We start from the raw sequence: 56386 nt of genomic DNA, 5'->3' as shown, positions 1-56386 counted from the left end.
GGCTATTCCTTCCCCGGTTAAGCTGGCCATAATAGGGTGACAGTTTTTGCTGATCTGCAACAGCCGGAGGCGCAACGCCCACTGTGGCTTTGTCGCAAAGCCTACAAACCCCGCAAAGCCAACGGCGCCGGACGCCACTGTGTACTTGGCGCGAACACCGCCGTAGGTTTTCCGACAGCTTTTGCAGAATCGGGAGCTCTCAACACGAGTAACGGCGCTGACTCACGGGATCAATACAAGACCGCTATCACGCGGAAGCCGTCAATATCGGCCCGATACTTTTGATAATCGATTATTCCTGGTTTCAGGCTGCCAGGTAGTTCCCAGCGCCGCGCTTCCGCGTCTCGAGCCATCCGTTTGTCTGAACTAGCGCTTGCCGCCGGCAACCACAGCCGGGGCGAGTGGCATGGCGAAAAACTCAACGTCCAAAAGTTTAGGGCTGTCCTGGGATCCCGAATTCCGGGCGCCGGTGCGCTGGGCTGTCTTGGAGCAATCAACCAGATTTTCATGACATCATTGGCGCCGCGGAAGAGGGCGGTGTCGCTCAGGTCCACGACGCGCGCGCATTCGATACCGAGGTGCTCGCCGGCATCGTTCAAGCGCTTATATCCGCAGTTCGCCGAGACCGTCGCTCCGACTAAATCGGACTGTGGGTGGTAAGGAGCAAGTGAAGCAGGCACAGATCCATCAGTATCGCCGCCCCTCACGTTATAAGCCCAGGCGCTCTGCACTAGATCGAGCTCGATCATCACCAATGACAACCCGACGCCCGCATCAAAGCTCATGCAGATGCGTCGAAATATCTCCGGATCAAGCCGGCGCAAGAGGTAGGAGCCCAGCAGGATGTCAAGCATGACATGGGTATAAAAACATAGAGCAAGCTGCCGCTTTCGGGAACGAGCCGAGGTGATCGTAGACGAAGGCGGTCACGCTCGATTCCGCCACGCGAACCAGGGCTAGGCCGGCGCGAAATTCGTGTTTAGCCAGCCCTGGTTGTTAAAACAGCATCGATAAGGGAGGGCCGGAGATAGTCGTCACCGAACGAGAGGATACCAGCATCCACCCGAACGGCAGGCGGATCCGCCAGCTTGCTTCGATAGGGCGGCGTCAACCCGCAGCTTGCAGCAGGATCAGGGACAAAATGGTCGTGTAGGCGAATTTGATCCAGCCCGGCTGGAGCGACGTCAAGGCATGGCCGCCGAGTGCAACGCCCGGCAAGAGAAGCAAGATGGCAAACGCTCGTCTCCAAACCACCGGCACGCCCTCAGATTGACGAGGAGGACGCAAACGTTGACAAAGACCTCATGTATACGGGGCTCCTGACGACGACCGTTCTCGACCCGTTCGTCCACGGAATGAACTCGTGTCAATCAGTCCTAAGGCGGTTCAAACAAGCGTCATCTCTTTCAGGGAGAAAAGCAACGCGGCAGACGGAAGCAACTAATTCTCCTTCAAAAGCCCTTGGGATAAATGGCAACGCCATCTGTTAAAGGAGAGCATGAATTCTCCTCTCCCCGGCGAGATCGAGTTTTTGCGTTTCGACGCCGTGAAGTCCGGTGCAATTCACCTAGCGGAGCAGCCGCGGATCATCGCCGTGTTCTTCGCCGAGCACCTGATGGTCGCCAAGCTCGGCACCACGGGCGTGAAGATCTCGAAGCGTAAGGGAGCCTGAAGCGGTCGCAGCTGCTTCGCTCACCACACTGAGCGAACCTGGATTGATTTCATCGTCATTGCTTGGCCATCTGGGCGTCAGCAGCGCCGGTGAGGTCGAGCTCGGCGGCGATCTTAGCGCGGCCTGAACTCGCATCGGCACGATGATCGGACGCGATCGCGACATAGAGCGCCGGCAGCACGAAGAGCGTGAATAGCGTGCCCACAGACATGCCCGCGACGAGCACGAGCCCGATCGAGAATCGGCTCGCGGCGCCAGCTCCCGTTGCGGTCATCAAGGGTATGAAGCCCGTGACCATCGCCGCAGTGGTCATCAAGATTGGACGCAGTCGGACGCGCGCCGCCATCTCTATGGCCGAGCGACGGTCAAGTCTCTCCTTGAGCTGCAGCTCATTGGCGAACTCAACCATCAGGATGCCGTGCTTGGAAATCAACCCGACAAGTGTCAACAGTCCGACCTGGGTGTAGATGTTCATCGTCGCCCAGCCAAAGAATGGCGGGATCAACGCGCCGACGATTGCCATCGGCACGCTGATCAGGATGATGAGGGGATCGCGCAGACTTTCGAACTGCGCAGCAAGCACCAAGAATATGATTATGAGTGCAAATGCAAAGGTAATGGCCAGTTGGTTACCCTCGTGCACATATTGTCGCGCGTCGGCGAGGAAGTCGTGGCTGAAGCCTGCGGGCAGTTTCTTCGCCTCCGCTTCCAGGAAGTCCACAGCCTGACCGATCGTGACGCCGGGCATCGGCACGGCCTGAAAGGTCGCGCAGTTGAGCTGGTTGTAGTGGGTGAGCGCGTTCGGATCGGTCCCAGTCTCGATGGAGACTACGGTAGACAACGGGAGCATCGAGCCCGTCGCAGCCTTCACATAATAGCTCCCGATTGCATGCGGCGCCAGGCGTTCCTCTCGTGGCACCTGCGGGATCACCTGGTAAGAGCGGCCCTGTAAATTGAAGCGGTTGACGTAGTTTCCGCCAAGTAAGGTGGCGAGCGCGTTACCGATGGTCTGCATGGTGATGCCAAGCTCGTTGGCCTTGGACCGATCAACCTTGATTCGTAGCACCGGCTGGTTGAACTCGAGGTCGGAGTCGCTCACCATGAACAGACCGCTCTTCCGCGCGGCATCCTTCAGCTTCGACATCTGCTCGTAGACGGATTGGAAGCCAAGCGTCGAATTGATCACCATCTGCACTGGTAGGCCACCCGAACCGCCAGGAAGCGGCGGCAAGCTAAAGGCAAACGCGTTAATGCCTTCGATTTTGGACAGCTCGGCCTGGACAAGGGACTTTAGCGCAATCGATGATCGATTGCGCTCGTCCCATGCCTTGAGCAACATGCCGGCCATGCCACTCTGCTGGCCGCTAACGCCATTGAGCACAAAGCTCAAATCAGTCTCTGGAAATTTCTGGAACGCGTGTTCGAGCTTGGTGCCGTAATAGTCGAGGTAGTCGATATTGGCGTATTTCGGCGCCTTGGTTAGAGCGAATACGATACCTTGATCCTCCTCGGGGGCGAGCTCCTTGGGAGTATGCATATAGAGAAAGCCGACGAGGCCCAGCATGGTCAGCGCAAACAGACCGGTAATCGGACGATAGTCGAGCGAGCGGTCGAGCTTGCGGCCGTACCATCGTGTCATGGCGCTAAACCCGCGGTTCACAACTCTTGCAAACCGCCCCCCCTCAGCGCGCCTCAGGAAGAGCGAGCACATCATCGGCGACAGCGTCAAAGCGATCACGCCCGACACGATCACCGCTCCCGCTAACGTAAACGCGAACTCGCGGAACAGCGCACCAGTGAGGCCGCCGAGAAATCCGATTGGGGCATATACCGCAGCCAAGGTAATCGTCATGGAGACAACGGGGCCGACGATCTCGCGCGCGCCCCTTATAGCAGCCTGAAGGGGCGGCGCACCTTCTTCTAAATGGCGATGAATGTTCTCCACCACCACGATCGCGTCATCGACCACGAGACCGATCGCGAGAACCATCGCAAGGAGAGTCAGGAGATTAAATGAAAACCCCAGCGCCAGCATCATGCTGCAGACACCAACGAGCGACAACGGAATAGAGACCACAGGAATGATGACCGACCGCAGCGAGGCCAGGAATAGGAAGATTACCACCACCACGACTACGACGGCCTCGATGAGCGTCTTCTCCACTTCATCGATCGACGATTGAATGAATCTGGTGGAGTCGTAGGCCACTTTCATCTTCAGTGACGGCGGCAGGTTACGCTCCATTTCTGGAAACAGCGCTTGAACGCCTCGCACTATGTTTAGCGGATTGCCTTGCGGGCTTGCCTGAACGCCGATAAAGACCGCATGCTCGCCGTTTATTGCGACGCTAGTGTCTGTTGTCTGCGCGGCAAGCTCGACTACCGCAATGTCCTCCATGCGCACAAAGCCACCATCATTGGCTTTGACGATCATGCGCTTGAAGTCATCGACACTCCGCAGATCCGTGTTTGCCGTGACATCGGAGATAGTGAAATAGCCCTTGATCTGGCCGGCCGCGGCCTGGAAGTTGTTAGCGGCGATTGCAGCCGAAACTTCAGCCGGCGACACGCCGTACCCTGCCATTTTCCCAGGATCGAGCCATAGCCGCATCGCAAAACTCTGGCCGCCCAGGATGTCTGCCGCTGCGACGCCGTCGACGGTTGACATAACGGGTTGCACAACGCGCGAGAGGTAGTCGGAGATCGCGCTGGCCGCCAGTTCCTCGCTGGAGAAGGCGATATACATGACAGCGGTGGCCTGACCGCTCGACTTAGTGACGACCGGATCGTTTGATTCCTTCGGGATCAAGTATTTGACTGAGTTGATCTTCGAGAGCACCTCGGTGAGCGCTTCGTTGGGATCGAAATTGAGCTTGATGTAGACTTGGATCGTGGAGGTACCGAGCACCGATGAGGAACTGATGTAGTCGACGCCCTCGGCGGAAGCGACTGCCTGCTCCAGGGGAGTAGTGATGAACCCCTGGATCGTGTCGGCGGAGGCGCCAGGATAGGAAGTCGTGATATTGATGACCGTATTAGATAGCTTGGGATATTGCCGGATCGGCAGTACGGTGGCCGCGCGAAAGCCGATCAGCAAGATCAGGAAACTGACGACGATAGACAATACCGGACGTTTGATGAAAAGCTCGGTAAATGCCATCTCGACTCGCATTTCAAGAGGGGGATACAAATTCGCCAGCAACTTGCGCTACGGCAATGATCATCAATGCGGCGACTGCGCTAAGCCTGTAATAGTATGAGGGAAACGTTATCGGCTACTCTAATGGCTCACAGTTCCTGAGCATAGCGTGCCCAATCCTCCGCTTCTCGATCTTAGTCGCTCGAATGAATGTTGATTCCGCTGTTCTGATCGCTGATCGCGAATAGTGGGTACCGTCTAAAGATAAAGCCCCCTGCCTTTTTGCGTGCAATCCGCCGAAGGTCCGCCTCAAGATGTTCGTCTTCACACCTGATTGGAACGCAACGACTTCTAGCGAGGTATCAGTTCAGGCTTCGCACAGCGGTCGATCGAATGATCCAGGCTCGACATCGAAAGTACAAACGACCTGACCGGTGCTCAACTCTACAAAGGTAAGTCGGTAATATAGCATGGGCTGCAAAACACTATACCAAGGTTTGTCGAAACGGTCGCTGGTCGAAGCCACGCGAAAGTTGTGACGTTACCGGACGCAAAGTTCTCGGTCCGACAATATTCCGCACGCCCCCTATCGCATCGCTAACTCGCTGAACAACGTCGCCTCGGAGTTCGGCCTTTGCTACTAGGTCGATACGTCTGTCGGAAAAGTTGCCTTGAGCACTTCTTCCAGCTGGATATACTGCGTTAGGTTTGGCTACGCATTCGCCACGATAGTCCTGCGATCAACCTTCATCTCACACGAGCCATAGCCAGCCATGGTTCGCCACATCGTCCTATTCACTGCCAAGAACAAGACCACATTGATCGAATCGTCGACGGACTCGGTTCTTACCGCCGTCCACATGCACGCCGGCTCGAGATCGCGCGCAACCGCAAGGCCGATCAGCTCGGTAATGACATCGACTTGTTGTTTGCGATGAATTCGAGAATGATGCTCAGCTCGCCGCGCATAAGGGCGCTCGATCTCTACAAAGAATCGATCGAACGGGTACGACCACTGGAGACTTCGGTTCGCGGCGTTGGCGGATGTCGGCTCGGAAGCCTGATGCACGTCCGCGAATTGCGCCGGTCACGGCGATGCGACGTCTCGCACATCAAGCTCTCGACAGCGCAGCAAAACACGAATTACTCGGACGCTATTCATATTTGGCCAGCGATCGGTTCAGCAGCTACGAGGGCAAGAGCATTGTACTGTCCATCCGGTGATCTCCGTCAGTTTCTCCACCTTTCGGTCGTGAGCCAAGGTCCGCACCGGCGAAAGGCATCGATCTCCTCCAACATCAGCAGCGACGACGCGCTGCGCTTCGCTTGTTCCAACGCCTGTCTCATCGAAACAGTCGTCTGATGGCGAAGGGCTCCGAATTCGCTCAGGTCAAACCTGAAGGTTGGTCTCCCGAGGACGGCGACGAGCGTGTCGACCGCGTGGGTCCGGTCTAGAGCAAGATGCCCTTTGGAAGCTGTAACTGGAGCGCATGGTATCGTTCCTGATCCGGGCTCGGCTCCATCACGTACTGGCGGAACTGCTAGGTAAGGCGAAAGCTTCGGGTGCCACGGACTCGGCGAGGCTGGAGACGCCCAGCCTGCAGGAAAAAGCGACTGAAACCACGGGATCGCGGCTCGGACGGATTCCATGTCCAAAGACTGATTTGCAACGAAGCCAGCAAGATCTGTGCGGCTAGGCTGCCTGCTCTCCTCCAGTCCCGCCGGCTTTGCGCAATGTCCAGGCGCATAGATCGGAGCCATAGCGACCAGACAGGCTAAAAGCAGGCTTTGATCAGTCTGGTCGTTGCCAGAACCGCCGAGACCATGTCCCGCTCGCCTGGATGTACCACCAAGGACACTTGAGCCCTCCACCACCTTCTCGATCATACGGCCCAACTACCGGTTCCATTCAGGGCGAACTGACAGCGAAATCGATAACTGGGATAGAGTCCTGTTCGTGGCCGGGCCCGGAACTTTCGATCCAGGTATTCGCCAGATGCAAAGGTGTGCCGCTTCCGAGCAGCATCACTTCGGCGGGAGCGAAGCCGTTGGCTCCTCTCTTTTGTTCGCCCGGGCTTCCGTCTTCTCCTCGAATGGCGGACCGCAAGCGAGGACACGCGATTCATGGATCTCGCGCTTCAGCTTGCAAACAAGCCTGCCGGCGGGCACTTCACGGTCTTTCGCGATGGGACCGGTCTGATACGGCTTCTGCGCAGCCTCAAGAAGGATTACACCACCATCGAACATTCAAACGTCTTGTTTGAAAAGCTCGAAGCGGCCGTGATCGGCCTACTCGACGGGCATTTGTTTCCGCACGAATTTGAAAGCTTCTGCGACGCCGTGGATGCGGCGCAGGACGTCTTCGAGACCGATATCGCTCCTCATATTGACGACGCCATCACGCGCCAACTTGACGACATCGACGCGAGCATCTCCGACATCGATTCCGAAACGGAACTCGGTGACTACAAGACGGCCCTTCAAAAGTATGCGCCGCGCGTGGGCGTCACCAATCTCAACACGGCCTTTCGCGCCATCGATCGGCGCATCGAGGAGATCAACTCGCAGTCGGATGAGTCAGAATCGCCGCGCAGCACGGTGTATCGTCCGCAAGACAAGGATCAGTTCGACGACAAGGCGCTGCAGATTCTCTTTGCGCCGCTTCTTTCAGCTTAAGGGGCAGACAATCTGCATATTTGTCGGTTTGCGCGCCAAGAGGCGGAGCAAGCTTGCTTGCCTCGACCTACAAAGCTTTCGCAACGAATGACGATAGCAAGAAGTTTTTGTCGACGTCCACGCGGCCCTGATACTCCGCGATATTGCGCTCGTTGTGAGCCTTTCAGAAAGACCGAGAGATCCGCGGGCGTCGTTCCGAGTGTGTGAACCAGAGCTTGGAAAACGGAAACGCGATCTTTGGGCCGATGCAGACATTTGGAGGCGGCACAGACCGCATTTCGGCCAGCCAGCTTTTTCGCGAACCTAGGCGCAAGCTAGGCAGCTTTATGCGATTGTTTCCATTCCATCGCCGATCGAACGAGGGAGGGATTATTGAGAAGGAACAACCCGTATTCGGGGTCATAGCGGCGCCGGTCAGCGCTTCCAGCAACACGGCCTAAAGCCTCACAACAAAGCTCGATGCCTTTTCCCGCGCTCGCCTCAATAGCGAGCCACTCTTCCGTGTCTTCGCGCGAAATGCAGTCAAGAAACGAGAGATCACGCGACCCAAGACGGCCCGATAGGATGACATGGACATATTTGTGATGGATCGGGCATAGCCATTGGTAATTGTGAATGGGTTCGCTGACACCGCACTCAAATTGCAGCGAAAGCGGAAACGAGTGATGCGCGTGCACGAACTGAATGTACTTGCGGCAGACAGCGCAGGGCTCCGGTTTCTGCCGAACGAATTCCTCAAATTCGGCGCGCGCATCCTTGATCCAGCTTGCGCGCCGCTTCCGCGCATCAGCGCGCCCTTCCGGGCTTCCCGCGCGTTCAAGCACGGCGATAATGGCGTTTCGAGCATCCGATCTGGGACCACCGCATCGATCATAATTCGAGAGAATGTAGAAATTCATAGGGTCTTTGCGCCGCAGCGGCACAAGCCACGGCTTGATTCCGAGATGCCTGCACGCGGCCAGTCGCGCGCGGCCATCCCAAAGCATGCCTTCATAAAGCACAATAGGCAGATGCTGTCCTTTTGAGCGCATGTCTTGAGTGACGGCCTCGAGCGTGAGGCTATCGACTGGTGGCAGGCTTGCAAGGACCGGGTGGACTTGCGGTAGCAGCGGCATGGGTTGGCTACGGAAGCATCGAATCGCACGGGGGGCTGACATTCTATCCTTTTCGTGCCCCGCGAGGGACCTTGAACAGTCAGACCATTGAAAATGTTGGGAATTGTTCGCGTGGATGCTGTGCACAAGGGCCCGCCCCGTAAGTTTCCCCTTGCGAAAGCTCCCGCCACGGTTGTTCCATGGCGATCCTCACATTCACTCAAGAATAACAATGGCCGATACACCACCAGATGCCACGGCTGCCGAACCGGCGCAGCCACTGACCAATTTCGACAGGCTTGCCGCGCACCTAAAGCCGGACGGACTCGCCCATGCACTCCTGGCCGCATGGCGCCACGGGGACCCGAGTGGCGCCCAGGAAAGGCTGCGCGGTGCCGTCGACAATCATTTTGCGAAGAAGATGCCGAGCGATGGGAAGCCTTCGAATCCAGAAAATTAGGCTGCAGGGCTTTCGCGGCTTCGGCACGAGCGCTCAATCCTTCGCACTTCCTGAGACGGTCGCGGCCCTATAGGGCGGAAATAGTCAAGGAAAAACCAGCCTCGCAGAGCGATCGAGTTTTTGCTAACCGGTCATATCGCCCGGCGCGAGCTTCTCGCCAGCGCCAAGGACGAATTTTCGCAATCCTTGCGAAATGCGCATATTCCCGCGGCAATGCCCGTGTTCGTCGAAGCGACTTTCCTTTGCACCGATGGCGTGGTTCGCCGCTTCCGCCGAACGTTGACGACCGACTATGACGGCACTCAGGCGTGCGCGAGCGCAACAGAACTGGATGGCTTTCCGTGCACAGAGCAAGATATCGAGGCCAAGATTGGGCTCCGGCTGTTGCATCCTCCGTGCGCGCCCGTTCTCGCCCAACACACGCTGGCCTATGTATTCACGGCCTCGCCCTCCGATCGCGCGGCTTATTTCCGGGCCGTACTCGACACGCAGGATCTCGAAGATTTCCGAGTTGCGGTCGCGAACATCATTCCGACATTCCAGCCTCCGAATTCTTTTGAACTTCAGAAACTTGGGGAACTTGAAGACATCACCGGTCTCGACGCGGCCGCGCGCGCGATCCGCAATGCAAAGACGAAAGCTGCACTAGCGAAGGCGCTCAGCGCGGCGATCGAGCTGTTGCTCACGCAAATCGGCGTCGTTGCCAAACCTACGCTCCCAGAGCGCATACAACAGCTCGACGAAGAACTCACATCCCGACGCGCGCTTGCCTTCCCGCTCGACCTCTTTTCGCGCAAGGCCTTGGGACCATGGATGGACCCCGCCGGCTCACTGGCGCAGGCCATTGCGGAGTTCCTGCGCGAACGCGACGCCATTGCGGAAGAAGTGCGTCGGCTCATTGCCTTATTCGAAAGCGCCCTTGCGATACCGGCTGTGCATGATTGCGGTGCCCCCATCGACTGTCCCCTCTGCGGTCGTGAAAAGACGCTCACGCCTGAGCGGGTCGCCCACATTCAAGGCCAGCTGACCGCCAATGAAAATTACCAGAGCGCGGAAAGCACTCTCATGGCAGCCCTTCGATCGACCGATGCGAAGCTGCAGAGTACCGCCGACACGATCACCTCCGCCCTGCCTCGCTTTATGCTCGTGACCGGCGCAGAGCGCTGGAGACGTCAATTCCGCGTCGCCCGCATCGCTCAATTGTCGGCAAGCACGAAGCAATGGGCAACCGCCGCGCGGCGCCTGTGGCGTGAAGCCACCCAGCAAAAGCGGGCGTTGGCTCGCACCCGTGCCCGGATTCGGTCTGCCCTAGATGATGTTGCGACGTGGAAGGATATGCCGCCGCTTGTCGATGCGCTTGATAAACTCGGCCAAATTTACGCATCGCTCGAGGTTCATAACGCGACCTACGGACAGGCGGTCCAAGTCGTTGGCGAGCCATTAAAGAAGGCCGTCGATCAGAATGCGCAGATCGCGGGCTGGGATGCACTTCTGCATCTTGCGCGCTCCCCCGATGCGGCACTCGAAGCTCTTGAGGCGTTGCGGGACCACAACACCAAGGTTAAGGCCGTCGAACAGGCGGCCCGCGAGATCGAGAAAGCCAATGGGACAGTCGCGGATGAGAAATTCGCCGATCTCAGCGCGCAAATACTGGAATGGTGGGAACGGCTGCGTCGGGAGAGCCAACGTTCTTTAGCGCCGTGCAACGGCGGGGCGCCAAAACCAAGCGAACGATTGATCTCAAGGTAGCCTTATCCGCGAAAGAGGATCGGAGCGACATCAAGTTGCGCGACGCCGTTGCGGTCCTCAGCCAATCCCAGCTGCACTGCCTGGGCCTCGCGCTATTCTTGGCCCGCGCCATCGATGGTGGCGCTGGCTTTGTCCTTCTGGATGATCCGGTGCTGACCAGCGATGACGGTTTCCGGACCAACTTCCAGTCATCGGTAATCGAAGCTCTCCTCGCCGCCGGGATCCAGGTGATCGTTCTCACGCAAGACTACAAAAGCTGGAAGGATATCGGCCACCTCTGGGGCACCGGGGCGTCTCTCAGTTCCAAATCATGCGCGACAACGCCGTAATTGGAACGGAGATCAAGGGCCGAGACGATGCGCTCGCAACGATGCTGGTCCAGGCGCGCCCGTTTATCAGCTCGCATGATGGCGATCAGCGAAAGACCGGCGCAGCGCGACTGCTCGACGTGCTTGAGCGTTTTTGCAAGGAGCTGCTCGTCAAGGACCGCCGGGCGAACGGCGACAGTCAGGCCATGATTTCAGATTGATGACGGCAAGAACTTCGGTGAGTTCAACGCGAAGGTATTCAATCTCCTTACGCTCGATCCGTCACATCCGGGCAAGCTCCGGGTGGCCCATAATATCGTCACTCCCGGATCGCACGATGATGCCCCTCCGTCGCAGGAACAGCTGCGCGGCGTTGCGGGCGATCTGAACAGGTTCAAGAAAGACTACCTCGACTAACATGCGCACGCTGGACACCATGTCAACGACCCAAGAGGCATTCTGGACGGACGTGCGGCAAAGACCCCTACCCGATGATGCGTTGATCGAAATCATCCGAGGGGTCGAGAAAAATGACGGGGATTGCCCATGACCACCTTGCACCGTCTTGCTGTCGGGCTGGCGTTCGGCGGCCTTCTCTTTGCTATCGCCGCAGCGCATTACTGGTGGCGGGCCAGCCAAGTCGCAATCCGCCAACCGGTTGCATCGATTTCGGATGTACCGGAGCTTCATATCGCGAGCGGGCAGGTCGCCTTCAATGAATCATCCCGGCTCAACGCCACAGCAGCCATCCTCACGGGCATATCCGCGGTGCTGAGCGCTTTGGGCTCCGTCCTGGGTGTGTTTTAGGTTCGGTTATGGTGGAAACAATAACTCTCAAAGAGGTCTATCCTCCGTCGGGGCACGTTCAGCGCCTTTATTGCGACGTGTGTGAGGGACATCTGGACCTCGCTTTTGCCGACTACCGCAATATCGTGTCGGGGGTGGACATTAGCGTCAAGGACTTGCCCGTCCTGCGCTGTGAGAATTGCTCAAAGGACTACCTGCCCGACCACTCGCGTTTCGCGATCATTCGGCATCACGAGCTAGCGACGCTGCGCGGGAGCAACGCGGTCCGCGCAACCCGGAAACCGCTGGAAAAGACCTTTCCGCTCGCAAAGGTACCTTTCCTCTATGATGCGGACGACTATTACTACATTCCCGGCCTGTCCCGCGAATGGGACGACGGATTTCTGACGCCCGTCTTCTTCAACAAAAAGGTTCTGCTCAAATACGACGCGGATCCCGCGTACAAGGTGTCCTTCGCGTCCACCACATACGGCACGATCGACATGGAAAGTGCCTATATCTCGTTTGGCATCAACAAGAATGGTAAAGTAGTCATGTGGCTTGGCGACATTGCCAAGCTTCCCGAGCCCGAGCAGTACTATCTCCGCTCAGAGAACGTGCCATCGGATCACTCGATCGGATGCGAGTTCTACGATGGGCAGATCGAATGCATCTATACGCCTCTCTCGCGGGAACAAACACTCTTTGCGGCTCGATCCGCCTTCTTCGAAGCCTGCGCCGCCAAATTCGGGATCAAGATTGCACATTTGGACGCCGAGGTTCTCGACCTCGCACTCGGATTCAACGGCCCGGTCATCGAGTCCGAGCAAACGCGCAAACAGGCCGCCGATACCCTCAATCGGATTTACGTTGAGTCGATTGACAACGGCGCGCTCGGCAGCATCATGACACGCGCGGGTCTCGATCCGAAAAACCTGGGTGGTTTAAAGCGGCTTCAGGCCGCGTTGGGCACGCTCGCGCTGGGAGGCGAGGTCGCATCGCTCTTGTCTCCCTTCTTCGTGCTTTACGATTTGCGGGTCGCATACTCCCACCTTGGCTCAGCAGATTCCACCGTGGCGAGGTTAAAAACCGTCAGCGATCGGCTTGGCCTGGAAGATGGGGCCGGCCTCTTGGCCATTTATGACGCGCTTGTGGCTGCCCTTACCGCATCACTCGAAACCTTGACGGCCCTCGTGAAGAGCGCCTCGGGCGTTTCCGAGACCTGACCTCTCATGGCAGGGGAGCACGACCTGTCCGAAGGAAGCCTCGAAGCCTGCCTGCAGGGCGCATTGCGCTTGAACGCTGGCAGACGCCGGCCTCGTTCATTGCGAAAGTTGAAGAACTGGCGGCGCCGATTAAGTCGGACAAGCTCTTCAACCGGGCCGAGGTTGCATTTCTGCTCGACGCAATGGCGCCGGCCGAATACGTCAAGTTTCGCCCTCCAGGCCAGGTCCGCCTCGTCGGTCAGACGGCGCAATGGCCTGACGGGCAGATCGGATCACCCAAAACTCCCGTAAATATCGAAATCACCGAGGTCCTAGAAGAAGGAGGGCGGCGCGGCGATGAATACCGCGAAGGGAAAGAGGCGGAAAAGGAGACAAGCGAAGATTGGCGGGCCCGAGCGCTCGCCATTCCGGGCCAACTTGAGAAGGCGATCGAACGAAAAATCGCCAAAGGATACGTGGGTAAATGCAAGCTCGTGATCTATCTGAATATGAGCACGTACGGCATATTGCAGAAGGAGACCGAAGCCGCTATCGCCACCGTCAAAGCCAAGTACTCCGACAAATTCGATGAGATTTGCGTTCTTTGGCAGGAAAAACTGCTTTAAGATTGGCGAGTGGGAATGGCATCACCACTAAAGACAGTTCAATCATTACCATAATCCGGCTCGTATTCGCGCTGACGCGTTTCGGTCTCTGTATACTCGACATCAAGCCCGGCGGCCTCGATTTCCTCTCGGCTCCCGAAATGCAAGCTGCACGCCGGACAATAGAACTCTTCCGCGACGTAGGACACATCGACATGCTCCTCGTAGGGATCATTCTCGTCGTCATCCGATAATTCTTCGCCATAGCAAACACCCGCAAGAAACGAGTTTGACTTGCAGGCCGGACAGGGCGCGGTCCATACCTTCTCAGCGAACATTTTGAAGCTGCGTCGCATGTCAAAGGGATCGAGCGCTTTTGCGCGAGCGCGCAGGGCTTCTCGTTCCGGCTTCTTCAGCTCGGCGAAACGCTCGGCCGCCTTCTCCACGCGGATCTTGGCGGCCTCCTCAATAGCATGCGTGTAATTCGCCATTAATTCACGTGGCGCTTGGGCTTGGTCTGCCCCTAGCCACGTCTCAATCGTCTGGCCATGGATATCCAATATGACTGCGGCGGTGTGCCAGAAACGTCCTTCCCACGACGCGAGCAGGACAGATGCGAATGGCACCTCCCCTGAATGCAGCTCTGCATTTCGCTTCAGGCTCATCCCGAGGCAATTCTCTTCGGTCTTCTTGTCAAAATGTTTGGAGAGATGGCCTAGCCGCTCGAACACTGTCTTCGCCGTGATCGTGCGAATATCTGTTCCAACAGATACCCCAGCCGCCGCAAAAAGGGAGACGCCTTGGGGATCGGCAATAAGGCAGGGATGGACTTCGGCGAGTGCCCATTTGCCCAGCAACTCCAGCGCAAGCGATGCCCATAGCTGATATTCGCCCAAATCGTTGGCATCCTTCGCTGCCAATGCGCGCGCAATGTAGGTCTTCGATTTACCGAGGAGGGCTTCGGGCGACAGCGCCGCCACAACTTGTTTTGTAGTCATTGGACACTCACGCGTTCGAGACGCCGATCGGGCGACGCCGCAATGGCAGCCTCTCCACGTCCATGCAAGACATTCCAGTTATCGATGATGAGCACGTCGCCCGCCCGCCAATGAATGGTCGCCCGCGTGCAGCCATCGAGCTGCGACTGAATAGCGGCCTGCAGGTGCGCCGCTTCCGCACTCGCTGGCGTCATGCATCCCATATCAAATCGTATAAAAGCCCGGGCTGGCTGAACGATGGTTGTATAGAATGAATGCCGACCATTTGAGACGAGAAAGGGCGCGCCTTCATAGCCACCCTTTTCTCGGTCCGGTATCCGAATGTCCGCGAAGTGGACGAGGACCGTCGGCACGCTTCTCGTTCCCGGACAATGGCAAGCCAGTAAAATAAATTGAGGCGGCAAAAGCCGGTGCGCTCCGTCCGTATGAAGAGGAAATGTGTTCGACCCGTGCAAAGCGCTGAGAGAACGCGGGCGAGCCGCTTCCGGCGCCAATGGGCGTAACACTTCGACGGTCGAGCGCCTCCGGCCCGGCACGGGGTCACCCAACCGTAGTGAGAAGCGAAGCAAATCGTCCGAGAAGCTTTCTGTCGTCCGCGGCAAAGGAAGCAGGTGCCATCCGTCTCGACGGACGCGCTGCAAGAGCTCGCGATCCACCGTGTTACGCATGCCGAGAGCGTTCCCTCTGTCGATAAGGCACTCTAACCGCCGAGCCGGCGCCGCTTGAACGCGCTGCGTCATAGGCGGACTTGAGCTGTTCGATCATCTTGTCGAGTCCTTTTTGTACGCCACAGGTGCCCAGTACCATACCTGCGCACTTGATTTCTTTCTTGCCTGAGCATCCTACGATCTTATCGCCGCAGACCGATCACGATTCGGGACGTGGGCATGCGTGGCAAGGATGAAATGACCGGGACCGGGACGTCGGTGTCAACAGATTCTCAGAAAATGCCGCCTGCCACAAAGCGGCGTCGCAAGAATCGTGGCGTGCCACCGCCCGCGACGTTCGATATCGATGCGCTGCCGGCCAGCTCCAATTTAACGGCATTGGAGGCGGCCGCCGTTATCCGGCGCACGCCCGGTGCACTGGAGCAGTGGCGGCGTGATCCGAACCACCCGCTGAAATGGCGTTACGTCGATGGCCGCCCCCTCTATCGTGTCGATGCGGTGCGCGACTATCTGGCCATGTACGATAAGACCACTAGGACGCCTCAGCCGCATAGTGCTCACGGAGCCGGCCGAGGAGCTCGGCCTTGATCGGGTCAAGCGGATTCGTCCGCTGTAGGCGCACGATTTTGCCGACCCGTTTCGCGCCGACCAACTCTGCAATGTAGTCGTGGGCCGCTTCGAAGGCCATCTTGCGGATGATCCACTGTTCGTCGTGATTATAGACCTGATCGATTCCGCTGGGCTTTTGCCCAACACACAGTCGCTGGATTTCGTTGTCGTAGCCACAGCGTGACATGATGGTGCGCAAGCTGCGCCTTAAGTCATGCATGGTGAACTTGGCCACGCCTGCTTCCTTGACCAAGCGGTTGACCATCTTGGTGAAGCCGGACATCTGGCCGCCAGTCTTTGGTGACGGGAAGACATAGTCGGAGGTTGCCCGCTGGAAATGTTTCGCGGCCGTGAGCACCTCGTTAACTAGGTGAGTGCGAGGCACATCGTGGTGCAGCCCCATCTTGGTCCACGCCGCATCGAAGGTGATGCGGTCGTCCATGATGTGCTTTCGCCACTCGATCATGGTAGGCTCGCTGCGGCGCGGGCCACCGAGCAGGCACATGCGTGCCAGGAGACCGAAAGCGCCGAGCTTGCCGGATGCATCCCAGACCTTGAGGATTTCCTCATCGGTCAGCGCGCGGCCCTTCGTTCGGCGTCCGACCCTTTGGGCGCGGGTTTCCTTGGGCGCGCGATAGCCGGCGAGCACGTTGTGCTCGACGTAACCTTCGCCGACGCACCATTCGAGGAAGGTATGCACGTGCTTGCGCAAGTCCTTGGCTGCGCCGCGCTTGCCAGTCTTTGCAATCTTGTCGACCGCAGCCATGATCTGCCGTCGCGTCAGGTCCCCCACGCCGCTCTCGGCGTGATCCTTGAGCCCGCGCCGGAGCGCCGACATTGCTGGCTTCCAGTTGACGACTTGACGTTCAGTCAAGGACGTCTGGTAGGGACCATCTTCAACAATGAGCGTTGCGAGCGTGGTGCGCTGCTTTTCGGCTGCCTGCTGTCGCCTCGCCTCGCGCTTCGCATCGTTCGGGTCCAAGCCCTTGACGACCTCGCCTGCGGCGATGGTGGCGGCCTTGCGCGCGGCCTTCTCATTGTATTTGGGCCACGCGCCGAGGGTCTTGCGCTGGGTCCCCCTCACCCCCGGCTTGGTGAAGAGGTAGACCCAGGTTCGGCCGCCGGTGGCGCGCATGCGCAAGGCGAGGCCGGGCAGCTTGTCGTCGTGGAGATAATGCTGCGCCTTACCAGGCGGCAGCGTTGCGTTGCGGATCACCGCATCGGTGAGTGTCAGTTGGTTGGCCGGCTCCGTCATGATTCCTTCCCTCTCTCTGTGCCCGGTGTGCCTCGCAAGAAGGGCGGTTAGCCCTTGAACAGAACCGGAGCTCAGACCTTCCCCTCACCGTGTGCCCACGAAGGGAGGATCCACAGACCCAAACAGAACCGGGTCTCAGACCTCCCCCGTTTTTGTGCCCCAGGGGAAAATCCATGGCGGGCACAACGGGGGCATACAAAATGTAGCCAGGTCACCGATGGGCTCTTATGGCCGCACATGGCCGTAAGCACCATCAATTAAACGGGTTTTTACATCTCAACTATGGCTGGATTTGGTTGGCTCAGGTCTACGGATTGTGGTTCACACGGGAGAGGTCCAAGGTTCGATCCCTTGTGCGCCCACCATCCATTTTCCTGAACCAGAGCGATTGCTGACGATCACCGACGGCTGCCGGCGACCGTTAATCAAGAAAAGTCGAAAACAACCCCATGCACAGTAGCCGACGTCAGCCGGATCAATGGGTTACGATTTTCCGAACTCTGCTTGCTCCGTCGGGCAAAACAGGGGCATGATGTCAGCATTCGGGAACTGGCCCCTTCCAGAAGGAAGCCTGGGCTCGCAAGTTTGGTGAAAGCCATCGCCAGTGCATCGTCTCGCGCTTTTCAGCGCTCGCAACGAAGGCAAAGGATCGGCTTCGCTCGCTCTAAGCAGAAGGCAGCCGGGCGGCTAAAGCGGACGTCGTTTTAGGTTGAAGCGGTTGCCGCGGCTCGTTCACCTCCTCACGCAAGCGCGAGAGGGAGTGCACCTCCATTGTAGCAATCAAAAGCTGATCTCATCTCGCTCTAGTATTTGGCGATGACGGGACCGCCAAAGCGATAGTTCAATCGCACGAGCCCGATGTCGATATCCTGGCCGATCCGCTCCCTGCGCGTGAAGGCGCCGGCGGTCACGCCACCAAAACCGCCCGTAGCGGCGAACGTGACATCGCGATGGCCGAGGAAGATATGGTCGTACTCCACACCGAGCGTCCAGTTCGGAGCCAAGCCGAATTCAAGGCCGCCACCGATGACGCCACCCCAACGCGTTTCGCTGGCCCGATCGAATTCCGCGCCAGTGACGACGTCGCTGGTTCGATACTTATCGGCCACTGCCGCGCCGCCGCCCTTCACGTAAAGGAGGACGTTGTTCCAGGCATAGCCAACTTGCCCGGTGATCAGGCCGAACGCTTCGATATGAGACCGATTGCGGAGACCGGTGGGCGCGAAAAGCACCGTGGTGATGTTATCGCCCGTGAAGTCCGCCCAGTTGCCCTGGCCTTCGACCCCGAACACCCAGTTGGCAGACTGCCAACGATATCCGATCTGCCCGCCCGCGGTGCCGCCGGTGGCATTGTGGCATCCTTCCGGGACGATAATGCCAAGGCCTGGAGAAATCAGATCCCAGCACTTGTGGCTCGTTCCGCCGCCGCCGTTGACGCCGATGTAAAAGCCGCTCCAATCGTAGACGGCAGCGACGATCGGCGGCGCCTTGGTATAGGGACGCGCCGCAAGATCGGCGGCGTTGGCGCTTGCGCAGGCCATTCCGAATGCTGCGACGGCAAGCAGGAACTTCTTCATCAACGTCCCCCGCGAATCTCATGCGTCATGCAAATCGGCCTGACTTTACCGATTTTCGGGGGCTTGTATGTGATCCACAAGCAACACCTTCCGGCCACTTTGCTGCGGTGAGCTCGTTTCGCCACCAGGCGTCCCGGCCCGGCGTCGCCGCGCCGATCGTGCGAGGAAGATCGTTGCGTCTGCAGCCGCCCGTTCAATGCCTGCGCGCACGCGTGGGCACCGACCTAGGTGTCAGCCCGTTCGCTCATCCGCCGACGCAACTGTCGCGCAACGACCTGCCCTAACGGTCGATCCGGTGATTTGCGAAAAGCGTTAAGCTTCTTCATCCGGCCTTTGCGCAATACTTGCGATTGCACGTCGTCAGCGACTTGGTCGACGACGTCTCCCTGCGCACCGATGAGAGCCTGTCGGACGGTGCGTCGTTCGTCCTGATGCGAGAGCCGCTTGCTCCGCGGAATGTTCTTTCGGCTGCTTTTCTGATTCTCGCCATAAGTGTTCCGCCGGTCATGCTCGTAGCTCAGCCGCTTCTTTTCCTGGGGAGTTTTGACCTTGCTCACCAATGCCTCCAGATTGGACTGCCGCGGCAGTCCCGCACGCACCGCATCTTCGAAACGCAAGAGTAGGTGTAGATCGCGAAGATGTTGGTTCAACACACCCAAGCCGAGTTGGAGACGACGCTCTACCTGCCGCGATAGCGCAGCGCCTCGACGAGCAGCGAGAAGGCCGGTGAAGGCTGGCGCCGACTGGGATAGTAGAGATGGTAGCCCGAGAAGGGCGGGCACCAATCCGAGAGCACGCGCACCAGACGGCCTTCGGACAGGTACGGCTGCACATGTCCCTGCGTAAGGTAGGCAAGGCCCAGGCCTTTCAGCGCGCCGTCCAGCAGCAGGCCCGCGCTGTTGAACACGAGCTGGCCCTCCACGCGCACATTGAGCTCCCGTCCGTTCTTTTCGAACTCCCAGGCATAGAGGCTGCCACCATGGGTCGGCAGACGCAGATTGAGGCAATTGTGGTGGGGGTCAGGTCCTGCGGCGTCTTCGGTCGCTTGCGATCGGCGAAGTAGGAGGGGGAGCCGACCACGGCCATCCGGAGGTCGGGGCTGACGCGCACGGCGATCATGTCCTTGGCCACGAGCTCGCCGGGGCGGATGCCCGCATCGACCTGCTGCGCCACGATGTTGGTGAGCCCATAGTCGATGATCACCTCGACATGAATGTCCGGGTATTTCGGCAGAATTTTGCGGAGCGCGGGCAGCAGGATCTCGGCGGCGGCAAATTCCGTCGCCGTCAGCCGGATGGTTCCGGCAGGCTTCTCGCGCAATTCGCTGAGTGCCGCGAGATCGGCATCCATCTCGGTGAACCTGGGGCCCATGCTGAGAAACAGCCGCTCTCCGGCCTGGGTCGGCGTGACGCTCCGCGTGGTCCGGTTCAACAATCGCACGCCGAGCCGCTCCTCCAGATTCCGGATGATCTGACTGAGCGCGGATTGCGTCATGCCGAGCTTTGCCGCAGCGCGCGTGAAGCTGCGCTCCCTCGCCACTGCAAGGAAAGCGAGGAGATCGCTGGCGTCCTCTCGATTCATTCATAAGCCCAGCTAATGACTGCATCCGAAATCTATCACCTAATCGGACGGGCGCGGAAGCCTTAGCTTCGGATCAGCCATCGGGCGGACACCAGAACGAAGGCAAACACCCATGACAGACCGCATCGCGCTTTCGAACGGCGTTGGCGATCCTGATGCCGACCATCGCCTGCACCGCCGCAACGGGAACTCCGGCTCTTCATGTCGCTAACAGCCCTTCGAGAGACCTCTGCGCCGCGCGGCATCGCCAGCCTGATGCCGATCATGGCGGTGGTGTTCGTTGCCTTCCTGGTGATCGGCGTCGAAGCCGTGCGCAGCGCTCCCATGCAGAGCCGCGGCCTCGCCATGGGCGCCTACACCGCGTTCCTGGACCTCGCGCAAGGGCTCGCAAGCCCGGCGCTCGGATTGATCGCCGTCGGCGCGCGACTGAACGTGGTGTTTCTCGCGAGCGCCGTGATCGTGCTCGGAGCCGCGCTGGTGGCGCTGTGGCTAATGGCGCACCCGATAACACCAGAAGGACCCCCGTCATGAGGATGCTCGCAGGAACCCTGTTTTCATTCTGCCTGTTCGCCGGCGCGGCCGCCGCTGGACAGCCCTCCAGCGAAGGAGCAAATGCCATGCTAAAGCCCGAAGACGTCCGCGCCGTCGCTCCAGCCCTCGAAGGTTATGCGCAAAAGTTTATCGTCGGCGATCTGTGGAAACGCCCAGGGCTTTCGCGCCGGGATCGCAGCATCGTCACCGTTGCCGCGCTGATCGCGCGCGACCAAACCGTCGAGCTGCCCCACTATTTGGCAGTCGCGCTCGACAACGGCGTGAAGCCGTCGGAGATATCCGAGATCATCACGCATCTGGCCTTCTATACCGGCTGGGCGAACGCGATGGATGCGATCCCCGCTGCGAGAGACGTGTTCAGGAGCCGCAACATCGGCGCGGATCAGCTGCCGCCGGCCTCGGGGCCGCAGCTGCCGCTCGACGAGGCCGCGGAGAAGCAGCGGGCGACGCGCGTCGAAGAGCAGTTCGGACAGATCACGCCGAGCCTTGTCCAGTACACGACCGACATGCTGTTCCGGGATCTCTGGCTGAGGCCGGCCTTGGCACCGCGCGACCGCAGCCTGGTCACTGTGAGCGCTCTCATCGCGACGGGGCAGGTCGCGCAGATCACCTACCATTTGAACCGCGCGATGGACAACGGATTGACCCGGGACGAGGCCGGCGAGGTGCTCGGCCATCTCGCCTTCTACGCCGGCTGGCCCGACGCATTCTCGGCAGCGCCGGTGATCAAGGACATCATTGAAAAGCGGCCGCGCTGACCGGAGAGATGCCATGATCACACGACGGGGCGCTCTCATCGCCGGCAGCGCGGCCGCCACTCTCGAAATTTGGCGGGTGCAGGCACTCGCGTCCGAAGCACCGATAGAGGTTCAAATGGAGATCGACATCAAGAGAAACGGGTCGCGCCCGTCACAGAAGGGCTCGCAAGACTGGTTCACCGGAAGCGTCCGCATCGACCCGCTGTTTCAAGCGCCGGATCCTGCGCGCGCCAGTGCCGGCCAGGTCACGTTCGAGCCCGGCGCTCGCACCGCCTGGCACACGCATCCGCTCGGGCAGACGCTGATCGTCACGGCCGGCCTCGGCTGGGTGCAGCGCGAGGGTGGCCCGATCGAGGAAGTCCGCCCCGGCGACGTCGTGTGGCTTCCGCCGGGACTGAAGCACTGGCACGGGGCTTCGCCGACGACGGCGATGACCCACATCGCGATCCAGGAGTCCTCCGGCGGCAAGAACGTGGATTGGCTGGAGAAGGTGGGCGACGAACAGTATCGGAAATGACGCGCGGGCGCGGTACACTGCGCCTGATGCATCAAAGGGAGCGCGCATGGCGACCATATTCATCACCGGCAGTGCCGATGGTCTCGGCCGGGCTGCGGCGCAATCACTCCTCGATCAAGGTCATCGCGTGGTGCTGCACGCGCGTTCGGCCGATCGCGCCGCGGCACTCGGCGAGCTCACGTCGCGCGCCGCGGGGTTGGCGGTCGGCGATCTCAGAAGCGCGGCAGAGACGAGGAGCATCGCGGATCAGGTCAACGCAATCGGGCGCATGGACGCGGTCATCCACAATGCCGGTGTCTACACGCGGCCGAGCCGTGGCGCGACGCCGGAAGGCCATGCCGAAACCCTGACCATCAACACGCTTGCGCCGTACATGCTGACGGCCCTGATCGCGCGGCCCGGCCGATTGGTGTATCTCAGCAGCGGACTGCACCGCGACGGCGAGGGCTCGCTCGATGACCTCGATTGGACCAAGCGGGCCTGGGATTCGGCCAAAGCCTACGCCGAGAGCAAGCTGCACGTCGTCGCGCTCGCCTTCGCGCTGGCACGACGCTGGCCCAAGGTCCTGAGCAACGCCGTCGATCCCGGTTGGGTGCGCACGAAAATGGGCGGCGCGGGCGCGCCGGTCGATATCGACACCGGACAACGGACGCAAGCCTGGCTGGCGGTGAGCGAAGATTCCGCCGCCATGGTAAGTGGGCGTTACTGGCATCATCTCCAGCAGGAGCAGCCGGCCCGTCAGGCGACCGATCCGAGATTTCAGGACCAGCTCATCGGCGAATTAAGCAAGCTGACGGGCGTTGAGCTACCGGAGGTGTAAAGCGCGATGATTCGTCGTCATTGCGAGCGCAGCAACGACGGAGCAAGCTTCAGGCGGTCCTCGGCCGCCAGGTCGCGTAGAGACCGACCAGGGTCCCGATTGCGACCAGCGCGGCTGCCAGCAGCACCTGCAATTGCCCATCGTCGGTGGGGCCGACGGAGGACACGAGCCTGGTCACGATGGCGAACAGAATGCCGACGGCGGCCGCTGCACCTAAGCAGAGATAAGCGAGCTCTCGCGTCAAATTGCGGCCGAGAAGTCCGAGCGCCGTGAAATACATCGCGCAGGCGTTGGGATGAACGAACAAGGCAATGCGCGCATAGGGACCATAGGCGTCAAACAAGGACTCGCATCGGCTCAGGGCCGCTTTCGAGGCCACCCGCTGCAGGAACGGCCTGAAGAAACGAGCCTGTCCGTAGCTGAGAACGGCACCCAGGATGATGGCGAGCCACGCCACGATGAAGACTGAGCCATCCGCGGCCTTCGGACCGAGCGCCACGGACATCAGGATCAGGGCGGTTCCGGGAAAATAGCCGAAATACGGGAAGACCGACTCCAGCAGCACGCAGACGAACATGAAAGCCGGAAACCATGCCGATCCGGTCGCGCCGTGGACGATCGCGTTCAAGTCGAAGAGGCTCGTCCTGTACAGAACCAGATACATGCACATGGCCAGTCCAGCCAGCGCATAGAACGGCAACGCTCCCGACAGAAACCGTCTCATCCAACCATCGAGCTTTGTTTGGCGGAGACGACGGCCTCGCGCTTTTCCGGACCATGCTTTAGACGAATGAGATTGCTCCTGTCGATAGCGTCCTTTGCCACGACTATCCTGGCCTGACCTTGCGCGTCCCTACCCAATCGACAGAATTTCGATCTCCTGCGTGCCTGAGCCCACGACGTCTCCGACCGACTTTCCCATCAGCGACCTCGCAACCGGGGAGACGAACGAGATCGACCCCACTTTCGGATCAGCCTCGTCCTCGCCGACGATGCGGTAGGTCTGCACGCGGCCATCGGTGCGGCTGAAGGTCACCGTGCTGCCGAAGGCGACGATTTCGGTCGAGGTCGGATCGGGCATGACCTGCGCGGTGCGCAAGCGTTCGGTGAGATAGCGGGCGTCGCGCAGGGGCACCGCCGACTGCCGGCGCTTCTCGTTGACGTCCTCGATGGCTTGCGCGGCTTCATAGGCCTCGCGTGCTTCGGCAAGCTGCGTCTGCAACGCCTTGAAGCCTGCCTCCGTCACGAGGTTTGGATGCGGCGAGATCGGGCGATCCGGCAACAGCGTCTCGGACGCGGTTTCGGCGCTCTCTTCCTTGGTGAAGGCGACGCTCAATTGAATATCCTATCGAGCTGTTTGGATGGCGACGCCGTGCGCCGCCGATGCCCGAGACTATATCTCAAGTTCGACGAAACGGCGGAGCTTGAAGACAAGGTCCGGCATGGCCTTTCGGAACCGGGTTGCGTTCTGGAAACTGGTCGAGAACGGCGCGAAGGTGAGCATGGCGTTCCAGTGCCGGTAACCATAGACCGTAACCGAGACGCCGCTCGGCGGAAAACTCTCCATTTTGCGCAGTTCGCCGAGCACGAGATCGGCGATGGCTTCGGCGGGCAGCAATTGCTTGCCATCCCGCGTCGTGGCGATCTTTGCCGGCTGCTCGACCGGTTTCGCATCCGGCGCGGGATCAGGCGCATTCTCGGCTTTGGCCGCTGTGGGATCGGTGGGCGTCTCGGGCGGCTCCACCACATCCGCCGGCGCAATCGGCGGAACCTCGGCGAGCGGCGGCGGTGCAACACTGTCTGCGCGCTTGTTGCCTCCCAGGATGCTGCTGATCATGGCCACAAGGCCAGCATCCTTCAGCTCGTCACTCATCATTCCCCCCGGCTTCGCCCTACTCTAGCACTGCTCTCGCAGACCGCCACCGCGGATGTGAGGCCGGAAGCCGTCCGGCCAAGGCTGTATTCTCGAGGCCGCCTCTCGATGACACCGGCGGGCACGACGCTCGACCACGTCGCGCCGCCATGCGATCCGCTTACTGCTTATCGAACGGAATGTATTGCTGATACCGCTTCGGCACTGAGCTGCGGTAGCGCGCAGGCACGGTGCCGGTGTCGATCGAATGATCGATCTCCTGCTGCCGGGTCATCTTCTTCTTCGCCGGCTTCTTCGACGCGCTCTTCTTGGCGTCGGTCGGCTGGCTGGACGAGTCGGTGGTCGCGCCTGGTGCTGGCGTCGTCGCAGCCGGCGCAGCGGTTGTCGCGGCAGGCGCAGCGGTTCCGCCGGCGGCCGGTGCGCCCTGCGCCAGAGCAAGCGGCATTTGCGTCATGAGCACCAGCGCTGCCGTCGCAGCCAGCAAATATGACTTCTGCATCAGAACCTCCAAGATTGTCTGATCCGAATGAGGACAACGTAGGCCTCCGGCATCGACGCGTGCAAGTCTGTCGACAATGGGTCCGATCCCACACCGGAACTGTGGTGGAGATCACATTGCGAACCATGGCCTGCGTCATGATGTGCTTGATCTCGAACGCATCGCGCCATGCCGACACCAACACTGCATGACCGTGCGTCAGACAGGCCACGGGGAACGCCAAGGCATGGCCGTTCTACCCCACGCTCGAAAGGAGACTGAAATGCGTCGCACCATCCTCACGCTTGCATCGTTCGCAACCTTGATCGCCGCGTCATTGTCGGCGGCGCCGGCCCAGGCCGCAAACGACAGATATTGCCTGCAAGGCCGCAACTGGGGCTATCCCGGCAACTGCCAGTTCGCCAGCTACCAGCAATGTGCCGCCACCGCTTCCGGCACGTCGGCCTATTGCGGCATCAACCCGCGCTACGCCTATTCGCAGCCCTACTATTACTGACGAGAACGCGGCGTGCGTGAAAAGCGCACGCCGCGCCCCGCTATGCGCGGCCGCCGAGGCCGGACTCCTCCAGCCGCGTCGCGAACCAGCGCGACAGCGCCTCATCGACGAGACCTGAGACATAGACCTCCGGCATCGTCACATGGTGCCTGTCCAGCACCAGCAGCACGCCGATCCAATAGGGAAACCAGACATGCACGTCGGTCAGCGCCCGCAGCTTGTGCTGATCGTGCTCGAGCGGCGTGTGATTGCTCGCCTTGCGGATTTCCACGGCGAGCAGATTGTTCGGTATCTCGCGCTGATGCACGACGACATCGGGGTAGATCGACTTGCCGAGATGGTCGTCGGTCGAGATGATCGTGCCGTGCGGCAGATGCAGCGTGCGCTCGCCGAGCCGGTCGTAGTTGCAATCGACTGACCAGCCCGGAAACTGCTTTTCCAGATGCACGGCGAAGCGGTGCGTGATCGCACGCTCGCCAATGTCCTTCTCGAACAGGAATCCTTCGTGGGCGTAGAAATCCCGGAGCGCCGCGATCACCTTGTTCAGCTCGGTCTGCATCGTGCCTCCGGGCTCACGGCGCTCTGTCTGTTGACGCCCTACATCTGGACTTCGATCAGGCGCGGCCCCGGCTCGGCGACGGCTTCGGTCAGCGCCTTGTTGAACTCGTCGGCATTGGTGACGGCGCGGCCGGGCACGCCCATGCCCTTGGCCAGCGCCACGAAATCGAGCGTCGGACGGTCGAGCCGGAGCATGTCATTGGCGCGCTGGCCGGGTTCGCCGGCGCCGACATTGTCGAACTCGCCGCGCAGGATCTGGTAGATGCGGTTGGCGAACACGATGGTGACGATGTCGAGGTTCTCGCGCGCCTGGGTCCACAGCGACTGGATCGTGTACATCGCGCTGCCGTCACCGACCATGGTGATGACCTTGCGGTCCGGGCAGGCGATCGCCGCGCCGATCGACAGCGGCGTCGAGAAGCCGATCGAGCCGCCCATGTTCTGCAGCCAGTCGTGCGGGGCGGCCGCCGCCGTCGGCGGGAAGAAGCCGCGGCCGGTCGTCAGGGATTCGTCGACCATGATTGCGTTCTCGGGGATCGCACAGGCGATCGCCTGCGCGATCGTGGCGAAGGTCAGCGCGCCGGTCGGCTTGACCAGCTCCTGCAAAGCCTGCGGCTTGACGTCCTTGGCGCTCGCCCTCACGGCGCCGGCAAGCGCTTCCAGCGCCGCGACCGAGTTCTCGCCCCAGGAGGTCATGCGATGGACCTCGCAGCCCTGCGGCTTGAGCATGCTCGGCTTGTTCGGATAGGCGAAGAACGCCACGGGATCATCCGACTCGATCAGCACGATGTGACGGAACTTGGCCAGCATCGGCAGCGCCTGGTCGATGACATAATGGATGCGGTCGATCGAGAAACGGCCGCGGCCGCGCGCCATCTTCGGGCGGAAGGTCGGGCCCATCACCGTGCAGCCCGTCTTGCCGGCGATGCGCTCGGCCAGCGCCAGGCCATGCTCGCTCAGCGCGCTGCCGGTCATCAGGAGCAGCGTGCCTTCGCCGTCGCCATGCAGGATCTTTGCGGCCTGCTCGACTGCCTGCGGCGAGTAGCTGGCGCGCTGCTGCTCGGCCGGAACGTCGGCGATGCCGTCGGCTTCGTTCCAGGCGGTGTCGGCGGGCAGGATCAGGGTCGCGATCTGCGGCGGCGCGCTTTTGGCGGCGGCAATCGCCGCGGCGCCGTCGGCGGCGACCGATTTGGCATCCGGCGAGGTGCGGACCCAGGACGACATCGGCCGGGCCAGACCCTCGATGTCCGAGGTCAGCGGCGCGTTGTAGCCGATGTGGTAGACCGCGTGCTGGCCGACGATGTTGACGATGCCGGAATTGGCCTTCTTGGCATTGTGCAGATTGGCAAGGCCGTTGGCGAGGCCGGGGCCGAGATGCAGCAGGGTCGAGGCCGGCGTGCCCTTCATGCGGAAATAACCGTCGGCGGCCCCCGTCACCACGCCTTCGAACAGGCCGAGCACGCAGCGCATGCCGGGCACGCGGTCGAGCGCTGCGACAAAATGCATCTCGGAGGTGCCCGGGTTGGTGAAGCAGACGTCCACCCCGCCCTTGACCATCGTCCGCACCAGGCTTTCCGCACCGTTCATTCTTCTTGCTCCCGCAACCGGTCTTTTCAGGTCATCCATCCGATCAATCATTGTTCGCGGCATCCGTCAAAGCAATAGCCGGCATCGCGGCCCTGCCCCGCGCAGCGATGCGCCGGTGTTCTTCGGCAGATCGTGGTTGCCGATTTGGTAACGCCGATCGGAGGAGAGGACCTGCCTCACGGCCCCGTGGCTTGCGGAATGCGCGCAAATATGGCCTGTGGCCTTTGTTGAATCGAATTTTTGCTGGGGGAGACAATGATCCGGTTTTTTGCCGCGCCGATTGCCGCCATCGCACTGCTGTCGGCCATGCTGTCGGCCCTGGCGGGCGGCGCGTTCGCCGAAGAGTTCGACTCGCGCGACATCATGGGCGGCGGCCCGAACTTCTTTCGTTCCGGCGCGAATCCCGTTCCCCGCACCACCGTCATGTACAACGGCAACTACGCCCCCGGCACGATCGTGGTGAACACCGGCGAGCGCCGGCTCTACCTGGTGCTCCCGAACGGCCAGGCGCTGCGCTACGGCATCGGCGTCGGCCGCGACGGCTTCCGCTGGGGCGGGGTGCACAGGATCACCGCCAAGAAGGAATGGCCGGACTGGACGCCGCCGTCGCAGATGCTGGCGCGCCGACCCGACCTGCCGCGCCACATGAAGGGCGGCGTCGACAATCCGCTCGGTGCGCGCGCGATGTATCTGGGCTCGACGCTGTACCGCATCCACGGCTCCAACGAGCCGGAGACGATCGGCCAGGCGGTCTCCTCGGGCTGCTTCCGCATGACCAATGACGACGTCACCGACCTCTACAGCCGCGTCGCGGTCGGCACCACCGTGGTGGTGCTGAATAACTAGCGGGCCGGCTGCGGCGGGAACCCGCAGGGCGCGTGCATTTGCGGACTTGTGCGCGCGAGGCGAATGCGGCAGCGTCGCACGACGATGAGCGCATTTGTCCCGCCCTCGCCTGCCCTTCGCACCACTCTGCTTGCGCTCGCAGTGCTCACATGCGCGCATGAGACCGCGGCCACAGCTGCCGCGGGCGAGCTGCCTGCGATCACCTCGCGCCAACGCTCGGAGCGGAAGAGCTTCACCGATGGCGAGATCGTCGAAGGCTTCCTGAAGACGGCGTTCGGCGCCGAATATCACCTTGCCGGCCGCGTCGACCGCATCCGCAAGTTCGACGGGCCGGTGCGCGTCTACGCCGAGAGCGACCGCGCCGACCGCAAGGCGCAGCTTGCGAAAGTCGTGTCGGACATCGCCCGTCGCGTGCAGCATCTCGACATCGCCATGATCGAGACCAACGAGGCGGCGAATGTACGCGTGAAGCTCGTGCGCGACCGTGATCTCTTCCGCACCCTCACCAGTTTCTACGGCGCGGAGAAGGCGCGCGAGATCCGCTCCTCGCTCGACCCGCAATGCCTGTCCGGCTTCCGCAAGAACGACAATTTCGAGATCGAGCATTCCGACGTCATCCTCACCGTCGACAACGGCGATTTCGTCTTCCTCGACTGCGCCTATGAGGAGCTCCTGCAATCGCTCGGGCCCATCAACGACACCGCGAGCGTGCCCTGGACCATGTTCAACGACAACGTCTCGATGGGCTATTTCGACGTCTACGATCAGTACATTCTCAATCTCCTGTACGATCCCCGCATCAAGGCAGGCATGACCGTGGCGGAGGTCAAGGCCGTGCTGCCCGCCGTGCTCGCGGATGTGCGCAGCTGGGTGAAGCGGGTGAATGATCTGAAGGAGTGAGGCGCACTGCCCTCCCCTTGCGGGCTACCTTCCAGAGAGGGTAGGCAAGACCTCGCATTCACCCGCAATCGCGCCTCACGCCTTCCTAGCCTTCGTCATCAAGAACTGCTGGCGCATCACGTTGTTGCCGGGGTCGAAATATTCCGAGATCAGCGCCTCGAACTCGGCGCGGAAGCTCTCGAGCTTGTCAGGCTCGTCCTTGTACTGGGCGACGAGCTTGATCAAAGGCCCGATCGTCGCTTCCATGGTGCGGCGGAAATGCTGCGGGCTGAGTGTGGACGGCGTCATCATGTCCATCTCGAACGAGATTTCCCTCGCCTTCCCCGCGAGACGCTCGGCGACGATCTTCGGATCGCCCCACAACGCCGGTGATGCGACGCCCTCGGGTGGCGGCAGATGGCGGCCGACCAGCGCGAACATGCGGCCGACGTAGAGATGCGGCGGCCAGGTGGAGAAGGCGATGGTGCCGCCGGGCTTCAGCACGCGCAGCATCTCGCCGATGGCGACGTCCGGACGCGGCGCGAACATGTGGCCGAACTGGCTGAGCACCACGTCGAACTCGCTGTCGCCATAGGGCAGGCTTTCGGCGTCGCCGTCGGCGAACTCAACATCGAGCTTTGCCAGTTGCGCGTGCTCACGGGCGCGCTCGATCAGAACCGGCGAGAGGTCGAGACCCCTGACCTTTGCACCGCGGCGCGCGGCTGTGATCGCGACAACGCCGGTGCCGCATCCGACGTCGAGCAACCTTTGGCCGGCGGCAACGCCGGCAAAACCGACCAGCTTGGCCGCGGCCGGAGTCGTGAAAACCTCCATCGGCGTGAACAGCGACCAGGCTTCCTTCTGGATGGCCTTGAAACCTGCAAATGGATCCTGCGCGGTCATGGAACTCTCCCTTTGCTCGAGGTCGATCTTCATGAGGCTGGCGACGGACACCGAAGGTTCAACGCGTTCGCGTGGCTCCGCGGCACAAGGGCTCTATTGCACGAGATCAGCGACGGTGGTTGCGGCTTTCAGGCCGGTGCCGGTGAGGACTGCGACCGTGGTGTCGGTCGCCTTGATGGCGCCGGTGGCGGAGAGTTTGTCCAGCGCCGCAGCCGCGCTGGCGCTGGTCGGTTCGGCCAACAGGCCCTGCCGCGCGAGGCGGCGCAGCGCGGCGACGATCTCGTCTTCGGTGAGCGCGACGGTGCCGCCGCCGCTCTCGCGCAAGGCGGCGATGATCTCGCGCAAGCGCAAGGGATGCTTGATGGCGGTGCCTTCGGCGATGGTCTTGTGCACCTCGCGCGCGACGGGCGTATCGACGCCGGCCTGAAAACTCGCGTCGATCGGCGAGCAATTGAGCGGCTGCGCCGCGAACAGACGCGGCAGCTTTGCGATCTGCCCGGCCTTCAGGAGCTCGCGGAAGCCGAAGGCACAGCCCAAGAGGCTGCTGCCGGCGCCGACGGGAACGATGACGTTGTCGGGGGCGCGGAAGCCGAGGTCCTCCCAGAGTTCATAGGCAAGCGACTTGGTGCCTTCGAGGAAGAACGGCTGCCAATTGTGGCTGGCATAGAAGGTCTGGCTCGACTGGCGGATGGCCTCGGCTTCCGACTCCTCGCGCGGCCCTTCGACCAGTTGCACTGTCGCGCGGTAAGCGCGGACCTGTGCGATCTTGGCCGGCGATGTGGACGCGGGCGCGAGAATCTTGACGCGCATGCCGCCGGCCGCACCCAGCCCCGCCATCGACGAGCCGCCATTGCCGGACGAGTCCTCCAGAATGGCCGAGATGCCGATCTGCCGCAGGAAGGACAGCATCACCGCCGAGCCGCGATCCTTGAAGCTGCCGGTCGGGTTGAACCATTCGAGCTTGAACAGCGGGCGCAGAGCGCCCCATTCCTGCTGGACCAGCGGCGTGCAGCCCTCGCCGAGCGTGATCGGGTTCTTGATCTCGACCGGCAGCGCCGCCCGGTAGCGCCAGAGCGACCGCGTCCGGCCGTCGATGTCCTCACGCGAGATGCCCGCCCCCGGCGTCACCAGCAGCGGCGTGCGCTCGTCCGAGCACCAGCGCGGCTGGTCAAGGGAATAGAGCTGTCCGTTGCGGGGGTCGATGTAGCTGGCGGTGGGCATTGGGATCTCCAAGACAAGGACGATCTGCGATTGGGCGATGACACCTTTAGTCCGGGATTCGACGCCGGCCGAGCGAAACAATACACAGCCCCTTGAAATCACAGAAAATATAAATATTTCAATTGCTTGAATGATCGCGCCGGCACAGCGGCGAGCCCGGCCAGCGCGACCGCCCGGCGCTGAAGGCGAACCCTGCAGGCCCGTTGCTGACGGGAATTTGGTCGAAAACGGCCCTGCCCGCCTGGCACGATTAACTTGTCTGTCGTCGCCGGCCGCTACAATATGTTGGATTGAGCTTGCGTCGCCGGCGTTTCTCATCGCGCAACGCAAGCGAGCCAGGCCCGTCCAAGCGGCGGGCCGTTGGCTTTTTGGGAGCCTGGACATGAGCCGTGCCAACCGTACCGACCACATCCGCCTGACCTCCCATCCGGAGCCGGGCCGGAAGGCCGCCTTTCCGATCCACTGGGGCGCCGCGGACGCGCGCGCCCGCGGGCCGGTCATCGGCACGGTGTCGCGCGCCGGGGATCGCAACGTGATCGGCAGCCATGGCGGGTCCTACGCGATGTACCGCGCGCTCGCGGTGTCCGCCGGCGCGCTCGATCCGATCAGGCGCCCCGACCTCACCAACACCTTTCCGGCCGCGACCATCGGGCCCTTCCCGCAATGGAGCGATCCCGCAAAAATCGTCGCGCTCGATCCCTGGGGGCATCTGGTCGCGGAGAATTTTGGCAAAGACATCGCCGAAGGCGTCGATATCCGCCCGAGCATCGCGGTGACGCGGGCGCGGCTGGACCTGCCCGAGATCCGCGAGGCGCTGGCGGCAAAGCGGCTGCGCGCCGACGGCGAGGTCGTGCACGCCAATGGCAGCGTCTCAGTGGTGAAGATCGCGATCGATCCGGTTTGGTACCTGCCGGGCCTTGCGGCGCGCTTCGGCGCCGGCGAGACCGAGCTGCGGCGCACGCTGTTCGAGCAGACCGCCGGCATGTTCCCGGAGCTCGTGACCCGTCCGGACTTGAAGGTGTTCCTGCCCCCGATCGGCGGCACCACAGTCTATCTGTTCGGCGATGTGACAAAACTGCCGGACCATCGCACCAAGATCACCTGCCGCGTGCATGACGAGTGCAACGGCTCCGACGTGTTCGGCTCCGACATCTGCACCTGCCGTCCCTATCTGATCCACGGCATCGAGGAATCCGCGCGTGGCGCGCAGGAGGGCGGGCTCGGGCTCGTCGTCTACAACCGCAAAGAGGGCCGCGCGCTCGGCGAGGTCACCAAATTCCTGGTCTACAACGCGCGCAAGCGCCAGGAGGACGGCGACGCCGCCGCGGCCTATTTCGAGCGCACCGAATGCGTCGCCGGCGTCCAGGATGCGCGCTTCCAGCAATTGATGCCCGATACGATCCACTGGCTGGGCCTCAAGCGCATCGACCGGTTCTTGTCGATGAGCGACATGAAATACGACGCGCTGACCTCGCAAGGCATCGACATCGTCGAGCGCGTGCCGATCCCGCCGGAGCTGATTCCGGCCGACGCCTATGTCGAGATCGCCGCGAAGAAGGCCGCCGGCTATTATTCGACCGACATCGCGCCGGAGCAGGACGTGAACGGCGTGGTCGGGCGTTCGCTGGAAAAATACTGATCGCGTGATGGCGGACGTTTTGGAATCGCAGGCACGTACGCTGCTCACCGCAAAGGCGGTTCGCGCGCGTGCCGGGCAGATGCTCGAGCTTGGCCTTGCCGGCGCGCTCCGGCACTTCACAATCGATCTCGACCGCATGGATGGCGTTGCCGATGCCGTGCTTGCGGTGACGCGCAAGGCCTATCCGACGCTGGACATTCCGTTCCATGCGCGGTGGCGACACTTTGTGCTTGATGGCATCGACCGCTGGGCACGGCTTGCCGATGCTGCGTCCTGGCCGGATCGCGCGCGCGCGGGCGCGCGCGGAGTTCGACCTTGCCATCGTCAGCGTACTGCTCGATGCCGGCGCGGGTGCGGCGTGGCGCTATCGCGATGCGGCGACGGGACAGGGTATCGGCCGCTCCGAAGGGCTTGCCGTCGCAAGCCTCGACATGTTCGCGGGCGGCCTCTTCTCGCGCGATGCGCGGGCGCCGTTCAGGGCCGACGCGGACGTGCTCGCGAACCTGCCCCTCGCCTCACTCACATCCGCTTTCCAAGTGACCGACGCCAATCCGTTGCTCGGTCTCGAGGGACGCACCGATCTGCTGCGTCGTCTGGGCAAGCTGGTGGCAGAGCGCGCGGACGTCTTCGGCTTGCACGACCGGCCGCGGCCGGGCGGCCTGTTCGATCACATCGCGGCGCAAGCGGTAGGAGAGGCTATTGCCGCGCCCGCGATTCTGTCCGCGGTGCTGAACCAGCTCGGTCCGATCTGGCCGTCGCGGCTCGTGCTCGCGGGCGTCCCGCTCGGCGATTGCTGGCGCCATCCGGCGATCAAGGCCGATGACGCGACCGCCGGCCTCGTGCCGCTGCACAAGCTGTCGCAATGGCTGAGCTATTCGCTGATCGAGCCGCTCCAGCACGCCGGATTTGCCGTGACCGACATCGACGGCCTCACTGGGCTTGCCGAATACCGCAATGGCGGGCTGTTCGTTGACCATGAGGTACTGCGTCTGCGCGACGCCGCCGACGCCGGGCGCGCGCATGCGGTGGATTCGCTGCTCGTCGTGGAGTGGCGGGCGCTGACGGTTGCGCTGCTGGATCGTCTTGCCGAACTGGTTCGCGCCAAGCTCGGCCGCGCGCCTGAGACCTTGCCGCTCGCCAGCATTTTGGAAGGCGGCACCTGGGCCGCCGGCCGCGCCATTGCCTTCGCGCGCCGTGCCGACGGCTCGCCGCCGCTCAAGGTGATCAGCGACGGCACGGTGTTTTAGAGAATGGATAGAGATTTTCGACCACGCGCGTCATTGCGAGCGCAGCGAAGCAATCCAGAGTCCCACCGCGGAGAGATCCTGGATTGCTTCGCTGCGCTCGCAATGACGCCTCGGTGAATTTCAGGAGCATCCCATCATGGAAGGCGTCACGATCGTCGATCATCCGCTGGTGCAGCACAAGCTGACGCTGGTCCGCGACAAATCCATCTCGACCAAGTCGTTCCGCGAGCTGATCAAGGAGATCGGCATGCTCTTGTGCTACGAGGTGACGCGCGACCTGCCGCTCGCCGACACCGTGATCGAGACGCCGCTGGCGACGATGCATTCGGCCAAGATCGCCGGCAAGAAGCTGGTGTTCGTGCCGATGCTGCGCGCCGGCACCACCTTCGTCGACGGCATGATGGACCTGGTGCCGACCGCGCGGGTCGCGCATATCGGTCTCTACCGCGAGCCGCACAGCTTCGCCGCGGTCGAATATTTCTTCAAATCGCCGTCCGACCTCGGCGAGCGCCTGGCGATCGTGGTGACGCCCGTGGTCGCCACCGCCAACACCGCTGTGGCGGCGATCGACCGCCTGAAGGAGCGCGGCGCCCGGGACATCCGCCTCGCCTGCCTGATTGCCGCGCCCGAAGGCCTCGAACGGCTGCGCGGTCTTCATCCCGACGTCCCGATCTGGACGGCGGCAGTGGACGAGGGGCTCGACGAGAACGGCTTCATTTTGCCGGGCCTTGGCGATGCCGGCGACCGCGCCTACGGCACGAGATAAGCGTCTCGCGTCCGCAGCAGATAGGAACAGCTTGCATCGCGCGCGGTTCTCCAGCTCTTACGATGGAGAGCAGCATGACCTATCAGGATGACGACCGCAGGGCCGACAGAGCACGCCGCAACAGCCCGGTGGGGTGGGCGGTCGGCGCGATCTTCGTGATCGCCGTGGTCGCCGCCGTCTTCTTCTACAACGGGCGCGAGGTCGGTCCGCCGACCACGACCTCGAATCCGAGTACGGCGCCGAACGTCACCACCGGATCGAATCCACCTGCTGCGCCGGCGAAATGACGCGCCGAGAGCGGGCTGTCATACCTTCCCGCTGCCGCAAATGCCCTTCAGCGCCTGCCATTCCTTGTCGGTCAGCAGCGGCGGGCCGCTGGCGGGACGATCTTCCTTGGTCATGCGCGCGAGACGGTCCTCGGTCAGCGGATGGCTGGCGAGGATCATGGTGAGCGTGGAGCCGCCTTCCTTGCCGGTGATGCGGAACATCAACTCGGCCGCGGGCTTGGGCGAGCGGCCGAGCGTATGCATGATCTCGATCGCAAACGTATCCGCAGCGGTCTCGGCCTCGCGCGAATAGGAGGCCTCGACCAGGCTGCGCGAAGCGAAGATCACGGCCGAGGAGCCGGTGACGTCGCCGAACAGCAGCCCGATCAGGAACGAGGTGCCGCCGTTGTAGATCAGGCCGCGCATGTTGTCGTAGTGCTTGAGATGGCCGAGCTCGTGGGCGAGGATGCCGGCGAGCTCATCCGGGCTCTCGGCCTTGTCGAGCAGGCCCTTCAGCACGAAGACCTTGCCGCCGGGCAGCGCGAAGGCATTCGGCACGGACGTCGGCAGCACGCCCGCCGTCATGGTGTCGTCGAGGCCGGCGGCATCGCGCAGGCGGTTGACGAGCTTGGTGAAGGCGGCCTTGCCCGCGCGATCTTCGCAGACGCCGCGACCGAAGATGGTCTTCATCTGCACTTCGGCAGCGTCGCCGATGCGCCGTTCGACCGGCTTCGGCACCAGCGGCGCGAGACGATCGGCGGCGAGCGGCACGCCAAACAGCACGACGCAGACGATGGAGACTGCGGCGGCGACCGACCAGCCGACGATCTTTGCGATGCCGCGGCGCGACGTCTGGTGCTCGTCGAGATGCATGCAGCGGGCGGTCACGTCCGCGGAGAGCGCAGCGTCGCGAATTTCGAGCCGCGCGAGCGGCGGCGCAGACGTCGAGGCCAGCCGCAAAACGCCAGCCGGACTGTCGGCGCGGCGAATGTCGGCATAGGCCCAGCGCACGGGCGCTCCGCCCTCCTCAATGATCTCGAGCGCATCGCCGAGCGTCAGCGTCACCTGCCGCCTGCGGCTGGATACGCCGTCGAAGAAGACCGTCGGTTTGGCGGCCTGAGCCGGCCCCTCGATGAGCACATCACTCACAGCTCAGAATCCCGCGACATCGAGTCCATCGGCAAAGCCTTCGCCGAGCGCGCTGACAAGCTCGCCGCGACCACGCACATCCGCGGCGGCCGCGATGTTGTGCACCTCGACGGTCTCCAGCACCTTGGCCCACAGATCGCGCTGCAGATAGACCCGCATCACGATATTGAGGGCAAGGGCAAGTGCGAAGTAACCGATGACCATGATCACCAGCATCGGGATGCTCTTGGCGGTATTGTCAGGACCGAACAGCTGCTCGGCCGAGAGGCCGCTCAACTGGACGACGAGCGCGGTGGCGCCGCCGAGATAGGCGCCGAAGATCATCGAAAGCAGCGTCCACCAGCCGATCACCTTCCAGTACAGGCCGTAGAACGCATTGTGCGGCAGTTCCGAGGACAGGCCGACGCCGCCGATGCGGATGCCGTCCAGCCACCAGCGCCATTCGCGCGCCTTGAACTCGGCGTAGAAGAACGGCGCGAGCGGAAAGATGATCAGTGCGACCGGGCTGAGCAGCCACAGCCACCAGCCGCGCTTGAAGAAGGTCCAGCCGTCGCCTTCGAAATCGCCGGCGAGATCGCCGTAATGGGTGTGCTGCATCTTGTAGCGTTCGAGCGCGGCCTCGCGCCAGGGCAGCGCCAGGCCGAGCGTGAGGAACACCAGCAGGCCCCACAGCATGGCGCGGAGGGAATAGGCCCAGCCTGAGCCGTCCATCCAGAAGCGCACGCCGCGCCAGACCGTGCGCGTCAGGCGATAGCGCCGCGCGCGAAAGATCGCGAACTGACCGAAGGCGTAGAAGGCGACGAACAACGGCACCGAGGCAAAGGCCTGCCAGCGCTCGAACTCGATGCCAACAAGGAAATAGGCCAGATAGATCGGCACCAGAATCGCGAGTGCGACCAGGAAGCCGATCAAGAGCTCCTTGGCTCGTCCGGTGTATTCGGCCGCATCGCCGTCGACTGCTGTGTGTGTCCACAGATGGCGGCGGATGTCGGTGACGAGCCAGAACCGGTAGAAGCCGAAAGTGACGAGCTCCAGCATGGCACCCTTGGTGACCATTTTGCGGAACTCGGAGCGGTTGCCGGTGAAATCCACCCGCGTCGGCGGCAGCGGCGGGGGTAAGGGTTCGGAGCCGATGGGCGTCCATTGCATGTCGTTCACGGCGGCAACCTCGGGGTGCGGATCTGTTACGGTCAAACTATAGATCAGAGCTTAGTCGGTCCCCAAGATGGGCGGGTTCGATTTACCTCGATTCCAATCGGTTTCTTGCACGATTCTCCACCGCGCGGCGTGCCGGAGGTCACGTTCGTGAGGCGGCGTGACGGCCGTTCGACGCTCTCGTGAAGGTTGGATGTGGCAAAACTCTCCCTTGCTCCGGCGCAGACAACGGGCTGTAATTGCAAATCAAATACCGCAGCGCAGAATTCAACGACGCGCGGTTCATGTCAGGGAGAACGGTCATGCACGGGACCATCGAGAGCGCGGCCAAGCTCGACGCGCTTCGCGCGCGCGCCACGTCACTGCCGCTGGAGCAATTCGATCCGGGCGACCCTGAACTGTTCAGGACCGATACGTTCTGGCCCTATTTCGATCGGCTACGCCGGGAAGATCCCGTGCACTACTGCAAGGACTCGATGTTCGGGCCGTATTGGTCGGTGACCCGCTACAACGACATCATGGAGATCGAGACCAACCATTCGGTGTTCTCCTCGGCCTCCGCGCTCGGCGGCATCACCATCCGCGACATCGATCCGGATCTGCGCCGCGAGAGCTTTATCTCGATGGACCCGCCGCGCCACGCGGCGCAGCGCAAGACCGTGGCGCCGATGTTCACGCCGACGCATCTGGACAATCTCGCGCTCAACATCCGCAAGCGTTCGGCCGAGTGCCTGGACAACCTTCCCCGTGGGGAGGTGTTCGACTGGGTCGACCGCGTCTCGATCGAGCTCACCACCCAGATGCTCGCGGTGCTGTTCGATTTCCCGTGGGAGGACCGCCGCAAGCTGACGCGCTGGTCGGACATCGCCACGACCATTCCCGGCCCCGACGGCCTCGTTGCGACCGAGGACGAGCGGCAGGCGGAGCTGACGGAATGCGCGGGCTATTTCTCCCGGCTCTGGAAGGAGCGCGTCGCGCAGCCGCCGAAGAGTGACCTCTTGTCGATGATGGCGCATGGCGCCGCGACGCGCGACATGGACGCGAAGAACTTCCTCGGCAATCTCATTCTCTTGATCGTCGGCGGCAACGACACCACCCGCAACACCATGTCGGGCTCGCTTCTCGCGCTGAGCCAGCATCCGGAGCAATATCGCAAGCTGCGCGCCAATCCCGATCTGCTCGACAGCTTCGTGCCGGAGGTGATCCGCTGGCAGACGCCGCTCGCGCATATGCGCCGCACCGCGCTCTCCGACTTCGAGTTCCGCGGCAAGCAGATCAAGAAAGGTGACAAGGTCGTGATGTGGTACGTCTCGGGCAACCGCGACGAAGCGGCGATCGAAAAGCCCTACGAATTCATCATCGACCGCGCCCGCCCGCGCACGCACCTCTCCTTCGGCTTCGGCATCCACCGCTGCGTCGGCTTGCGGCTTGCCGAGCTCCAGCTCAAGATTATTTGGGAGGAAATTCTCAAGCGGTTCGACCATATTGATGTGGTCGGCGAGCCGAAGCGGGTCTATTCGAGTTTTGTGAAGGGACTGGAAGAGCTACCGGTGAAGATCGCGTAGATTGGCAGCAAGATGAGCCCAAACGATATCCACGAGGATGCTACGTCCCCTCTCCCGCTTGCGGGAGAGGGTTGGGGAGAGGGCGGCGGGCGAGAACCCCCAAGAGGATAGAACCCTCACCCGGCACTACGTGCCGACCTCTCCCGCAAGCGGGAGAGGTTAAGCAGAAACACTGGAGCCACGACCATGAACATCCAAGCGCCGCCTAAAGTGGACAAGGCCGAACGCCTGCGCAGGGCGCGCGAGGAGGCCTATGCGACGCCGCTGTCGCAATTCCACCCCGGCGCGCCGCGGCTGTTCCAGGACGACACGCTGTGGCCGTGGTTCGAACGGCTGCGCAAGGAAGAGCCGGTGCATTACTGCACCAATGCGCCGATCGAGCCATACTGGTCGGTGGTGAAATACAACGACATCATGCATGTCGACACCAATCACGGCATCTTCTCCTCGGACTCCAAGCTCGGCGGCATCTCGATCCGCGACGTGCCGGAAGGCTATGACTATCCGAGCTTCATCGCGATGGACCAGCCCCGGCATTCGGCGCAGCGCAAGACGGTGTCGCCGATGTTCACCCCTCAGCATCTGGACGAGCTGGCAAAGCTGATCCGCCAGCGCTCGCAGACCGTGCTCGACAATCTGCCGCGCAACGAGACCTTCAACTTCGTCGAGCGCGTCTCGATCGAGCTGACGACGCAGATGCTGGCGACCCTGTTCGACTTCCCCTGGGAGGAGCGGCGCAAGCTGACGCGCTGGTCCGACGTGTCGACCGCGCTGCCCAAGAGCGGCATCGTCGCCTCGGCCGAGGAGCGCCGCCGCGAGATGGACGAGTGCTACGCCTACATGTCGAAGCTGTGGAACGAGCGCGTCAACTCGGCGCCGCGCAACGACCTGCTGTCGCTGATGGCCAACAACGAGGCCACACGCCACATGGATCCCGACAATTTGATGGGCAACATCATCCTGCTCATTGTCGGCGGCAACGACACCACGCGCAACACCATGACCGGCTCGGTGCTGGCGCTGAACGAGAACCCCGAGCAATACGACAAGCTGCGCGCCAACCCTGAAATGATCGACTCCATGGTGCCGGAGGTGATCCGCTGGCAGACCCCGCTGGCGCATATGCGGCGCACCGCGCTAGAGGATACCGAGATCGGCGGCAAGCGCATCAAGAAGGGGGACCGCGTCGTGATGTGGTACGTCTCCGGCAATCGCGACGAGGAGATGTTCGAGAAGCCGAACGAGTTCATTATCGACCGCCCGCGGCCGCGCACGCATCTGTCGTTCGGTTTCGGCATCCACCGCTGCGTCGGCATGCGGCTTGCCGAGCTGCAGCTGCGGATCGTCTGGGAGGAGATGCTGCAGCGGTTCGACCGCATCGAGGTGGTTGGCGAGCCGAAGCGGATCTATTCGAGCTTCATCAAGGGATATGAGTCGCTGCCGGTGCGGATTCCGGGGTAGGCTCTATTCCCGTCATTGCGAGCGCAGCGAAGCAATCCAGACGTCACCGCGGAGGGACTCTGGATTGCTTCGCTGCGCTCGCAATGACGAGCTCCGGGATGCAGAGGCGCATCAAACCCGCAGCGCCCTGGGCAGCTATAAAATCTCGGCATGACAGCTCGCGCCAGATGCGAAGGCAAGGCGGCGGCTAACTGTTCTACGACAACAGTGCATCTAACTCAATTTGATGTCCCACACGCCTTCCTTGCGGCAGGCGGCGACCTCCTCGCGCAGCAACGCGGTAATCGCAAGCGAGGCCGTCGAGGCCGGGCGGTCGATTGGAGAAGCGAAAATGAGCTCGCGCGTCATGGGTTTCGAGACGATAGCGGTTTCCAGCCGCCCGTCCGCGACCTCGCCGTGGACCGACGACGGCGGCAGCAGCGCGAAGCCGAGGCCCTCCTCGACGAGGCTGGTCAGCACGCGGAAGGAGTCCGCCTCCAGCTGGACGTCGAGCTTGATCTTGCGCTGGGCGGCGGCGTGCTCGATCAGGGCGCGGAGACCGTGGGAATGACTGGGCAGCACCAGCCGCTGCCGCAAGAGCCAGCCGACATCGACGCTCTTCTTGCGCGCAAGGCCGCAGCCGCGCGGGCCGACCGCGACGATGTTGTCGCGGCCGAGACTCTGCACGTTGAGATGCAGATCGGCCGAGCGGCCGTAGAGGATGGCGAGGTCCATCTCGCCGCGATGCAGCCATTCGACGAGATGGCCGCTGTAGCTCTCGACGATGCGCAGCGAGATGCCGGGAAATTTTTCGACGCAGCGCCGCGCAAAGCGCGCCGACAGCACGCAGCTCACGGTCGGAACCAGGCCGAGCACGACCTGGCCGGACGGCGGCCCCTTGGCGGACTGGATGTCGTCGCGGATCTGATCGATCTGCCGCACGATGCCGGAGGTGCGCGCCAGCAAGAGGCGCCCGGCCTCGGTCAGCACCATGCCGCGGCCGTTGCGGGTGAACAGATCGGTGCGCAGCTCGTGTTCCAGCAACTTGATCTGCCGGCTGAGTGCCGGCTGCGCCACGCGCAGCGTGTCGGAGGCCTTGGAGAGGCTGCCGAGCTCCGCCACGCAACTGAAGGTCCTGAGCTGCCGGAAATCCATGCTTGCCAATCCTGGAAGGCTACTCCATACGCTATAACAAATGAGCATAGGGGGCGGGCGTTGTTTTCACAACGCCCATGGGTTGGCCGGCGTTATCTTAACTGCCGCTAAGAATTGGAAACGCCATGAGTCAAGAACACCACACCGAAGATTACGCCGACATCCGCGAGGCCGTTGCAAAGCTCTGCGCGCAGTTCCCCGGCGAATATTGGCGCAAGCTCGATCGCGAGATGGCTTACCCCAAGGCCTTCGTCGACGCGCTGACTGAAGCCGGCTATCTCTCGGTGCTGATCCCCGAGGAATATGGCGGCGCGGGCCTGAAGCTTTCCGCCGCCGCCGCGATCCTGGAAGAGATCCAGCGCGCCGGCTGCAACGGCGGCGGCTGCCACGCCCAGATGTACACGATGGGCACCGTGCTGCGGCACGGCAATGCCGAGCAGAAGGCAAAATACCTGCCGAAGATCGCGAGCGGCGAATTGCGCCTGCAGGCCTTCGGCGTCACGGAGCCGACCAGCGGCACCGACACCTCGTCGCTGAAGACCTTTGCGCGCAAGGAAGGCAACGACAGCTACATCGTCAACGGCCAGAAGATCTGGACCAGCCGCGCCGAGCATTCCGACCTGATGATCCTCTTGGCGCGCACCACGCCGAAGGAGCAGGCCAAGAAGCGCACCGACGGCCTTTCGGTGTTCATCGTCGACATGCGCGAGGCCAAGAACAACGGCCTCGAGATCCGCCCGATCCGCACCATGATGAACCACGCCACCACGGAAGTGTTCTTCACCGACATGAAGGTGCCGGCGGAAAACCTGATCGGCGAGGAAGGCAAGGGTTTTCGCTATATCCTCTCCGGCATGAATGCCGAGCGCATCCTGATCGCCGCCGAATGTGTCGGCGACGCCAAATGGTTCATCGCCAAGGCCACCCACTACGCCAAGGAGCGCAGCGTCTTCGGCCGGCCGATCGGCCAGAACCAAGGCATCCAGTTCCCGATCGCCAAGGCCTACGCCTCGATGCGCGCGGCCGAGCTGATGGTGAAGGAAGCCACGCGCAAATACGAGGCCGGACTCGATTGCGGCGCCGAGGCCAACATGGCCAAGATGTTAGCTGCCGATGCGTCCTGGGAGGCGGCCAACGCCTGCATCCAGACCCATGGCGGCTTCGGCTTTGCCGAGGAATACGACGTCGAGCGCAAATTCCGCGAGACGCGGCTCTATCAGGTGGCACCGATCTCGACCAACCTCGTGCTGTCCTACGTTGCCGAGCATGTGCTCGGCATGCCGCGCTCGTACTGAGGCAGCCATCATGGGAGCACTTGACGGGATCAGGGTGATTGCGGTCGAGCAGGCGGTGGCGGCGCCGTTCTGCTCCTCGCGCCTGGCAGATGCCGGCGCGGAGGTAATCAAGATCGAGCGGCCCGAAGGCGATTTCGCCCGCGGCTATGACGCGGCGGCCAAGGGGCAGAGCAGCTATTTCGTCTGGCTCAACCGCGGCAAGCAGTCGGTCGTGGTCGACCTCGCAACAAAAGAAGGCTGCGCCGAGCTCGAGAAGCTGATCGCCAGCGCCGACGTGCTGATCCAGAACCTCAAGCCGGGCTCGATGGACAAGCTCGGCTTCTCCCGCGAGCGGCTGCTGACGGACTATCCGAAGCTGATCTCATGCACGATCACCGGCTATGGCGACGAAGGCCCTTACGCGCACCGCAAGGCCTATGATCTCCTGATCCAGGCCGAGAGCGGGCTTGCCTCGATCACCGGCAATCCCGATGGCGCCTCGCGCGTCGGCATGTCGATCGTCGACGTCGCGACCGGCGCGACCGCGCATGCTGCGATCCTGGAAGCGCTGATCGCGCGCGGGCGAACCGGCAAGGGTGCCGACATCCGCATCTCCATGTTCGACGTGATGGCGGACTGGTGCACCGTGCCGCTACTGAATTCCGAGGCCGGCAATCCGCCCAAGCGCATGGGCCTGCGCCATCCCTCCATCGCGCCCTACGGCGTGTTCACCTCCAAGGACGGCAAGGACATCCTGATCTCGATCCAGAGCGAGCGCGAGTGGAAGACGCTGTGCGCAAAGGTGCTGGACCAGCCGGACTTGCCGGCCGATCCCCGCCTCGCCAACATGGTCGAGCGCGTGCGAAACCGTGATTTCACCGACAAGACCGTCGCCGATATCTTCGGCAAGATGACGCGCGACGAGCTCTTGAAGCGGCTGTCGGACGCCGATATTGCGTTCGCCGAGGTCAACACCATGGCCGACCTCACCAACCATCCGCATCTGCGCCGGATCGAGGTCGACACGCCGAACGGCCGCGTCAGCTATCCCGCGCCGGCGCCGATCATCGTCGGCGAGACTCGCGCTTACGGCCCGGTGCCCGCCATCGGCGAACGTCCCCAGTCCAAATAAAAAGAGCGAGGCGTCATGACCGAGAAGCTCGACATCGATCATTTGCGGCAATGGATCGGCCGCAGCACGGAGGCCACCGACATCGTCACCGCGCAGCTCGTGAAAGGCCTGCGCGCGACGCTGTTCCAGGAGGTCGGCGAGCCCAAGGCGGGTGACGCCGCGCCGTTCACGGTGCATTGGTGCCTGGCGCAGCCGGTGTTTCCGATGTCGATGCTCGGGCCCGACGGCCATCCGACCCGCGGCGGCTTCCTGCCGCCGGTGCCGCTGCCGCGCCGGATGTGGGCCGGCGGCGAGATCGAGTTTTTGCAGCCGCTGCAGGTCGGCGATGAATCGACGCGGACCTCGCGCATCGCCGATGTGCAAGTGAAGACCGGCTCGACCGGCACGCTGTGCTTCGTCTCGGTCGAGCACAGCATCTCCTCACCCCGCGGCACAGCCATCCGCGAGCGGCAGGACATCGTCTATCGCGAGATGACGAGCAGTGCACCTGCCGGCGCCAAGGCCCCGCCTCCGCCGCCGACCGCGCAGCATCGCGAGACCCATGTCTCCGATCCCGTGCTGCTGTTTCGTTATTCCGCGCTGACCTTCAACGGCCACCGTATTCATTACGACCGCGACTACGTGACCAAGGTCGAGGGCTATCCTGGCCTGATCTTCCACGGACCGCTGCAGGCGGCGCTGATCATCGAGATGGCCGCCAAGCTGCGCGGCGGCAAAGCGCCGAAGAAGTTCACCTATCGCGGGCTTCAGCCGCTGTTCGAGGGCACGGAGTTCTCCGTCAACGCGAATGACGGCGGCGCGAGCATGGAGCTGTGGACCGCGAATGCGGAGGGACAGCCGACGATGAAGGGCACGGCGGTGTGGTGATAGATACACCGTCATTCCGGGGCGGTCCAAAGGACCGGACCCAGAATCTCGAGATTCCGGGTTCGCTTCGCGCCCCGGAATGACGTCGTAACAACAAGCACGCGGGACGGAGACCATGGCGAAGAACGGCAAGACCGGCAGCAAGTCCGTCACCGTCAAGCAGGCAACGCTCGACCTGCTGCGCGCCTTTGGCATCGACAAGGTGTTCGGCAATCCCGGCTCCACCGAGCTGCCGTTCCTGAGCGACTGGCCCGACGACATCGATTACGTGCTGGCGCTGCAGGAAGCCTCCGCCGTCGGCATGGCCGATGGTTATGCCCAGGCGACGCGCAATGCCGGCTTCGTCAATCTGCATTCGGCGGCCGGCGTCGGCAACGCGCTCGGCAACATCTACACCGCACACCGTAACCAGACGCCGCTCGTGATCACCGCGGGCCAGCAGGCGCGCTCGATCTTGCCGCTGCAGGCGTTCCTCTATGCCGAGCGGGCGTCGGAGTTTCCGCGGCCCTACGTCAAGTACAGCGTCGAGCCGGCGCGGCCTGAGGACGTGCCGGCCGCGATCGCGCGGGCCTATTACACCGCGATGCAGCCGCCGTGCGGGCCGACCTTCGTGTCGATCCCGATCGACGACTGGGCGCATGCCTGCGCACCGGTCGAGGCGCGCAAGGTCAGCCGCGAGATCGGTCCCGAGCCGGAGGCGATGAAGGCGTTGGTCACAGCGCTCGGCTCTGCAAAACATCCTGCCCTCGTCGTCGGCCCCGGCGTCGATCGAGCCGGCGCGGTGGAGCTGATGGTGCGCGTGGCCGAGAAGGCCAAGGCCAGCGTCTGGGTCAGCCCGTTCTCGGCGCGCTGCTCGTTCCCCGAGCGGCATCCGCAATTCGCAGGCTTCCTGCACGCTTCGCCGGCGCAGCTGTCCGATGCGCTGCGCGAGCACGACCTCGTCGTCGTCATCGGCGCGCCGGTCTTCACCTTCCACGTCGAGGGCCACGCCGCGATTTTCGACGGCGGCGCGACCATCTTCCAGATCACCGACGATCCGGATGCAGCAGCAGTCACGCCGGTCGGCACCAGCATCATCGCGACGATGAAGTCGGCACTGAGCATGCTGCTCGACCTGTTGCCGGAGACCAAGCGCGCCACCCCAAAAGGCCGCACGCTGCCGCCGGCGCCGCAGGCCGCCGATCCGCTGCCGGTGGAATTCCTGCTGCACTCGCTGTCGCAGGCGATGCCGGATGGCGCATCACTCGTCGAGGAAGTGCCCTCGCATCGGCCGGCGATGCAAAAATTCCTGCCGATGCGCGGCCAGGACAGCTTCTACACCATGGCGAGCGGCGGTCTCGGCTATAGCCTGCCCGCCGCCGTCGGCATGGCGCTGGGCAAGCCGAACAGCCGCACGGTCTGCCTGATCGGCGACGGGTCGGCGATGTATTCGATCCAGGCGCTATGGACGGCCGCGCAGCGCAAGCTGCCGCTCACCGTCGTCGTCATCAATAATTCCGGCTACGGCGCGATGCGCTCGTTCAGCCAGGTGATGCAGGTGCGCAATGTGCCCGGGCTGGAGCTGCCGGGCATCGATTTCATCCGGCTTGCCGAAGGCATGGGCTGCGATGCGGTGCGGGTGAGCAAGGCCGCGGAACTGGGCGATGCGCTGAAGCGCGGGATGGCGTTTGCGGGCACGAGCCTCGTCGAGGTCGTCGTGGATTCGGCGGTGCCGGTGCTGTACGGGCAGAAGCACTGATTGTCGTCCCCGCGAACGCGCTAGTGCATGCACATATCTTTTCGAACCTAAAAACCGACTCTCAATCAAAGACTTGCTCACCACTCAGCGACGAGAATTCACGAGGGTCGGTCCGCCGGAGTGCAGCATTTCTCTGCACTCCAGAGGCAAGTCATTGATTAGACTCGGGAAGATATGTGCATGCACTAGCGCGTTCGCGAGGACGACACTGAACATTTGGCGCGACCGCTCCACGCATCACGACGCCAGAAATCCCCCGTCGGCCGCCAGCACGTGCCCAACCACATAGGATGACGCATCCGACGCCAGCCACACCACGGCCTCGGCCACCTCCTCCGGGCTCCCCATCCGCCGCAGCGGCAAGCCTGCGCTGACGGTCGCGACATCGCCGACGCCGGCGCGCAGCATCATGTCGGTGACGACGCGGCCCGGAGCGATGGCGTTGATGCGGATGCCGCGCGGAGCGTTCTCCATCGCCGCCGAGCGCGTCAGCGAGATCGCGGCGGCCTTGGAAGCCGAATAGAGCGAGAAGCCGGGATTGGGATTGCGCACACCGCTGACGGAAGCGTTGACGACGATGCTGCCGTGCCCCTGCGCCAGCATCGCCGGCAATTGGTGGCGCAGACAGAGAAACAGCGCGCGGACATTGGTATCGAACACGCTGTCGTAGATGTCAGTGCCCTGCTCCTCCAGCGGCGCGCGGCGCTCCTGGAAGCCGGCATTGTTGAAGGCAACGTCGAGCCGGCCGCAACGCTCGACCGCCGCCTGCACCAACCGGGCGACATCATCCTCCTGCGTGATGTCGGTCTTGACCGGGACGGCCTCCACACCGAGCTCGCGGCACGCTGCGGCGGTGGCGTCGATCTCGGGCTCGCGCCGACCGGCGACAAGGATTGCCTCGGCGCCCTCTGAGGCCATCCGTAGCGCGGTGGCACGCCCGATACCGCTGCCGCCGCCCGTGACCAGGCAGACCTTGCCCCTCATCCGCATTCCGGTTGGCAAAGTTCCGGTCATGGCCCACTCCAAAACGCTTGCATGCGCCGCTCTGCGCATATAGTTGTATGATACAACTATATGCCGGGAGTCAAGATGGTCGAACTTGCGCTGATCGACGACATTCGCGCCGCCTCGCGGCTGATGGTGCGCGAGCTCGGCTTCATGGACGCGACGGTGGCGGCCTCGGACTATCCGCCCTCGGCGGTCCACACCATCCTGGAGATCGGCATCCGCGGCCCGATCACGTCGGGCGAGCTCGGCGACTTCCTGCGCCTGGAAAAATCGAGCGTCAGCCGCATGGTACGCAAGCTGATCGATTGCGGCGAGCTGCGGGAGACGCCGGATGAGCTTGATGCACGCAGCAAGCTGTTGTCGCTGACGGCGAAGGGCCGCCGCACGCTGGAAGCGCTGCATGCGTTCGGACGGCAGCAGGTGCGCGGCGCGCTGGCGGCGCTAACGGCGGCCGAGCAGCGAACAGTGCGCGAGGGCATGATGCTCTATGCGCGGGCGCTCAGGCAGAGCCGGATGGGGGAGGAGGTGAAGTCGGTGGCGTAGCCGCGTAGCCCGGATGGAGCGCAAGCGCAATCCCGGGCCCTGCAACGCGGACCGTCCCAGACTACGCTTCGCTCCATCCGGGCTACAAGAGGTCTACTTCCCGAACTCTTCCCGCATCTTCGCCTGGATCTTGGCCATGCCGCCGATCCAGCGGTCGTAGTTCTCGGTCTTCTTGCGCATGTAGCCGAGCACCTGCGGGTGCGGCAGGATCAGGAAGGTTTCCTGCTCGAGGCCGGCGAGCACGTCTTTCGCCACCTGCTCGGGCGTCAGGTCGCCGTCGCCGGATTGCGGGCCCTTGGGGATCGAGCGCAGCATGTTGGTGTCGACGCCCTGCGGGCAGAGGATCGAGACCTTGATGTTGTGGGCCTTGTGCGAGATCGCAAGATTTTCGGCAAAGCCGACCGCGGCATGCTTCGTCGTCGAATAAGCCGGGCTGCCGACCTGCGACAAGAGGCCTGCGGCCGAGATGGTGTTGAGGAAATAGCCGCCGCCGCGCGCCCTCATGCGGGGGACGAGATGCCGCGCCGCATAGACATGCGCCATGACGTGGATCGCCCAGCTGCGCTGCCAGGGTTCATCCGAGGCACCGCCAGCATTTTCCGACATCGGATCGAAGCCGCCGCCGATGCCGGCGTTGGAGCAGAACAGCTCGATCGGGCCGAACTGCCGCTCGGTCTCCTCGATGACATGGGCGATGTCCTTTTCCTGCGCGACGTCGCATTTGAAGGCGGCACCATCAACCATGGCCGCGACCGCCCTCGCATTGGCGGCGTCCATGTCCGCTACGACGACCTTGGCTGCGCCCGCGTTGTGAAAGGCCTCGCACAGCGCCCTGCCGATGCCGTTTGCGCCGCCCGTGACGACCACGACCTTGCCGGTCACCTGCATGCGACGTCTCCTCTTGTCTTGATATTGTCTTGGACCGCTTTATACCGCGCCGCTTATTCCGTGTCGCGGGTCCTACTCAGCTCAACACGAGGTCGAGCACCGCGGTATAATGGCATGCCGCGCCGGCCAAGACAAAGCCGTGCCAGATCGCATTCTGGAAGCGCAGCCGCCGCCAGGCGTGGAAGATCACGCCAAAGCTGTAGAGCAGGCCGCCCGCAAGGATGAAGCCCAGCACCAACGCGGGCAACGCCCTGACCACGGCGTCGTAGAGCATCATGCCGCTCCAGCCCATCGCGAGGTAGATGCCGACCGAGACGCGATCGAACCGGCCAGGATAGAGCAGCTTCAGCACGATGCCTGATATCGCCACGCACCAGACGCCGGCGAGCAGCACCAGCGCGAACACGCTGTCCTTCACTTCCAGGATGAACGGCGTGTAGGTCGCGGCGATCAGCAGATAAATCGCGGAATGGTCGAACCGCCGCAGCAGCCATTTGGCCGGCGACACCGGCCAGAGATTATAGGTCGCCGACAGCACCAGCATCGCGAGCAGGCCAGCGACATAGATCGAGACGCCGACGATGTCGGTGGCGTCGGCATAGACCGCCGCCAGCACCACCAGCACGGTCGCGGCGATGATGCCGGAGAGCACGCCGATCGCATGGATAATGCCATCGGCGATCAGCTCGGCGCGGTCGTAGTTCCATCCAATCGCGTCAGCTGCGGCGTGGACAGAATTGGACGCGAACTGTTTCATTTGGAAGACGGTCATGGCAATCCGCAGCGTGGCAATGCCCTCTTGCATGGGTCTTTCGGGATCGGCGCATCGTTCAAACGGCTGATTTGCCGACAAAGGCGGTGGAAGTATGAAAGCTTGATTTTCCTCAGGCAGTTGCCACTTTTGTGACTAGTCCATCTTGCGTATCCCCGCCCGAGATCCCCTCACGTTCATATGGCATTCAGTTTCCAGGATATGGTCGAGGAGGCGCGGCTGTCGGCGCGGGCGCTGATCGACTATGGCGAGCATTTCTTCAATCCGACGGTGCGGCTTGGTGTCACCGGCCTGTCGCGCGCCGGTAAGACCGTATTCATCACCGCGCTGATCCACGGGCTGACGCGCGGCGGCCGGTTTCCGGTGTTCGAGGCCTATGCTTCGGGCCGGATCGCACGGGCGCATCTGGCGCCGCAGCCGGACGACGCGGTACCGCGCTTTGCCTATGAAAGCCATCTGCGCGCGCTGATCGAGGAGCGGCGCTGGCCGAACTCGACCGTCGACATCAGCGAGCTCAGGCTCGTCATCGCTTACCAGCGCCCGAACGGCGCCGACCGCACGCTGACGCTCGACATCGTCGACTATCCCGGCGAATGGCTGCTGGACCTGCCGCTGCTCCAGAAAAGCTACGAGCAATGGTCGGCGGAGAGCCTGGCGCTGTCGCGCGAGGCGCCGCGCGCGCATCTCGCGGCCGAGTGGCACGCCCATCTCGCAACGCTCAAGCCCGAAGCGCGCGAGGACGAGCAGGCGACGCTGACGGCCGCAAAGCTCTTCACCGATTATCTTCGCGCCTGCCGCGACGAGCGGTTTGCGATGAGCCTGTTGCCGCCCGGCCGCTTCCTGATGCCCGGCAATCTCGCAGGCTCACCCGCGCTGACCTTTGCGCCGCTCGACGTGCCCGCGGGTGGGCAGGCGCCTGAGGGATCGCTTTGGGCGATGATGGTGCGGCGCTTCGAGGCCTACAAGGAGGTCGTGGTGCGGCCGTTCTTCCGCGATCATTTTGCGCGGCTCGATCGCCAGATCGTGCTGGCCGATGCGCTCGCCGCGTTCAATTCCGGCCCCGAGGCGCTGCACGATCTCGAATCCGCGCTCGCCGGCATTCTCGACTGCTTCAACATCGGCCGCAGCACCCTGCTCTCCAGCCTGTTCCGGCCGCGCATCGACCGCATCCTGTTTGCGGCGACCAAGGCCGATCATCTGCATCATTCCAGCCACGACCGTCTCGAGGCCGTGCTGCGCCGCGCCGTCTCGGGCGCGGTCGCGCGCGCGGAAAATACCGGCGCGGAGATCGACGTCGTGGCGCTCGCCGCCGTGCGCGCCACGCGCGAGGCGCAGGTGGCGCGTGGCCGCGACAAATTGCCGTCGATCCTGGGAACGCCGGCCGCGGGCGAAAGCGCCGGCGGCGAGTTCTTCGACGGCAACACCGAGGTTGCGACCTTTCCGGGCGACCTGCCGCTTGATCCCGAGCCGCTGTTCAACGGTGCGGACGCGTTCCGCGGGCTTGCGACGGAGGCCGCCGAGAAAAGTGACTTCCGCTTCCTGCGCTTCCGCCCGCCAAGGCTCGAGCGCGAGGGTGCTGACGAGCCGACGCTGCCACACATCCGCCTTGACCGTGCCTTGCAGTTCCTGATCGGAGACAAGCTCGCATGAACGACCGATCCCAGCAGCGGCGGCCGGCGACGTTCCGGCTCGACGATCCCGGCGTCGTCGTCACGGAGGCCGACGAAACGGGACGGCTCGGTCGCGGCACGATCCAGATCACGCCGGAGCCAGATCCAATGGCGCTGCCGGTGCCGATTGAGGCCGCGCGTCCGGTGCGGCGCGGCTTCCCGTGGGGCACGCTGTTCTGGTCCGGCCTCGCCGGGCTGACGCTGCTCGGCACCGGGCTCAGCGTCGTCCATCTGATCGAAGACCTGTTTGCGCGCAGCGAAACGCTCGGCTTCGTCGGCGTTGCCTTCGCGTTCGTCACCGCGCTGGCGCTCGCAGTGGTGATCGGGCGCGAGGCATTCGGCCTGGCGCGCCTCACCACGATCGAGAAGCTGCATCAGCGCGCGGCCGCAGTGCTTGCCAATGACGATCGCAGGGAGAGCCGCGTCATCGTGCAGGACCTGCTCAAGATCGCGCATCAGAACCCGCAACTGGCGCGCGCCCGCGCCACACTGGAAAGCCATGCCGGCGAGATCATCGACGGTGCCGACATGATCCGGCTCGCCGAGCGCGAACTGATGTCGCCGCTGGACGCGGAAGCGCGGCGGCTGGTGTCGTCAGCGGCGCAAAAAGTCTCGATCGTCACCGCGGTCTCGCCCCGCGCGGCGATCGACGTGCTGTTCGTGTTCGTCGCCGCACTGCGCCTGATCCGCCAGCTCGCCTATCTCTATGGCGGTCGCCCCGGCGCGCTCGGCATGATCCGCCTGCTCCGCCACGTCGTCGCCCATCTCGCCATCACCGGCGGCATGGCCGCGAGCGACAGCCTGGTGCAGCAGATGCTCGGCCACGGCATCGCGGCAAAGCTGTCGCAGCGGCTCGGCGAAGGCGTGCTGAATGGTCTGCTGACGGCGCGGCTGGGACTGGCCGCAATCGACGTGACGAGGCCGCTGCCGTTCGCGGCGCTGCCGCAGCCGAAGCTGTCGGATCTGGCGACGGATCTTTTGCGGAAGAAGGACGACGAGGAGTAGTGCGCTCTTGCTTACCCTACCCTGGAGGGGGAGGGTCGCTGCGCATGGAGCGCAGCGCAATGCGTAGCGGGGTGGGGTGACGGTCTCTCCACCTCGAAAACTGCCCGAGCGGGGAGATCACCCCACCCCGCTCGCGCTGCGCGCGATCGACCCTCCCCCTCCAGGGTAGGGCTATCGCATGTGGCCAAGAAGCTCGAAGAGAAAGGCATCGTTCCATCCGGCGCGCTTAAGCTTGAGGCGCAAGGAGGTGGTTGTATCGGGATGGGCTCTGGCGACATTGAGGGCAAGACGCCGGAGTACGGCAAGGTTGGCCGGGGCGTTGTCCTTGCGGTTGCGGGCCAGATCCTCGTCGAGGACGACGTCGAGCGGCCAATGCAGGCCGTTTTCGATGGTCCAGTGAGTACGGACGATACGCAGAACATCCTTGGAGCTGTAGGCTTGGCTCATCAGGAAGAAGCGCTCGATGGCCTTGTCTTTGCCGCGCTTGCTGGTGATCCTGGCCACGGCCTTGATCCCGGGAAAGTCGTGCTTTTGCGCCATGTCCTTGACCGGTGCGACAACGGCAGTGCGCCTTTCCTTGCGCCCGTGATCGGCATCGGTGGTGGTGGTCGCTCTGGTTCCCTTGCGCGTTGCGGCACCGATGGCAGCCTTGGCGTCGGCCAACAGCGCCGGCTGGTTCTCCTTCACCGCCAGCACGTAATCGCCGCGCCGTGCCACAATCGCTTTGGCCATGCCGCGATGGCAATGCAGCGCATCGGTCGTCACCACGCAGCCTTTGAGCTGCAGAAGTTCGATCAACTGCAACGCGCCGGCAGCTTCGTTGTTGTTCGGCGCCTGCACGTTGGCCAGCGCCATGCGGGTCTGCGCCGCCCAAGCGGTCACCATGACGGGCGGCATATGGCTCTTGCCGCGCTCGTAGCCGCGCCGCAGCGCTTTGCCGTCGAGCGCGATCACTCCCCTCGGTTGTTTGATCTTCGCGCCTTCCGCAAAGGCCTTCATGAAGCGCTGGAAGGCTTTCTCGAACGCTGCCGGATCGAGCATGCGGAACACGCGGCTGAACGTGTCGTGGCTCGGCAGACCATGCTCGAGCACCAGCACACCCTCCCAAAGATAGGCCTTCATCCGCGCAAACAGCGCCATGTCGGTGCAACTCGTTGCCCCACACAGCGTCGCCATCAACGCAATGAACAAAATCTCCGTCAGATCGTGCAGCGCATTGTCCGCGCGCGGGTCCGGCAATTCCTCGAAGCACTCCGCAAATCGGTTCATCGGCCGCTCCATCCGAATCAGGAGCTACCTTCAGAATCAATTTCTCGCCGCTTCGCAATGACTTACAGAATCCCACATGCGATTCCCCTGCCCTCCAGGGGAGGGTAAGAGAAGGCGCGCTAGGCGCGCTCCCGCTTTTCGAATTCTCCCGCCAGCACGCGCCACTGGAACAGCGGCGAGTCCTTCGGCGGGGCGAGCTCTGGGGTCCAGCCGGTGAGCTTTTCCAGCACATAAGTATCCGCCAGGACGCCACGCCAGCGGCGTTCGACCTGGCCGAGCTGCTCGCGTTTCGCCGGGATGCTCTCCCACAGCGACGAACGATTGTCCGGCTCGCGCCCGACATAGATCCCCGCATGCCCCCTGATCCGGTCCATGCCGGGATCGCGAAAATCCTGGAAGCGGCCGCGCTCGTTGATCTCGACCACGGGTACGCGCCCCCTGAACAGCCAGCGCATCATGGCGTAGGTGCGATAGTCGGTAGTGGCGATCCAGGTCGCGCCTGTTACGTCGAGGGCAGCCTGCGCGCGCGCCGCGACCTGCTCGTAGCCGGCCTCGGCGCCGATCGGATCGATCTTGCCGAGCAGATTCCAAGGCGCCGCAACGTAATAGAGGAACACGATGACGACGAAGGCGATTCCCGAGACGATCGCCGTATTGGCCCAGAACAGCGACGATTTGAGCATGCGGGCCGACCATCCCTCTTTCGTCATCGTGACGAGGTTCACGGCCGCAGCCGCAAAGCCCACCGGCCACATGAACATCGGCCAGGTGTCGCCGACCCGCAGCGTCAGCGATTTCACGAAGAAATAGAGGAAGGGCACCAGCACCGCGGTCGACAGCAGGATCGCGACCGGCTCGCGCGTGCGATAACCGCGCCAGGCCGTCAGCACCAGGCCCGTCAGCACCACCGGCAGCATGACGAAGCCGACCAGGCCGAATTGCAGGCCGATGTAATCGCCGATCGTGCGCAGCGAGATGCCGTAATTGGCGGTGGCGCGCACGCCCTGGAAGCGGAACGAGGCCCAGTCGTGCTGCGCGTTCCAGATCAGCACCGGTGAGAAAACCGCTATCGCAACCAGCACCGCGAGGTAAGGGTAAGGACTGCGCAGCCAGCGCCAGCGCCAATCCGGCACCAGCAGAAAAGCGGCGACCGCGGGCGCGAACATGATCGCGGTGAATTTCGAGAGCATCGCGAGGCCTGCGAACAGGCCGGCCGCGAGCCACCACCGGCCGTCGCCGCCCTGTGCGAGCCGCACCAGCGACCACATCATCGCCATCGCACACGGAATCATCGCGACATCGGGCGCGACCTTGGCCATCAGCAAGCCGTAATAGAGCGCGGCCTCCGGCATCAGCACCGCGAACATGACGGCGCGCGCATCATGCGTGAGGCGGCGCACGATGTCAGCGAGCAGCAGCTGCGTCACCAGCATCGCGACGATGCCGCCGAAGCGCACCCCGAGCGCGGTGTCGCCGAAGATCGCGGTGCCGAAGCGAATGAGCCAGGCGATCCCTGGGGGATGATCGAGGAAGCTGAGCGCGGCCTCCTTCGACCAGGTCCAGTAATAGGCTTCGTCCGTGCGCAGCTCGATCGCGGAGGCATAGACGATGCGCAGCACGGTCATCGCGGCGATGACGAGCACTGCAACAAGAATGAGACGGCGTTTGGCGCCGTCTGGCTTCGCAGAGATGTCGGGAGCGATCGTCACGACCGCGCTTTTCACCGACTTGGGAAGGGGAGTCAATGTAGGCAGTCCCAACATAGGTGTCGTCCCGAGCAAGCGAAGCGCAGGCCCGGGACCCATAGCCACAGGGAGGAGTGCAGCGAAGACTCGCAGTTACCGCCCCGCGCCACAACCGCGCCCTGTGGTTATGGGTCCCGGATCGGCGCGCGCCTTCGGGGCGCGCTTGTCCGGGACGACGGTGGAGTGTGAAGCGCTTCCCAGG

The 56386-nt window shown here is 62.9% G+C and carries 52 protein-coding genes and 2 pseudogenes; 29 read left to right on the top strand and 25 right to left on the bottom strand.

The genetic code is table 11. The annotated features are described in order from the left end of the window. Positions 1-230: 230 nt before the first annotated feature. A complete protein-coding gene (locus tag ACVIIV_RS13885) occupies positions 231-854 on the bottom strand; it encodes a hypothetical protein (protein ID WP_456744689.1) in 624 nt (207 codons plus the stop codon). A 644-nt stretch (positions 855-1498) separates the two neighbouring features. Between ACVIIV_RS13885 and ACVIIV_RS13880 the strand changes: the two genes are divergently transcribed. Then, positions 1499-1672 (top strand): hypothetical protein, encoded by a 174-nt coding sequence (locus ACVIIV_RS13880; RefSeq protein ID WP_456744688.1) that lies wholly within the window; start codon positions 1499-1501, stop codon positions 1670-1672. Between the two features lie 55 nt (positions 1673-1727). Here the strand turns inward: ACVIIV_RS13880 and ACVIIV_RS13875 are convergent, their stop codons facing one another. Beyond that, positions 1728-4832, bottom strand: a complete 3105-nt coding sequence (locus ACVIIV_RS13875; protein WP_456744687.1) for an efflux RND transporter permease subunit — start codon at positions 4830-4832, stop codon at positions 1728-1730. A gap of 2103 nt (positions 4833-6935) precedes the next feature. Here ACVIIV_RS13875 and ACVIIV_RS13870 point away from each other — a divergent pair. Next, positions 6936-7487, top strand: a complete 552-nt coding sequence (locus ACVIIV_RS13870) for a hypothetical protein (RefSeq protein WP_456744686.1) — start codon at positions 6936-6938, stop codon at positions 7485-7487. A gap of 314 nt (positions 7488-7801) precedes the next feature. Here the strand turns inward: ACVIIV_RS13870 and ACVIIV_RS13865 are convergent, their stop codons facing one another. Then, on the bottom strand, positions 7802-8602 hold the full coding sequence (locus ACVIIV_RS13865) for a hypothetical protein (RefSeq protein ID WP_456744685.1): 801 nt from the start codon (positions 8600-8602) through the stop codon (positions 7802-7804). A 211-nt stretch (positions 8603-8813) separates the two neighbouring features. Between ACVIIV_RS13865 and ACVIIV_RS13860 the strand changes: the two genes are divergently transcribed. The 7 genes from ACVIIV_RS13860 (at position 8814) to ACVIIV_RS13830 (ending at position 13715) form a co-directional block, all read left to right on the top strand. Continuing rightward, the gene (locus ACVIIV_RS13860; protein WP_456744684.1) at positions 8814-9041 is read left to right on the top strand and encodes a hypothetical protein; all 228 of its coding nucleotides are present in this window, start codon (positions 8814-8816) and stop codon (positions 9039-9041) included. 120 nt (positions 9042-9161) lie between these two features. Then, positions 9162-10790, top strand: a complete 1629-nt coding sequence (locus tag ACVIIV_RS13855; protein ID WP_456744683.1) for a hypothetical protein — start codon at positions 9162-9164, stop codon at positions 10788-10790. A gap of 35 nt (positions 10791-10825) precedes the next feature. Further along, entirely contained in the window at positions 10826-11119 is a 294-nt protein-coding gene (locus ACVIIV_RS13850) for a hypothetical protein (protein WP_456744682.1), read from the top strand. After that, positions 11101-11319 carry a hypothetical protein gene (locus tag ACVIIV_RS13845; RefSeq protein WP_456744681.1) on the top strand — a complete coding sequence of 73 codons (219 nt, stop codon included), beginning with the start codon at positions 11101-11103 and terminating at the stop codon, positions 11317-11319. The genes ACVIIV_RS13850 and ACVIIV_RS13845 overlap by 19 nt, the downstream gene beginning before the upstream one ends. Before the next feature lie 325 nt (positions 11320-11644). Next, positions 11645-11905 carry a hypothetical protein gene (locus tag ACVIIV_RS13840; RefSeq protein WP_456744680.1) on the top strand — a complete coding sequence of 87 codons (261 nt, stop codon included), beginning with the start codon at positions 11645-11647 and terminating at the stop codon, positions 11903-11905. An 8-nt stretch (positions 11906-11913) separates the two neighbouring features. After that, the gene (locus ACVIIV_RS13835; protein WP_456744679.1) at positions 11914-13110 is read left to right on the top strand and encodes a hypothetical protein; all 1197 of its coding nucleotides are present in this window, start codon (positions 11914-11916) and stop codon (positions 13108-13110) included. Between the two features lie 182 nt (positions 13111-13292). Further along, complete coding sequence (locus tag ACVIIV_RS13830) at positions 13293-13715, top strand: hypothetical protein (RefSeq protein WP_456744678.1); 423 nt, start codon at positions 13293-13295, stop codon at positions 13713-13715. A gap of 38 nt (positions 13716-13753) precedes the next feature. Here the strand turns inward: ACVIIV_RS13830 and ACVIIV_RS13825 are convergent, their stop codons facing one another. From ACVIIV_RS13825 to ACVIIV_RS13800, 6 genes and pseudogenes are all read right to left on the bottom strand, one after another. Beyond that, the gene (locus ACVIIV_RS13825) at positions 13754-14692 is read right to left on the bottom strand and encodes a hypothetical protein (RefSeq protein ID WP_456744677.1); all 939 of its coding nucleotides are present in this window, start codon (positions 14690-14692) and stop codon (positions 13754-13756) included. After that, positions 14689-15045 carry a TauD/TfdA family dioxygenase gene (locus tag ACVIIV_RS13820; protein WP_456744676.1) on the bottom strand — a complete coding sequence of 119 codons (357 nt, stop codon included), beginning with the start codon at positions 15043-15045 and terminating at the stop codon, positions 14689-14691. Before ACVIIV_RS13820 ends, ACVIIV_RS13825 begins: the two co-directional genes overlap by 4 nt. A gap of 847 nt (positions 15046-15892) precedes the next feature. Beyond that, complete coding sequence (locus ACVIIV_RS13815) at positions 15893-17224, bottom strand: tyrosine-type recombinase/integrase (RefSeq protein ID WP_456744675.1); 1332 nt, start codon at positions 17222-17224, stop codon at positions 15893-15895. A gap of 803 nt (positions 17225-18027) precedes the next feature. Beyond that, positions 18028-18801: an outer membrane protein gene (locus ACVIIV_RS13810; RefSeq protein ID WP_456744674.1), complete on the bottom strand. Its 774-nt coding sequence runs from the start codon at positions 18799-18801 to the stop codon at positions 18028-18030. A gap of 224 nt (positions 18802-19025) precedes the next feature. Beyond that, positions 19026-19358 carry a hypothetical protein gene (locus ACVIIV_RS13805; protein ID WP_456744673.1) on the bottom strand — a complete coding sequence of 111 codons (333 nt, stop codon included), beginning with the start codon at positions 19356-19358 and terminating at the stop codon, positions 19026-19028. 122 nt (positions 19359-19480) lie between these two features. Continuing rightward, a pseudogene (locus ACVIIV_RS13800) lies at positions 19481-20382 on the bottom strand (LysR family transcriptional regulator). A 201-nt stretch (positions 20383-20583) separates the two neighbouring features. Between ACVIIV_RS13800 and ACVIIV_RS13795 the strand changes: the two are divergent. The 4 genes from ACVIIV_RS13795 to ACVIIV_RS13780 all read left to right on the top strand — a co-directional run bounded on the left by ACVIIV_RS13795 (position 20584) and on the right by ACVIIV_RS13780 (position 23029). Then, on the top strand, positions 20584-20913 hold the full coding sequence (locus tag ACVIIV_RS13795; protein ID WP_456744672.1) for a hypothetical protein: 330 nt from the start codon (positions 20584-20586) through the stop codon (positions 20911-20913). After that, positions 20910-21692 (top strand): carboxymuconolactone decarboxylase family protein, encoded by a 783-nt coding sequence (locus ACVIIV_RS13790; protein WP_456744671.1) that lies wholly within the window; start codon positions 20910-20912, stop codon positions 21690-21692. Before ACVIIV_RS13795 ends, ACVIIV_RS13790 begins: the two co-directional genes overlap by 4 nt. Before the next feature lie 121 nt (positions 21693-21813). Next, positions 21814-22209: a (R)-mandelonitrile lyase gene (locus ACVIIV_RS13785; RefSeq protein WP_456748721.1), complete on the top strand. Its 396-nt coding sequence runs from the start codon at positions 21814-21816 to the stop codon at positions 22207-22209. Between the two features lie 46 nt (positions 22210-22255). Then, entirely contained in the window at positions 22256-23029 is a 774-nt protein-coding gene (locus ACVIIV_RS13780) for an SDR family NAD(P)-dependent oxidoreductase (protein ID WP_456744670.1), read from the top strand. 49 nt (positions 23030-23078) lie between these two features. Here the strand turns inward: ACVIIV_RS13780 and ACVIIV_RS13775 are convergent, their stop codons facing one another. The 4 genes from ACVIIV_RS13775 to ACVIIV_RS13760 all read right to left on the bottom strand — a co-directional run bounded on the left by ACVIIV_RS13775 (position 23079) and on the right by ACVIIV_RS13760 (position 25401). Then, positions 23079-23753: a hypothetical protein gene (locus ACVIIV_RS13775; protein ID WP_456744669.1), complete on the bottom strand. Its 675-nt coding sequence runs from the start codon at positions 23751-23753 to the stop codon at positions 23079-23081. Positions 23754-23882: 129 nt separating this feature from the next. Then, positions 23883-24365 carry a transcription elongation factor GreA gene (greA, locus tag ACVIIV_RS13770; RefSeq protein WP_456744668.1) on the bottom strand — a complete coding sequence of 161 codons (483 nt, stop codon included), beginning with the start codon at positions 24363-24365 and terminating at the stop codon, positions 23883-23885. A 57-nt stretch (positions 24366-24422) separates the two neighbouring features. Next, positions 24423-24902, bottom strand: a complete 480-nt coding sequence (locus ACVIIV_RS13765; RefSeq protein WP_456744667.1) for a hypothetical protein — start codon at positions 24900-24902, stop codon at positions 24423-24425. Positions 24903-25062: 160 nt separating this feature from the next. Next, positions 25063-25401, bottom strand: coding sequence for a hypothetical protein (locus ACVIIV_RS13760; protein WP_456744666.1), 339 nt, complete (start codon positions 25399-25401; stop codon positions 25063-25065). Between the two features lie 262 nt (positions 25402-25663). Between ACVIIV_RS13760 and ACVIIV_RS13755 the strand changes: the two genes are divergently transcribed. Continuing rightward, entirely contained in the window at positions 25664-25897 is a 234-nt protein-coding gene (locus tag ACVIIV_RS13755; RefSeq protein WP_456744665.1) for a DUF3551 domain-containing protein, read from the top strand. A gap of 40 nt (positions 25898-25937) precedes the next feature. Here ACVIIV_RS13755 and ACVIIV_RS13750 read toward each other — a convergent pair whose 3' ends face one another. Continuing rightward, positions 25938-26456, bottom strand: a complete 519-nt coding sequence (locus ACVIIV_RS13750; protein WP_456744664.1) for a hypothetical protein — start codon at positions 26454-26456, stop codon at positions 25938-25940. Between the two features lie 38 nt (positions 26457-26494). Beyond that, entirely contained in the window at positions 26495-28042 is a 1548-nt protein-coding gene (locus ACVIIV_RS13745; RefSeq protein WP_456744663.1) for an acetolactate synthase large subunit, read from the bottom strand. Positions 28043-28297: 255 nt separating this feature from the next. Here ACVIIV_RS13745 and ACVIIV_RS13740 point away from each other — a divergent pair, with 255 nt between their 5' ends. Together ACVIIV_RS13740 and ACVIIV_RS13735 are read left to right on the top strand one after the other, a co-directional pair. Beyond that, positions 28298-28888 (top strand): L,D-transpeptidase, encoded by a 591-nt coding sequence (locus tag ACVIIV_RS13740; protein WP_456744662.1) that lies wholly within the window; start codon positions 28298-28300, stop codon positions 28886-28888. An 84-nt stretch (positions 28889-28972) separates the two neighbouring features. Then, positions 28973-29788: a DUF2927 domain-containing protein gene (locus ACVIIV_RS13735; protein ID WP_456744661.1), complete on the top strand. Its 816-nt coding sequence runs from the start codon at positions 28973-28975 to the stop codon at positions 29786-29788. Between the two features lie 75 nt (positions 29789-29863). Here the strand turns inward: ACVIIV_RS13735 and ACVIIV_RS13730 are convergent, their stop codons facing one another. Together ACVIIV_RS13730 and ACVIIV_RS13725 are read right to left on the bottom strand one after the other, a co-directional pair. Further along, a complete protein-coding gene (locus ACVIIV_RS13730; RefSeq protein ID WP_456744660.1) occupies positions 29864-30670 on the bottom strand; it encodes a class I SAM-dependent methyltransferase in 807 nt (268 codons plus the stop codon). Positions 30671-30763: 93 nt separating this feature from the next. Beyond that, positions 30764-31891 (bottom strand): threonine synthase, encoded by a 1128-nt coding sequence (locus tag ACVIIV_RS13725; protein ID WP_456744659.1) that lies wholly within the window; start codon positions 31889-31891, stop codon positions 30764-30766. A 382-nt stretch (positions 31892-32273) separates the two neighbouring features. Between ACVIIV_RS13725 and ACVIIV_RS13720 the strand changes: the two genes are divergently transcribed. The 4 genes and pseudogenes from ACVIIV_RS13720 to ACVIIV_RS13705 all read left to right on the top strand — a co-directional run bounded on the left by ACVIIV_RS13720 (position 32274) and on the right by ACVIIV_RS13705 (position 35830). Continuing rightward, positions 32274-33530, top strand: coding sequence for a GTP cyclohydrolase II (locus ACVIIV_RS13720; RefSeq protein ID WP_456744658.1), 1257 nt, complete (start codon positions 32274-32276; stop codon positions 33528-33530). Between the two features lie 7 nt (positions 33531-33537). Continuing rightward, a pseudogene (locus tag ACVIIV_RS13715) lies at positions 33538-34777 on the top strand (URC4/urg3 family protein). A 136-nt stretch (positions 34778-34913) separates the two neighbouring features. After that, on the top strand, positions 34914-35543 hold the full coding sequence (gene upp, locus ACVIIV_RS13710; protein ID WP_018317218.1) for a uracil phosphoribosyltransferase: 630 nt from the start codon (positions 34914-34916) through the stop codon (positions 35541-35543). A 74-nt stretch (positions 35544-35617) separates the two neighbouring features. Then, positions 35618-35830 (top strand): hypothetical protein, encoded by a 213-nt coding sequence (locus tag ACVIIV_RS13705; RefSeq protein ID WP_456744657.1) that lies wholly within the window; start codon positions 35618-35620, stop codon positions 35828-35830. An 18-nt stretch (positions 35831-35848) separates the two neighbouring features. On the opposite strand, the gene ACVIIV_RS13700 is transcribed toward ACVIIV_RS13705, so the two are convergent. Beyond that, entirely contained in the window at positions 35849-36958 is a 1110-nt protein-coding gene (locus ACVIIV_RS13700; protein ID WP_456744656.1) for a M48 family metallopeptidase, read from the bottom strand. 3 nt (positions 36959-36961) lie between these two features. Continuing rightward, entirely contained in the window at positions 36962-38107 is a 1146-nt protein-coding gene (locus ACVIIV_RS13695) for a YjgN family protein (RefSeq protein ID WP_456748720.1), read from the bottom strand. A 308-nt stretch (positions 38108-38415) separates the two neighbouring features. Between ACVIIV_RS13695 and ACVIIV_RS13690 the strand changes: the two genes are divergently transcribed. Further along, positions 38416-39678, top strand: a complete 1263-nt coding sequence (locus ACVIIV_RS13690) for a cytochrome P450 (RefSeq protein WP_456744655.1) — start codon at positions 38416-38418, stop codon at positions 39676-39678. A 186-nt stretch (positions 39679-39864) separates the two neighbouring features. Next, positions 39865-41139 carry a cytochrome P450 gene (locus ACVIIV_RS13685; RefSeq protein ID WP_456744654.1) on the top strand — a complete coding sequence of 425 codons (1275 nt, stop codon included), beginning with the start codon at positions 39865-39867 and terminating at the stop codon, positions 41137-41139. Positions 41140-41352: 213 nt separating this feature from the next. Here ACVIIV_RS13685 and ACVIIV_RS13680 read toward each other — a convergent pair whose 3' ends face one another. Beyond that, positions 41353-42273: a LysR substrate-binding domain-containing protein gene (locus tag ACVIIV_RS13680; protein WP_456744653.1), complete on the bottom strand. Its 921-nt coding sequence runs from the start codon at positions 42271-42273 to the stop codon at positions 41353-41355. A gap of 125 nt (positions 42274-42398) precedes the next feature. Between ACVIIV_RS13680 and ACVIIV_RS13675 the strand changes: the two genes are divergently transcribed. From ACVIIV_RS13675 to mdlC, 4 genes are all read left to right on the top strand, one after another. Continuing rightward, positions 42399-43568 carry an acyl-CoA dehydrogenase family protein gene (locus ACVIIV_RS13675; protein ID WP_456744652.1) on the top strand — a complete coding sequence of 390 codons (1170 nt, stop codon included), beginning with the start codon at positions 42399-42401 and terminating at the stop codon, positions 43566-43568. Between the two features lie 10 nt (positions 43569-43578). Then, positions 43579-44679, top strand: a complete 1101-nt coding sequence (locus ACVIIV_RS13670; RefSeq protein ID WP_456744651.1) for a CaiB/BaiF CoA transferase family protein — start codon at positions 43579-43581, stop codon at positions 44677-44679. Between the two features lie 15 nt (positions 44680-44694). Beyond that, entirely contained in the window at positions 44695-45546 is an 852-nt protein-coding gene (locus tag ACVIIV_RS13665; RefSeq protein WP_456744650.1) for an FAS1-like dehydratase domain-containing protein, read from the top strand. A gap of 115 nt (positions 45547-45661) precedes the next feature. Further along, positions 45662-47284, top strand: a complete 1623-nt coding sequence (mdlC, locus tag ACVIIV_RS13660; RefSeq protein ID WP_456744649.1) for a benzoylformate decarboxylase — start codon at positions 45662-45664, stop codon at positions 47282-47284. Between the two features lie 237 nt (positions 47285-47521). On the opposite strand, the gene ACVIIV_RS13655 is transcribed toward mdlC, so the two are convergent. Continuing rightward, a complete protein-coding gene (locus ACVIIV_RS13655) occupies positions 47522-48298 on the bottom strand; it encodes an SDR family NAD(P)-dependent oxidoreductase (RefSeq protein ID WP_456744648.1) in 777 nt (258 codons plus the stop codon). A gap of 75 nt (positions 48299-48373) precedes the next feature. Here ACVIIV_RS13655 and ACVIIV_RS13650 point away from each other — a divergent pair, with 75 nt between their 5' ends. After that, positions 48374-48835: a MarR family winged helix-turn-helix transcriptional regulator gene (locus ACVIIV_RS13650; protein ID WP_456744647.1), complete on the top strand. Its 462-nt coding sequence runs from the start codon at positions 48374-48376 to the stop codon at positions 48833-48835. A 93-nt stretch (positions 48836-48928) separates the two neighbouring features. On the opposite strand, the gene ACVIIV_RS13645 is transcribed toward ACVIIV_RS13650, so the two are convergent. Then, positions 48929-49723, bottom strand: coding sequence for an SDR family oxidoreductase (locus ACVIIV_RS13645; RefSeq protein WP_456744646.1), 795 nt, complete (start codon positions 49721-49723; stop codon positions 48929-48931). Between the two features lie 76 nt (positions 49724-49799). After that, complete coding sequence (gene trhA, locus ACVIIV_RS13640; protein ID WP_456748719.1) at positions 49800-50495, bottom strand: PAQR family membrane homeostasis protein TrhA; 696 nt, start codon at positions 50493-50495, stop codon at positions 49800-49802. A gap of 180 nt (positions 50496-50675) precedes the next feature. Between trhA and ACVIIV_RS13635 the strand changes: the two genes are divergently transcribed. Beyond that, complete coding sequence (locus tag ACVIIV_RS13635; RefSeq protein ID WP_456744645.1) at positions 50676-52145, top strand: YcjX family protein; 1470 nt, start codon at positions 50676-50678, stop codon at positions 52143-52145. Next, positions 52142-53170, top strand: coding sequence for a YcjF family protein (locus tag ACVIIV_RS13630; RefSeq protein ID WP_456744644.1), 1029 nt, complete (start codon positions 52142-52144; stop codon positions 53168-53170). The genes ACVIIV_RS13635 and ACVIIV_RS13630 overlap by 4 nt, the downstream gene beginning before the upstream one ends. 171 nt (positions 53171-53341) lie before the next feature. Here the strand turns inward: ACVIIV_RS13630 and ACVIIV_RS13625 are convergent, their stop codons facing one another. Both ACVIIV_RS13625 and ACVIIV_RS13620 read right to left on the bottom strand, forming a co-directional pair. Further along, a complete protein-coding gene (locus ACVIIV_RS13625; RefSeq protein WP_456742655.1) occupies positions 53342-54439 on the bottom strand; it encodes an ISAs1 family transposase in 1098 nt (365 codons plus the stop codon). 119 nt (positions 54440-54558) lie between these two features. Further along, the gene (locus ACVIIV_RS13620) at positions 54559-56064 is read right to left on the bottom strand and encodes a glycosyltransferase family 39 protein (protein WP_456748718.1); all 1506 of its coding nucleotides are present in this window, start codon (positions 56062-56064) and stop codon (positions 54559-54561) included. Positions 56065-56386: the final 322 nt, after the last annotated feature.

The sequence above is a fragment of the Bradyrhizobium sp. USDA 4354 genome, assembly GCF_054060315.1.
This window is presented reverse-complemented; position numbering and strand designations above follow the sequence as displayed.

What these genes read in the sequence shown, in the direction of transcription:
- ACVIIV_RS13885 (WP_456744689.1), bottom strand. Translation starts at nt 854, where the DNA reads ATGCTTGACATCCTGCTGGGCTCCTACCTCTTGCGCCGGCTTGATCCG.
- ACVIIV_RS13880 (WP_456744688.1), top strand. Translation starts at nt 1,499, where the DNA reads ATGAATTCTCCTCTCCCCGGCGAGATCGAGTTTTTGCGTTTCGACGCC.
- ACVIIV_RS13875 (WP_456744687.1), bottom strand. Translation starts at nt 4,832, where the DNA reads ATGGCATTTACCGAGCTTTTCATCAAACGTCCGGTATTGTCTATCGTC.
- ACVIIV_RS13870 (WP_456744686.1), top strand. Translation starts at nt 6,936, where the DNA reads ATGGATCTCGCGCTTCAGCTTGCAAACAAGCCTGCCGGCGGGCACTTC.
- ACVIIV_RS13865 (WP_456744685.1), bottom strand. Translation starts at nt 8,602, where the DNA reads ATGCCGCTGCTACCGCAAGTCCACCCGGTCCTTGCAAGCCTGCCACCA.
- ACVIIV_RS13860 (WP_456744684.1), top strand. Translation starts at nt 8,814, where the DNA reads ATGGCCGATACACCACCAGATGCCACGGCTGCCGAACCGGCGCAGCCA.
- ACVIIV_RS13845 (WP_456744681.1), top strand. Translation starts at nt 11,101, where the DNA reads ATGCGCGACAACGCCGTAATTGGAACGGAGATCAAGGGCCGAGACGAT.
- ACVIIV_RS13840 (WP_456744680.1), top strand. Translation starts at nt 11,645, where the DNA reads ATGACCACCTTGCACCGTCTTGCTGTCGGGCTGGCGTTCGGCGGCCTT.
- ACVIIV_RS13835 (WP_456744679.1), top strand. Translation starts at nt 11,914, where the DNA reads ATGGTGGAAACAATAACTCTCAAAGAGGTCTATCCTCCGTCGGGGCAC.
- ACVIIV_RS13830 (WP_456744678.1), top strand. Translation starts at nt 13,293, where the DNA reads ATGGCGCCGGCCGAATACGTCAAGTTTCGCCCTCCAGGCCAGGTCCGC.
- ACVIIV_RS13825 (WP_456744677.1), bottom strand. Translation starts at nt 14,692, where the DNA reads ATGACTACAAAACAAGTTGTGGCGGCGCTGTCGCCCGAAGCCCTCCTC.
- ACVIIV_RS13815 (WP_456744675.1), bottom strand. Translation starts at nt 17,224, where the DNA reads ATGACGGAGCCGGCCAACCAACTGACACTCACCGATGCGGTGATCCGC.
- ACVIIV_RS13810 (WP_456744674.1), bottom strand. Translation starts at nt 18,801, where the DNA reads ATGAAGAAGTTCCTGCTTGCCGTCGCAGCATTCGGAATGGCCTGCGCA.
- ACVIIV_RS13795 (WP_456744672.1), top strand. Translation starts at nt 20,584, where the DNA reads ATGTCGCTAACAGCCCTTCGAGAGACCTCTGCGCCGCGCGGCATCGCC.
- ACVIIV_RS13790 (WP_456744671.1), top strand. Translation starts at nt 20,910, where the DNA reads ATGAGGATGCTCGCAGGAACCCTGTTTTCATTCTGCCTGTTCGCCGGC.
- ACVIIV_RS13780 (WP_456744670.1), top strand. Translation starts at nt 22,256, where the DNA reads ATGGCGACCATATTCATCACCGGCAGTGCCGATGGTCTCGGCCGGGCT.
- ACVIIV_RS13775 (WP_456744669.1), bottom strand. Translation starts at nt 23,753, where the DNA reads ATGAGACGGTTTCTGTCGGGAGCGTTGCCGTTCTATGCGCTGGCTGGA.
- ACVIIV_RS13765 (WP_456744667.1), bottom strand. Translation starts at nt 24,902, where the DNA reads ATGAGTGACGAGCTGAAGGATGCTGGCCTTGTGGCCATGATCAGCAGC.
- ACVIIV_RS13760 (WP_456744666.1), bottom strand. Translation starts at nt 25,401, where the DNA reads ATGCAGAAGTCATATTTGCTGGCTGCGACGGCAGCGCTGGTGCTCATG.
- ACVIIV_RS13755 (WP_456744665.1), top strand. Translation starts at nt 25,664, where the DNA reads ATGCGTCGCACCATCCTCACGCTTGCATCGTTCGCAACCTTGATCGCC.
- ACVIIV_RS13750 (WP_456744664.1), bottom strand. Translation starts at nt 26,456, where the DNA reads ATGCAGACCGAGCTGAACAAGGTGATCGCGGCGCTCCGGGATTTCTAC.
- ACVIIV_RS13745 (WP_456744663.1), bottom strand. Translation starts at nt 28,042, where the DNA reads ATGAACGGTGCGGAAAGCCTGGTGCGGACGATGGTCAAGGGCGGGGTG.
- ACVIIV_RS13740 (WP_456744662.1), top strand. Translation starts at nt 28,298, where the DNA reads ATGATCCGGTTTTTTGCCGCGCCGATTGCCGCCATCGCACTGCTGTCG.
- ACVIIV_RS13735 (WP_456744661.1), top strand. Translation starts at nt 28,973, where the DNA reads ATGAGCGCATTTGTCCCGCCCTCGCCTGCCCTTCGCACCACTCTGCTT.
- ACVIIV_RS13730 (WP_456744660.1), bottom strand. Translation starts at nt 30,670, where the DNA reads ATGACCGCGCAGGATCCATTTGCAGGTTTCAAGGCCATCCAGAAGGAA.
- ACVIIV_RS13725 (WP_456744659.1), bottom strand. Translation starts at nt 31,891, where the DNA reads ATGCCCACCGCCAGCTACATCGACCCCCGCAACGGACAGCTCTATTCC.
- ACVIIV_RS13720 (WP_456744658.1), top strand. Translation starts at nt 32,274, where the DNA reads ATGAGCCGTGCCAACCGTACCGACCACATCCGCCTGACCTCCCATCCG.
- upp (WP_018317218.1), top strand. Translation starts at nt 34,914, where the DNA reads ATGGAAGGCGTCACGATCGTCGATCATCCGCTGGTGCAGCACAAGCTG.
- ACVIIV_RS13705 (WP_456744657.1), top strand. Translation starts at nt 35,618, where the DNA reads ATGACCTATCAGGATGACGACCGCAGGGCCGACAGAGCACGCCGCAAC.
- ACVIIV_RS13695 (WP_456748720.1), bottom strand. Translation starts at nt 38,107, where the DNA reads ATGCAATGGACGCCCATCGGCTCCGAACCCTTACCCCCGCCGCTGCCG.
- ACVIIV_RS13690 (WP_456744655.1), top strand. Translation starts at nt 38,416, where the DNA reads ATGCACGGGACCATCGAGAGCGCGGCCAAGCTCGACGCGCTTCGCGCG.
- ACVIIV_RS13685 (WP_456744654.1), top strand. Translation starts at nt 39,865, where the DNA reads ATGAACATCCAAGCGCCGCCTAAAGTGGACAAGGCCGAACGCCTGCGC.
- ACVIIV_RS13680 (WP_456744653.1), bottom strand. Translation starts at nt 42,273, where the DNA reads ATGGATTTCCGGCAGCTCAGGACCTTCAGTTGCGTGGCGGAGCTCGGC.
- ACVIIV_RS13675 (WP_456744652.1), top strand. Translation starts at nt 42,399, where the DNA reads ATGAGTCAAGAACACCACACCGAAGATTACGCCGACATCCGCGAGGCC.
- ACVIIV_RS13670 (WP_456744651.1), top strand. Translation starts at nt 43,579, where the DNA reads ATGGGAGCACTTGACGGGATCAGGGTGATTGCGGTCGAGCAGGCGGTG.
- ACVIIV_RS13665 (WP_456744650.1), top strand. Translation starts at nt 44,695, where the DNA reads ATGACCGAGAAGCTCGACATCGATCATTTGCGGCAATGGATCGGCCGC.
- mdlC (WP_456744649.1), top strand. Translation starts at nt 45,662, where the DNA reads ATGGCGAAGAACGGCAAGACCGGCAGCAAGTCCGTCACCGTCAAGCAG.
- ACVIIV_RS13655 (WP_456744648.1), bottom strand. Translation starts at nt 48,298, where the DNA reads ATGACCGGAACTTTGCCAACCGGAATGCGGATGAGGGGCAAGGTCTGC.
- ACVIIV_RS13650 (WP_456744647.1), top strand. Translation starts at nt 48,374, where the DNA reads ATGGTCGAACTTGCGCTGATCGACGACATTCGCGCCGCCTCGCGGCTG.
- ACVIIV_RS13645 (WP_456744646.1), bottom strand. Translation starts at nt 49,723, where the DNA reads ATGCAGGTGACCGGCAAGGTCGTGGTCGTCACGGGCGGCGCAAACGGC.
- trhA (WP_456748719.1), bottom strand. Translation starts at nt 50,495, where the DNA reads ATGACCGTCTTCCAAATGAAACAGTTCGCGTCCAATTCTGTCCACGCC.
- ACVIIV_RS13635 (WP_456744645.1), top strand. Translation starts at nt 50,676, where the DNA reads ATGGCATTCAGTTTCCAGGATATGGTCGAGGAGGCGCGGCTGTCGGCG.
- ACVIIV_RS13630 (WP_456744644.1), top strand. Translation starts at nt 52,142, where the DNA reads ATGAACGACCGATCCCAGCAGCGGCGGCCGGCGACGTTCCGGCTCGAC.
- ACVIIV_RS13625 (WP_456742655.1), bottom strand. Translation starts at nt 54,439, where the DNA reads ATGAACCGATTTGCGGAGTGCTTCGAGGAATTGCCGGACCCGCGCGCG.
- ACVIIV_RS13620 (WP_456748718.1), bottom strand. Translation starts at nt 56,064, where the DNA reads ATGACCGTGCTGCGCATCGTCTATGCCTCCGCGATCGAGCTGCGCACG.